Source organism: Citricoccus sp. NPDC079358 (assembly GCF_040702545.1).
Taxonomy (GTDB): domain Bacteria; phylum Actinomycetota; class Actinomycetes; order Actinomycetales; family Micrococcaceae; genus Citricoccus.
The window spans coordinates 1-57,652 of the sequence record NZ_JBFBLI010000004.1; the positions used below are offsets into that span (position 1 = coordinate 1).

The window sequence follows — 57,652 nt, forward strand, 5'->3', positions numbered from 1 at the left end:
CTGCAGGAGGCCCTGAAGCGGGACGGCGTGAAGGCCTCCCGGATCGGCGTCGAAGACGACTTCCTGCCGGGCCTGACCCGCCAGCGCATCCAGGACGCCTTCGCCGGCGCCGAGCTGCTGGACGTCTCCCAGGACGCCATGCGCCAGCGCATGATCAAATCCGCCGAGGAGATCGAGGTCATCAAGCACGGCGCCCGCATCGGCGACCTCGGCGGTGAGGCCATCAAGGCGGCCATCCGTGAGGGCATCTCCGAGTACGAGGTCGCCCTGATCGGCACCGAGGCCATGGTGCACGAGATCGCCAAGACCTTCCCGGACCGGGAGGTCCGGGACACCTGGGTCTGGTTCCAGTCCGGCATCAACACGGACGGCGCCCACAACTGGGCCACCACCCGTCAGCTGCAGCGCGGGGACATCCTGTCCCTGAACTGCTTCCCCATGACCTCGGGTTACTACACGGCCCTGGAGCGCACCCTGTTCCTCGGTCAGCCGGACGAGCGCAGCCTCGAGCTGTGGAACGTCAACGTGGAGGTGCACCGCGCTGGCCTCGAACTGATCAAGCCCGGCGCGGTCTGCCAGGACATCGCCCATGCGCTGAACGAGATTTACATCGGCCACGGCCTGCTGCCCAACCGCACCTTCGGCTATGGCCACTCCTTCGGGGTCCTGTCCCACTACTACGGCCGCGAAGCCGGCCTGGAGCTCCGCGAGGACATCGACACCGTCCTGGAGCCGGGCATGGTGGTCTCCATGGAGCCGATGATCACCGTCATGGACGGCGAGCCGGGTGCCGGCGGTTACCGCGAGCACGACATCCTGGTCATCGGAGAAGACGGCGGCGTGGAGAACATCACGAAGTTCGGCTTCGGCCCGGAGAACAACATCATCGACGCCTGAGTGCCCCGCGGGCACCCTCCCGCACCAGCACCACGGCCCGGGTTCCCTGCAGGGACCCGGGCCGTGGCATGGTGGGACACAGAGACCGCCACACGTCCCAGGAGGACCACCATGGGCACCACCAGCACCACGCCCGACGCCGGCCGCACCGGTTCCGGAACTCCGTCCGGTGAGGCCGTGGCCGGGGCCGGCGGCGGAGCGCGCGGCACCTCCGTGATCGTCAACGTCCTCCAGGTCATCCGCTGCTTCACCGTGGAGGAGCCGGTCCTGGGGGTCACCGAGATCGCCACCCAGGTCGGCCTGCACAAGTCCAGTGTCTCCAGGATCCTCGCCACACTGGAGCAGGAGAAAGTGGTCGAGCGGGACGAGGCCTCCCGCAAGTACCGGCTGGGCCTGGGCCTGATCGCCGTGGCCGGGCCTCTGCTGGCGGGCCTCGATGTCCGTCGCATCGCCCTGGACGATCTGCGCGAGCTTTCGGAAACCACCGCCGAGACGGCGGCGCTGAACATCTGGGACGGCACCGCCGCGGTCACCGTGGAACAGGTTCCCAGCCGACAGCAGGTCAAGCACACCTCCGTGTTGGGCAGCCGCTACGCCACCGGCCTCAGCGCGAGTGTGCAGGTGCACCTGTCCCATGAATCGCCCGAGTGGGTGCGGCAGCTACTGGAGGATGGGGCACTCCAATTCGACACTCCGCCGGACACCGACGCCTACCTCGAACGCCTCGCCGAAGTCCGGCGTCGCGGCTACGCCGTCAACTACCGCGAGACCTCCGAAGACGAGGTGGGAGTCGCCGCACCGGTGTTCGATCACCGAGGGCACGTCGTGGCCTGCGTGTTGGTCGCGGCGCCGTTTTACCGGGTCCCGGAGGCGTCCGTGGCCGCCCTTGCTTCGGAGTGCCGGGACACCGCCCGGAGCATCTCAGTGCGCATGGGGGCACCGGCATAAGCATTGGCCCCGCCGACTCGGTATGAGTCGTGGTGGCAGGCCCGGTACGAGCAGAATGCCAGACGCCGACGCGGTCACCGTCGCCGGGGTGTGGAGCCCGCCGTGGAGGTCGAGTGGTCGAGCCACAGGGTCAACGGCGCGTCGCCAATGCTCGGCCCATGCGCGCGACCGAGGCCGCCAGGATGGGGTGCGGCGTGGCCAGATTCAGCCGGACATGTCCCTGTCCGGCGGCACCACACGTGGCTCCGTCGTTGACCGCGACGCGCGCGTGTTCGAGGAAGAAGTCGGCCGGCCGCTCCCCCAGCTCGAGAGCGGAACAGTCAAGCCAGGCCAGGTAGGTTCCGTGGGGCGGCCTATAGTCGACGCCGGGCAGATGCTCGGCGAGGAGGCTGCTCAGGAGCTTGCGGTTGCCGTCCACGTAATCGAGTACCTTCGCCAGCCAGGGACGGCCTCGATTGTATGCGGCCGTCGTCGCCACCGCCCCGAGCAGGCCGGCCCCGTGTTCCGAGAGGAAGGCGATGTCACCCCAGCGCTCGGCGTCGCGATCGTTGGACAGGATCAGCTGGGCGCACTTCAGGCCGGACAGGTTCCACCCCTTGGATGCCGAGGTTGCCGTGATCGCGTGCCCCGCAGCGGTCGGCGACACCGATGCATAAGGCACGTGCCGGTGACCGTCGAAGACGAGCGGGGCATGGATCTCATCGGAGAACACCCGGGCGTTGTGGCGCTCGGCGACCTCGGCGAGAGCGGCCATCTCCTCACTCAGGTACACCTTGCCGATCGGGTTGTGCGGGTTGCAGAACACCACCAATCCGCCGCCGGAGGCCAGCGCCGCATCAACGCCCTCCAGGTCGAGTCTCCACTCCCCCCGCGCCTCGCGGAGCATGGGCACCTCGCGGACCGAGCGGCCGAGTTGTCCCGGAACCGAGAGGAACGGCGCGTGGGTGGGAGTGAGGAGCACGATGTCGGACCCGGGGCGGGAAAAATGCTCGATGGCCATCTCGAGTCCGCGCAGCACGTCGGGGAGTGGCCTCACGAACTCAACGGGCAGGTCCCACCCGTACACATCGCGGTGCCAATCCGCGCAGGCCTGGCGCATGGCCAGTTGCTCCGTTGCCGGCAGGTATCCCACCGAGCCACTGCGCACCCGGGCGCTGAGGGCTTCCTCGACCTCGTCGGCGATGCCGAAGTCCATCTCTGCGACCGTTGATCCGATCACGCCCGGCGGCGTCGACCACTTCTTGCTGCCCAGCCCGCGCAGCTGTTCTTCTGTCATCCGGGTGGCTTCGTGCAGGGATGTCATGGCTGTCCTTGGCGGTTGAAGGGAAGCTGGGCAGAGGGCGGCCATCACGCCTCCGCGAGAGATGTCCGTGCTTCACGGTACCCACGGGAAGCAACCCCCGGACGACGCCCGTCCGACGCTTGGCTGGCTTCGATCCACGAGGCGAACCGGAGTCGCCCCCAACACATCGCCATGCGAGATCAGCAGCCAGCGCCTCCGAGCGTCGCGCGCTCCCACTCGAGAGATCTCACACCGCCTCACCGGGCGCACCTGGACCTGGCCTTGAGCCGATCCGAACCCTTGACGTGATCCAGCTCACGTTGTCATGCTTAGTTCACTCACTGCAACTCCAGTGCATCCAACGCAACATTAATGACAGGCGCCACTATGGAACATGAAGTCCCCCGGGCGACGGCAGGAGCTGCGGCCACCGCATCGACGGCCCTCAGCCCAGAAATTCGCAGCACCCTCAGCGGGCAGACCCATACTCCGGTGGACTCCGCCACGCGCCGCAGGGTGGTGACGGCCAGCTTCATCGGCAACTTCGTCGAGTGGTTCGACTACGCCATGTACGGCTACCTCGCCGTCACCATCACAGCGGTGTTCTTCCCCGACTCGGACCCGGCCACGGGCCTCATGCTCACCTTCTCGCTGTTCGCCGTCTCCTTCCTGGTGCGGCCCCTCGGCGGCTTCTTCTGGGGGCACATCGGCGACCGCTTCGGACGCCGGATCGCCCTGTCCTGGTCCATCCTGCTGATGTCCCTGGCCACCTTCCTCATCGCCCTCATCCCGGGCTACGTCACCATCGGCATCTGGGCGCCGCTCCTACTGCTCCTGCTCCGCCTCATCCAGGGCTTCTCGGCCTCCGGCGAGTACGCCGGGGCCTCGGCCTTCCTCGTGGAATACGCCCCACCAGGGAAGCGCGGCGTCTATGCCGCAGTGGTCCCCGCCAGCACGGCGACCGGCCTACTGCTCGGGTCACTCATCGCCACGATCCTGACGGCAACGCTGGACAGCCAGCAGATGACCGATTGGGGATGGCGACTGCCGTTCCTGCTCGCCGCACCCATGGGCCTGATCGGCCGGTACATCCGCAGCAAGCTGGAGGACACCCCGGCCTTCCGCGAGATGGCCGTCAAGGATGAGGCCGTCAAGGCCCCCGTGAGCTCCCTGTTCCGCGATCACTGGGCCAGCCTCATGCAAGCGGCCGGTGCGGTGCTGCTGAACGCCGTGGGCTTCTACGTCATCCTCAGTTACATGCCGACCTATCTTTCCGAGGAGCTCGGCCTCGACCAGACCTCGTCCTACTTCGCCACCACGGTTGCCCTGGTGACCTACATCGGCTTCATCTTCGTCACGGGCGCCCTCTCGGACCGCTTCGGCCGCAAACGGGTGTTGATGAGCGCCTCGGTGGCCTTCCTGATCTTCACCATCCCGGCGTTCCACTTCTTGGACACCGGCAACTTCATCGTGGTCCTCCTGGTCCAGATCCTGCTCGGCGGGATGCTCACTCTCAATGACGGAACCCTGCCGAGCTTCTTGGCCGAGATGTTCCCCACCAAGGTCCGCTATTCGGGGTTCGCCGTGAGCTTCAACCTCTCCAACGCGCTCTTCGGCGGGACCGCACCCCTGGTGGCCACCTGGCTGATCGCCACCAGCGGCAGCACCATCGCTCCTGGCTGGTATCTGATGGCCGCTGCCACCGTGTCGTTGATCGCCGTTGCCCTGGCCAAGGAGACCAGCAAGCAGCCGTTGAGCATGGAGTGACCACCGGCTGAACCCCCGATGCTCAGCCCTCGGATGCTGGAGCCCCTCAGGACCCGGACCGCACCGATTCCTCGATGGCCGCGCCCACGGACATCAGATGCTCACGCATGGCCCGCGCCGCCTCTTCCGGCTCGCGCGCGCAGACGGCGTCGATGATGGCCAGATGCTCCGGCAGGGACTGCTGCGAGCGCCCGGGCTTGGCGAACAGGCGGTACTGGAAGCGCACGGCCTGGGCGCGGAGCCGGTCGATGGTCGCGGCCGCCGTCTTCTGCCCGGACAGACGGATCAGGGTGGAGTGCAGGTCCGTGTTGCCCTGGGCGTAGGCGGCCTGGTCCCCGGTCTCGACCGCGGCTTGCATGCTCCGGCCGATCTGCCGCAACTCCTCCGCCTCGGCATCGGTGATGCGGGTGGCCGCCCGTGCCGCACACAGCGCCTCGAGGGCGGAGCGGACCTCCACGATCTCGATCGCCTCCTCCACGGGGACGGACCGGACACGGGCACCGCGGTTCTGGATCCGCTCGACGAGGCCCTCGACCGTCAGCTCGGACAGGGCGGTGCGCACGTGGCCGCGGCTGGCCCCGTACATCTCAGCCAGGTCGGCTTCGACGAGCCGCTGGTTCGGGACCAGCTCGCCGGCGAAGATGGCCGCGCGAATCTGGTCGGCCACGTCGGTCGCGTTCACCGCAACACTGGCCCGCGTTGCTGTTGCCACTGGAATCTCCCCCGCTCGTCAGCCATGATGGAACTGATTGTAAACAATTTTGTCACAGATGATGCAGGCCGCAGCCGATTTGGTGAAGGAATACACCGTGAGCCCAGACCCCGCCTCCCCCACCACCTCCGCGCACCACGGCAGGGACACCCTCCAGGGCGGGCCCGCCACCGAGGTCCGGTGCATGGTCATGCGCGGCGGAACCTCCAAGGGACTGTATTTCCTGGCCGAGGACCTGCCCGCCGATCCGGCCGCCAGGGATGCCCTGCTGCTCCGGCTGATGGGCTCCCCGGACGCACGGCAGATCGACGGGCTGGGCGGAGCGCACCCGCTGACCAGCAAGGTCGCGGTGGTCTCCCCGCGGCCAGACGGCGGAGTCGACTACCTGTTCCTCCAGGTCTCCGTCGACGAGGCGACCGTCTCCGACCGGCAGAACTGCGGCAACATCCTCGCCGGCATCGGCCCCTTCGCGGTCGAACGCGGCCTCGTCCCCGGCCGGGACGGCACCACCGAGGTGGTCATCCACATGGTCAACACCGGTTCGGTGGCCCGCGCCCGGGTCACGACGCCGGCCGGTCGGGTCGCATACGAGGGCGATGCGGAGATCGCGGGGGTGCCGGGGACCGCGGCCCCGGTGGTCCTGGACTACCAGGGCACCGCCGGTTCCAGTTGTGGAGCCCTGTTCCCCACGGGGAACCGCATCGATACTTTCGCCGGGGTCGAGGTGACGTGCGTGGACAACGGGATGCCCGTCGTCGTGATCGATGCCGCGGCACTGGGCGTGGAGGGGACCGAGGAGCCCGCCACGCTGGAAGCCGACGCCGAGCTGTGTGCCGCGGTCGAGGCCGTGCGGCTCGAGGCCGGCGTCGCCATGGGCCTGGGGGACGTCAGCGAGACCACGGTGCCGAAGGTCTGCCTGGTGGCCCCCGCCCGGGGCGGGGGGACGTTCAACACGCGGTGTTTCATCCCGAAGCGCGTCCATGAGGCCATCGGAGTGTTCGCCGGGGCCTCGGTGGCGGTGGCCTGGCAGGTGCCCGGCACGGTGGTGGCGGGTCTGAGCGGTGACCATGAGGCGGCCGAGACCCGGGTGGAGCACCCCACGGGCCACACGGACCTGGTGGTGGAGGTCGATTCGGGGGACGCCCCAGAGTCGGGCCGGTCCTCAGCATCCGGCGAACCCACCGTCCTCGTCACGGGCAGCGTGCGCACGGCCCGCAAACTGATGGACGGCATCGCCTTCGCCTGAGCGGGCGGACGCCCCCGCCGGTAGACTGGCACGGCCCCTCCGCCACCGCCACTACTGGAGCACGCCCATGACCACCCCCATTCCGGTCAAGCCGAGCCGCCGCAAGCGGCCCGCCGCCGGACCCCGCCCACGCCTGAAGATGTCGCTCTACGGCTTCCTCGTGGCCTGGCTGGCGCCGAACCTGCTCATGGCCGCCATCGTGCTCGTGCTGAACTTCATCCCGGCGCTGCAGGCCTATGGCTCCCTGACTCCGCTGCTGACCACCGTCGGTCTGGCCGGACTGGTCATCGGCCTGCCCCTGTGTCTGCTGGTGAACTGGCTCTTCCGCCACCAGACCAACCAGTGGATCCATGTGATCGGCTACGCCCTGGTCGGCATGCTCTACGGACTGGCGGTGCTGTTCTCCGGCGTCGGCGGCCTTCTGCCCATGCTCATTCCCATCATCGGCTTCCCGGCCGCCATCCTGATGGCCTTGGGCCGCGCCGTGGCCCAGCCGCTGGTAAAGGTCGTCCGCCCCGAAGCGACCTCTGCCGCAGTCTGAGCCGCCGCCGGCTGAAGGGGATTAACATGGTGCGCATGCCTTCCACTGATCAGTACGACATGCACACCCCCGCTCTCGCCTTGACCATCGCCGGTTCTGAAGCGACCGGCGGGGCCGGCGCCCAGGCCGACCTGAAGACCTTCCAGGAACTGGGCACCTTCGGCATCGTGGCGTTGACCTGCATCGTCGCCTTCGACCCGAAGGACGATTGGAACCACCGTTTCGTCCCGGTCCAGGCAGACGTGATCGCCAACCAGTTGGAGGCCATCCAGGCCGACTACGCCGGGTCCCTGAAGACCACCAAGCTCGGCATGATGGGCTCCCCGGAGACCATCTCCACGGTGGCCACCGCCCTGAGGAATCAGGAGTGGGACCACGTGGTTCTCGATCCCGTGCTGATCTGCAAGGGCCAGGAGCCCGGCCATGCCCTGGACACGGACCGCGCCCTCAAGGCCGAGCTGCTGCCCCTGGCCACCTTCACCACCCCGAACCACTTCGAGTCCGAGCAGCTGTCCGGGATCACCGTCCGCACCCTGGAGGACCTGAAGGAAGCGGCGAAGCGCATCCACGAGGTCTCCGGTGCCGCCGTCCTGGCCAAGGGCGGCATGAAGCTCGACGGTCCGGACGCCCTGGACGTGTTCTACGACGGCGAGACACTCGAGGTCCTCTCCGCGCCGAAGATCGGCGACCATGGGGTCTCCGGCGCCGGCTGCTCCCTGGCCGCCGCCGTCACCGCGGAACTCGCCAAGGGCGCCACGCCGCTGGAGGCAGCCCGCCGCGCCAAGGAGTTCGTCACCGAGGGCATCCGCCAGCGCGTCACCGGCAACACCCCGTTCGACGCCCTGTGGCAGGGCGGCCTGCGCCGCGCCTGAGGCGCCCGGCCGGCGTCGTATTCCTTCCCGACGCCGGCCGGCCAGGAATACCCTCGCCTCACCCCGGGTTGTGCCTGGAGTGAAGATTGAGATTTTTTCCGACGTCGGCTGCCCGTGGTGCTTCATCGGCAAACGGCGGTTCGAGAAGGCCCTGGAAGCGTTCGAGCACCGTGACCGGGTCGAGGTGGAGTGGAAGAGCTTCCAGCTCGACCCCACGTTGCCTGAGCACGATCACCGCCAGGAGATCGACTACCTCTCCGAGGCCAAGGGCATGCCCCGCGAGCAGGTGACCGCGATGCTGGCGCACGTGACCGAGCAGGCCGCCGCCGAAGGCTTGGACTACGACTTCGACCGCCTCGTCGTCGCGAACTCATGGAAGGCCCACCGGGTCATCCAGCGGGCCAAGGCGGTCTCACTGCAGACGGCCGAGCACCTTGAGGAACAACTGTTCCGCGCCCACTTCGAGGGTGGCAGGAACATCGGCGACGAGGATGTCCTGGTGGAACTCGGCACCGCTGCCGGGCTGACCGCCGAGCAGGTCCACGAGGCCCTGTCCGAGGACCGCTGGGAGACCGCGGTCCAGCAGGACCTCGCCACTGCGCGCGCCCTGGGTGTCACCGGGGTCCCCTTCTTCGTGCTTGAACGCACCTATGGCATCTCGGGCGCCCAGCCCACCGAGGTCTTCGCCCAGGCCCTCGAGCAGGCCTGGGCGGAGTCTCAGCCGCTGCAGATGGTGCAGCCGGCGGCCGGAGATCCGCAGGGTACGGGCGGTCAGGATGGTCTCCACGGGCAGGCCTGCGGCCCCCAGGGCTGCGACTGATCCCCTCTCAACCGCGGTGCTGGAAGTCGATGCCCAGTCGGCGTGCGGAGAGGAATCGCCAGGCCAGGAGGATGCCCAACAGCGTGGCTGAGACGGTCATGACCCAGGAGAAGTGCCAGCTGCCCGCAGCGGTGGCGATGGTGGCCAGGATGATGGGGCCGACGAAGTTGGCCCCATTGTAGATCTGGACCATCAACCCCATCGCCGCTGCGCCGGAGCCGTTGGGCGGGGCGATGTCCACGGCGATCCGGTTCAGGCTGGCGGGAACCAGGGCACCGACACCGGAGAACAGGGTGACGGCGAGGATCTGCACGACCAGCCCACCCGGCACACCCGACCAGTCCGGCGCGAAGGTGATGATTGAGGCGACACCCATGGTGGCCAAGCCGATCAGCACCAGCCGCCGCATGGGGATGCCCCGCTGGTGCAGCCGGCCGGTGAGGATGTTCCCCACCCCGTTCACCCCGCCGACGATCGCGGTGAAGATACCCGGCCAGAGCCCTCCGACTCCGGCCTCATCGAAGATCGTCGGCAGGAAGCCGATGACCGAACCCCATTGCAGGGTGTAACAGGCGAAGACGATGCCGGCCATCCACGGGGTCAGGGTCTTCACGGTGGCGCCCACGCGCCGTGCCGCCAGCCTCACATTGGAGTCACGGTCCGACGGCGGTGGGGGGACGAACACCACGATCAGCGGGATGGTTGCCGCGGTGACCACCGCCATCACGACCCACCACACCTGCCAGCTGACGCTCGTGAGCAGCAGGGTGGAGGCCAGGACCGCCACAAAGGTGGCCAGCCCCTGGAAGGATCCCCACCACCCCATGGCGATGTTCGTTGTGGCGCGCGGCGTGATCAGGCGGATCAGGGGCGGCGCCACCACGGTGGCCATGAGGAAGCCGACGCCCTCCAAGGCGCGGGTGGCCATCAGGACACCGGTGGTCTCCGCGAAGGCTCCAGCCAGCGAGCCCACGGTCAGCAGGGTCAGCCCGATGAGCAGCGTTCGCCGCAGCCCGAGGACTTCCGAGAAGAGGGAGATCGCCAGGCCCAGGGCCATCGATCCGACCTGGACGATGCCCAGCAGTACTCCGGATTCGATGAGGGTCATCCCCAGGTCGGCCTGAACGAACGACAAGGCTTCGGGGAGTTTCCAGATGTGCATGGCGGCAGCCACACCGGCGATCACGATGGGGATCCAGGAAAAGCGCGTGGGTGCGGGCTGTGCAGCGTCCGCGCCAGACGGGGCGTTCATTCTTGACACCCTAATGCGGAGGTCAGACGGTGCCGCCTGTGAGACGTGCCTCACTGAAAGCGTGACCCTTAAACACCTGAGAGGCGGTGGCTAGGCCACCGCCTCTCAGCGGATATTGGATTGGTGGGCCCGTATCCCCCCGGGCTTATTCCACCGTCCGATCCGTGTGCACCGTCTCATGGGGCCCTTTCAGGTTAACCCGTGTTGTGACCTGGGTGCCATTGGACCTTTGGCTAGTCTTGTGACCCTATATGTGACGCAGATCACATCCGTAGCCTGGCTAGGCATTGGCTCCGTGCAACGGGACCTCGGCGCGGACCCTCCACCACTGACCGTCGCGCGCCGAGGACATGGTCCCCCCGAAAGCGTCCACGCGGTCCCGCATCCCGATCAGACCGCTGCCGGAAGAGTTCCAGCCAGCACGCGTGGCCGGTCCGCTCATGGGCAGAGTATTGTCCACCGCGAGTTCCAATTGCCCCTCACGGACATGCACGGCGATGCGGCATTCGCCACCCTCCCCGGAGTGCTTGGCCACATTGGTCACGGCCTCCTGGAGGACGCGATAGAGGGCGGTCTCAACACTCTGGGGGATGTCCTGCTCCAAGTCGCCGGTGTCCACGGTCGTATAGATCCCCAGGCTCTCCAACATCCGTCCGAACTTCACGGCGCCATACTCGAGGTCCAGCGCGGAGGCCCCTTCACCGAGGTCCCGTTGCGCGGATTCCTGGTCACCCGCCACCAGTCCTTCAGCCTGAAGCAAGGACAACATCCGCCGCAGGTCGACCAGGGCTTCGCCAGCCGAGCTGCCGATGACGTCCACCGCCGTCTTGGCGGCCTCATCCGTTCCGGCATAGGTGGCGGCGCGGGCCTGCATCGAGATGATCGTCAGGTTGTGGGCCACGATGTCATGGAGGTCGCGGGCCAGAGAACGTCGTTCCTCCTGGGCTGCACTCGCTGCACGGCGAGTGGCCTCAGCTACGCGAATGCGGTCCTGAGCGCGCCGATCTAGCATCCAACCGATGAAAAAGCCAATGCCCCAAGCGGCCAAAGTCAACGGAAGTGTGATCCAGACGATGTCTCCGATATCCGGCGACGTCACGGGGATAAGCAAGACCCAGACTATGGCGACGGTGAGCGCTATGTAGCTGAAAAGCTTCGACGTCATAGCGGCCACTACGGCAAGCATGAGTGGGAGAACCAGCAATACGAAGGCGACAGAGTCGCTCTCGCCCACTAAGTGACTTGCCAATAGGGCTGGGATCAGACTGACGAATGCATACGTCGTCCGCATCCACAGGACGTAGAAGGACAAGCTCGTCAACATGTTGACGAAAGAGGCTTGAGGTGAGAGTCGCGGATCGGTCCCCAACGCTGTCACGACATCCGAGACCAGGGAAAACGTGATGAAAATGGACACCAGCACGAGCAGGATCCGGTTCAGTGGCCGCGAATGCCAAAAGCCGGCCGGTTCCGCTAGGGATCCGGCCGGCACGTTGGGAGTCATCGTCTATTAACTAGCAGAAGAACCCGAACGTCACGCACCAGAAGGTCGAAGCGCCATTTCCCGCACCCATGGTGGACATACCACCAGTGGAAGCCTTGGGTGCAGGCTGGAACGAGGCGGGGAGAACGGAACCGGAGGTCGGGGCGGCCGCGGCGGAAGCCGGGGCAGCGAAGAGGGCGGAGGAGACGAGCACAGCGGCCGCTGAGGCCAGGAGGGTGCGTTTCATTCCTTCATTATCAACGGCGACTGGGACGTTCTCCACATTAAGAGGACTTTTACAGGGTATTCCTAGGTTCAGGCACGGCGTGGCGCCATGAACACCCATCGCGCCCTTCCGACCACGTCAAGCGCGGGCGGGTGATTTTCACGACTACGCTGATCCCATGCCGGATTCCTCCCCTTCCCTGTCAGTGTTGATCGTCGACGACCAACCGTTGATGAGCGGAGCACTCAAAATGTTGGTTGAGAACACCGCGGACATGGAATGCGTGGGCATCGCCGCCAACGGTGAGGAGGCACTGGAGTCCGTTCGCGCCGCTCGCCCGAATGTGGTGCTCATGGACATGCAGATGCCCGTCATGGGCGGCGTCGAGGCCACCGAGCGCATCGCCGCGGAGTTCCCGGATACCAGCGTCCTGGCCATCACCACGTTCACCTCGGAGCCTTATCTCGTGCCGGCGTTGAAGGCGGGCGCGGCCGGTTACCTGCTGAAGGACGCCGACCCGGAGACGATCATCGGCGCCATCTGGAGCGTGCACCGCGGGGAGTCCGTCCTCTCCCCCGCCGTGACCCGCAAGCTGCTCTCCTCCATCGAGGATGACCGCCCCGGCGTCGGGACGGCAACGGTGGCTCCGGGAGACCCGGACGGCTCGGACCTGACACCTCGCGAACACGATGTGCTGAGGTTACTGGCCCGGGGCCGGTCCAACCCGGAGATCGCCGAGGAGTTGCATATCTCCGAATCCACGGTGAAGGCCAACCTGTCCAAGATCATGGACAAGCTCGAGGTCCGGGACCGCGTCCAGGTGATCATCCGCGCTGCGCAGCTGGGGCTGGTCACCCTCTCCCTGGGCTGACTCCGCCTCAGGCCCGGACGACGGGCAACTCCGAGAACCTCGTGATGTACTGCGGCGAGGCGAACTCACGGCGCATGGTCCACGTCCCCTGCTCGGCCAGACCTCCAGGCCCGAGACCGATCGAGGTCCCGCCGAACCGCCCGCGGACACGCTCCAGGACATCCTCCAGATGCCGGTCGGGGCCGCCGTCGGATCCGTCCGGCCCCTCGATGTCCTCGAATCCGGTCAGCATCTCCTGCCCCGTTACCGCCGGTCCCAACCCGGACAGCATGACGCCGGCGCGGGTGTAGGGCACTCCCTCGCGCAGCACGGACCGCATCGCGCCCACGGCCGCCCGGGTGATGGCGATCGGGTCGGCAGTGGCCCGCGGAAGGGCCACCGACCTGGAGACCGATCCATCGGGCCCGGAGAACCGGGAGGTCCCGGCCGTGACCAGGACGGTCCTGGCCTGCTGGCCCTGCACTGCCAAGCGGGCTGCGGCGCGCTGCGCGTAGAGGTTCATGACATCGTCCATGTCCGCACCGGTCGTCACCGGCCTCGAGAAGGAGCGCGAGAAGATGACCTGGCCCGGGCCCGCCTTCTCGTCCACGTCCGGAACGCACGGCACCCCGCCCAGTTCCAGGACGGTTCGTTCCAGCACCACGGAGAATCGGGATCGGATCCACGCCGGGTCGGCGGAACGCAGGTCGGCGATGCTCCGGATCCCCAGCCGTTCCAGCTTCTCCCCTGATTTGCGGCCCACACCCCAGACCTCGGTGGCCGGGAGCCGCTCCATCAACCGGTCCACGAAGGCGGGCCGGGCCGCGTCCATGGAGAAGACTCCTCCGATCCGGTCGTCGTCCGGGTTGTTCTTGGCCACGTGGTTGGCGAACTTCGCCAAAGTCTTGGTCGAGGCGATCCCCACGCACACCGGGAGCCCGAGGTGCCGGGCCACCGCCGCCCGGGCCTCCCGCCCGGCCTGCAGAGCCTGCTGCGGGGTGCCGGTCAACCCGATGAAGCACTCGTCGATCGAGTACACCTGCTGTCAGGTGCCCCAACGGCCCAGCAGCTCCATCACACGGGCGGACATGTCCCCGTAGAGCTCGTAGTTGGAGGAACGCGCCACAAGCCCCCATGAGGCCGCCTGCGGGGCGATCTGGAACCACGGCATCCCGGTCTTGAGCCCCAGGGCCTTCGCCTCCGGAGACCGCGCCACCACGCAGCCGTCGTTGTTGGACAGCACCACCACCGGCCGGTTCTCCAACCCGGGATCGAAGGCCCGTTCGCAGGAGACGTAGAAGTTGTTGATTCTCCGCCCCTCTTGCGCGTGTTGCCCGTTCTAGAGAGATTGCGCCGGGATCATTGGCGTATGGCTGATGTGCGGATGGCGTGGCAGGTCTTCTTCGCTCCCGATCGGATCGATTGGGCAAGCGATGAGCTTCTGAACCGTGCGCTGGGTTCGTTCGCCTATGACCGGGACGCGTCGGGCGCGTGGCTGCCGTGGGCGGGGCGTCCTATCTTCGTAGATGCGGCCGGGGTTCCTCACTCTGCCTTGAACGGGTTCTTCGCGGGGGTGAAGATGCGCAACCGCGCTGCGTCTACGAATCGCCGGTACGCGTACTCGCTTTCCGTGTGGGTGAACTTCCTCGCTGCACGCGGCAAGGATTGGGACTCCGCGGTCGAGGACGATGTCGTGGACTTCAAGTTCTGGCGTCGTAGCGACCCGCGCAACCCGCGCCGCGTTTCCGGGTCGGCGTGGGCGAGCGATCTGGCAGGGCTGGCCATGTTCTACGACTGGGCCGGGCGGGTCGTGGGTGGTCCGCCGCTGTTCGCGGCGGCCGAAGCCAACGGCTTCCGAATGGGGCATGCCGGAGGCGGTGCTCGGAGGACCGATCTGCGGCCTTCGACAGTCCGCGGAGCGGACGTCAAATGGCTTTCGCCTAGGGCATACCGTCGCTGGCGCGATGTTGGCATTCACGGTTTAACGCCGCTGGGGTCGGAGCGCGTGAGGTGGCGTCCCCGCTCCCAGTCCCGGGACGCGGCTTTCGCCGACGGCCTATACGGCAGCGGACTTCGTTTGCAGGAGTGGAGCAGCGTGCTGATGCTCGAATTGGACCGCGAGGTCTCGGACAGCCAGTACGCGTCGTTCCGGCTGGCGGATGCCTGCGCGAAGGGGCTGCACGGGCACCCGTATTGGTTGCGGGGCGACGTGCTGGAGCAGGTGGCAACATACAGGGAGACGGAGCGTGCAGCAGCGGTGCGCTCCGCGCGGGCGAGCGGTTTGTACGAGGGGACGCACGGGAGGATGGTCGTCGAGGAGGCCCGGCGGGGTGTACTGAGAGTCAGCACACTGCGTGGCGGGAGGTCCTTCACATCTGCTGTCCAGGTCAACGATCTGTCCCCGTCAGAGAGGTTCCGCCTGATGGTTCGTACCACGAACGGGCTCGAACCGGCCATGCTGTGGCTCAACGAAGATGGCAGCCCGCGGCCGAAGGATGCATGGCACAAGTCATTTGCGCGCGCGAACGCCAGGGTGAAGAAGGCCGGCATCGACCGGCTCGAATGCCGTCCGCACATGCTGCGGCACAGCTTCGCTCTGCGCTGGTTCGCCGTCGGACGGCTTGTCTGGTCCCGGCAGATCGACGGGCTGGACGCCGATCACCAACGCGACCTGCGCGAGCAGTTCGGCGACACCTGGTCGCTGGTGCAGACGATGCTCGGGCACTCGGATGTGAACACGACGAAAAACGTCTACCTTGAGCCGTTCCGAGGGCTGGAAGCCCGGCTGTTGCTGGAGTACGGCAAATCGGTCCTTGACGCGGAGCCGTTGCTCGCGGTCCTCTCCAGCGATCCCAGGGTGCGGCTGCTTGACGAGACCGAAGCGGACCTCTGACGATGCGTGCCTCGTTGCCGGAAGGGCCCTATGAGCGGCCCGACGTCGTCATCGACACGGGAGAACGCCTCGTTGTCCGCTTTGTGTCCGAGTCCGGCGGATCCGCAAAGGACTTCGAATTCCGCAGGCTCGGCCTGGCACCCGAAATCGAGTCGGCCATCGTGCAGGGCTTCGCTCGCGCCTGTGGCCCGGCCGGGACCCGAAAGACCGTGGAGTCCGTGAAGACCCTGTACGCCGGCGCCCGAATGTTCGCCCGCAGTTTGAAGGACCTGCCGTCCCCACCACAGTCGCTCAGCGCACTGACGCCTGCGCACATCGCACCGTTCAGGATCCGGCACACCCGTTACGCCGACTCCCTGCTTCAGGTGCTCCGGGTCCTGTTCCGCCCGATCGAAGGCCTCCCGACCGCATTCCGCGAAGCACTCTACGCACCCCACAAGCCAGCGTCCCCGACCCGCACTCTGTCCGCCTACACGGATTCCGAAGTGCGCCGCATCCAGCGGGCCGCACGAACCGAGGTCCGTGCCGCGCTGACCCGGATCCGGCAGGCGGAGGCGGAACTCGCGGAATGGCAGGCAGCTAGGCCGGGCATGGACTCAGAGGACGGACGGCGCGGCGCGCTGCTGGCACAAGTGGCCCGTACCGGAGACGTGCCCCGGTGCCGCGATGGCAGGATCGACACCTCTAAAGAGCACAGCGGGGCCATCGATCGGCTCCGACATATCTTTCCGACCTACTCGGAGGTGACGGCGCTGGCGGTCCTGCTGATCTGCGTGAGCGGGCACAACCTGAGCACGGTGTGCGGAATGACCGCCTCGCATCTGCGTGCGGACGACCAGGTCGAGGAAGAGCCTCTTGTCCTGACCCGTGCGTCCAAGCCCCGCCGCGGCCGCTACGGCGCGGAGATGGACCTGGCGCTGGCACCGGACCGTGTCCCGGCGAATGGTCCGGACGACTATGCGTCAGCAGCAGGGGTGTACCGCCTCGCTGTCGAACTGTGTGCCCGTGCCCGGGCAGTGGCTGGCACCGACGCTCTCCTGGTATTCCATGCCACTGGCCCGGCCGACCGTGCTCCGGGCCGGGCCAGAATCCGGGCGCTGCCCACAAACTCACTGCAGTGGTGGCGCGGAAGGACCCCCGACGGGGACGTTCTCGACCGCGTGGACTCGCGCCGCCTCAGGCTGGCGTTCGTGCAGCGCCACCAGCGCCCTGTCGCCCACACAGCGACGACACTCGCTGCCGAATACCTTGCCAAAGACGCCACAGCCCTGCCCGAATACCAGGCCATCGTCGACAAGGCGCTGCGCGGCGAGGTCGAACGCATACGCGTCAGCCACAGCATCCTCGCCCTCACCGATGCCGAAGTGCGAGAAGCGGCGAACGATCCCGAGCCAGCAGCCCAGAGGCTTGGAACGACCGTGGAGCAGCTGCAATTGCTGCTTGAAGGCCGGCTGGACACCGTGGCCACCGCATGCATCGACCACACGAACAGCCCCTACACACCGTCCGGGACCGCATGCAGTGCCTCGTTCCTGCTGTGCCTTGGCTGCCCGAACGCACGCTCCGAACCCAGGCACATCCCGATCCAGGCCGCGATGCTCGAAAGCATCACCCGTCGCCGCGCCGAGATCCCTGCAACGGAATGGGAGGATCGCTTCTCCATCGCCTCGGAGCAGCTGAACGACCTGCTCGAACGGCAGCACGCCGGACCTACGGTGGCAGCCGAGGAGGCCAGCGACGAGGACCGCCGTCTCATCGAGATGGTGCTGGACGGCCGATTGGACCTGCGATGATCCTCAAGCTGTCACAGCGACCCAGCCCCATCGACGATGACGTAGTGCTCGCCCGACGCCCCCTCCGCGATGACACGTCCCCTGGTGCGCTCACCCGCTTCGCAGACACAGTCTGGGACCTCACCCCGGGCATCTTCGAGGACCACTCGCAGAAATACAGCATCAACTTCCGCCACTTCCCGCCCGCCTGGCAGCAGCCGGTGAAGGCCTACCTCTGGACCTTGATCAACGACGAAACGCCTCGACCAGTGCCGGGCGGACCCAGCGCGCCCAAGCCGCTGGCCCTCTCCAGCATCGCCCAACTCCCGGCCCGCCTGCGGCGCATCATCTCCTGGTTCGACGAGCACGGCCACGACTCCCTCCAAGCGGCCAGCCCCCAAGTGCTCGACCGGTTCCTGGCCGAGCTGGGCGAAACGAATCTCGGGTTCGCCCAGAAGCGCCAGATCATCACCGAAACCCGACGGCTCTGGGCCTACCGTGACCTCGTGCCTCCCAAGCTCCGGCTGCCGGACGGTTCTCCCTGGCACGAAGAAACAGCCAGGGACCTGCTTTCCCACCGGCGCAAGAGGACAGGGAACCTCACCCCGCGCATCGGCGACGAGACCCTCGTTCCGCTGCTGTCCTGGGCCCTCCGCTTCATCGAGGACTTCGCCCCCGACATCACCGCCGCCTACCACGAGTACTGCACACTGCTCGGCAGCGGGTATCGGCATACACCGGCCGGCGCCCGCGAAACCCCGGTCCCTGACTCCCGCAAAACGGCCCTGCGCGCTGTCCTCAAGAATCTGCGGGCCCACGGGCTGAGCCTGCCCGGGCAGCCCGGACCCGACGGGGAGCCGATCATCAACTGGGCCCACCTGGCCAGGCTCACCGGATTCTTCGGCTCCACCCATGCCCGCTGGGACCGGGACATCCTCGCCGGAAGTGGCCTGAGCGTGGACTCAAACAGCTATCTCATGGCCAGATGCACGGCCCAGCTGGACGGACGCCTCTGGCACGGCTCCTTCATCGCCTGGGAGGAAGCCGTCCCGCTGGCAGTGCATCTGCAGACCGCCTGCTTCATCGTCATCGCATACCTGTCAGGCATGCGCCCGGGCGAGGTGCTGAGCCTGAAACGGGACTGCCACCGACAGGACCCTCGTACGAACCTGCATGAACTACACGGCACGAGATGGAAGGGCGCCCGCAACCATCACGGCGCAAAGATCCCAGAAGGGCAAGCCCGGCAGAACCCCTGGATAGTCCACCCCCTGGCGGCCCTGGCCATTGACGTGCTCGAACGCCTCCATTCCATGGATCTGCTCTTCCCACGCACCCTGCGCCCACAGGCATTGCGCGGGACCACGCCGCGCACCGACAGACGTGCCGGCAATGGGCAGACCGCCGCGAAGACCGTCAGCGACATCACCTCCTTCATCCACTGGGTCAACGAGTACTGCGCACGCCGCCAGCGCAGCGACTGCATCCCCGATGACCCCGACGGCCGCATCACCCCCAGCCGCTTCCGCCGCACCCTGGCCTGGCACATCGCCCGACGCCCCCGTGGCCTGGTAGCTGCCGCCATCCAGTACGGACATGTCGCCGACCTCGTGACCCAGGGATACTCCGGCAGCTACGACTCCGGGTTCCCCAATGAGCTGGCAATGGAAAGATGGCTCGAACGCATCGAACGCATCACGGACATCGACCAATATCTCGACGCCGGCGGACACGTCAGCGGCCCCGCCGCCGACAAGCTGCGCGAACGCACCGGCCGAGCCACCGCCAAGTTCGCCGGCCGGCCCCTCCCCACCCGGCGCCAAGCCGAGAAGCTCCTGCAGGACCCATCGCTGCAGATCTTCAAAGGCGACGGACTGCACTGCGTCTTTGACCAGGCAACAGCCCTCTGCGCGCGGCAGGCAAACGGCCCGGACCTCGGCCGATGCCGCAGCGCCTGCGCCAACATCGCCCGCACCGACACCGACATCCTTCAAGTCCAGGCCAGCCGAGACCTGATCGCCCAGGACAGACTCGCGCCCCCGATCCGCTACGAGCGCATCCGGCAGGTCGGCGACCGTCTCACCGGGATCATCAACAACCACGAACAGGGACGACAATGACCCACGCTGATCCGAACACCATCCGGGAAGCACTTCAAAAGGCCGCCGACGACCTCCTGGAAGGCCGCGCAACCGGGCCTCTGACCGGCGTCCGTCTGGCCGAACTGGCAGGAGTCAAGCGGCACCGACTAACGCACGACAACCCGGACATCAACGCAGCCTTCCAAGAGCGTGCGCGGGAAATCAACAGGAGCAAGCCTGAAGTCGACGCACTTCGTACCCAACTCGCATATGAGCGAGAGCGCGCCAGCCGACTCGCCCAGGAACGGGACGCGCTGGCCCGACAGCTGCGCAACTACGCCACAGCGCTACTCGCAGTCACCGAGGAACGCGACCGACTACTGGATCGACTGCAAACCTCCAGCAATGTGACGCTACTGCGTGCTGCAGACCATCCCCGCAAGTGAGCAGATCTCCACTTTGGAGTCTCGGTAGTAGCGGCGTGTGTGGATTTCGGCGCTGTTTGGTGGCGTTTTGTGATCGCTCGATGTCGCTGGTTGTGGAAGGCAAGGATTCTCACGGCGGCTTCGAGGACGTCATCGGTGACGGTCTCGGGCTGGTTGTTTTCGGGGACGTGGTCGAGTGCTGCCGGGAAACCGTCACGGCCCGTGGAGGGCGGTTCAGTCGTGGGCGATCAGTTCGGCCTCGTAGCCGTCGGTGTTGGTCAGGTAGGCGGCATACGTTTGCGGTCCGCCGGCGTGTGGGTGGCGATCCGGGAAGAGGAGTGTCCAGCCGTGGTGCGGGGCGGCGGTGGCGAGGTCATCGACACGCTGCCGGTTCCCGGCGTAGAAGGCGAGATGGTTGAGGCCCGGGCGCTTGCGGTCGTGGTTCCCGCCACGCATGTCGGGTGACTGCTCGAGCACGATGTAGGTGTGGGCGAGCCTCCAGCTGCGGCCGCCTGGCCACACCTGGAACGGGTCATAGCCGATCTCCTCGAGCAGCCATCCCCACTGGGCCGCGGCGCGTTCGATGTCGGGAACCCAGAGCTCCACGTGGTGCAGAAGCCCTGTGTGCGGAGAAGTCATGCGCCTTCCCCCTGTTCGCATTCGATGATCTTGCCGTCCTTCGATGTGGCGGTGGTGCCGGTGATCGCGCGACCGTCGATTGCGAGGGGCGAATTCTCGGCAACGTGCTCTGCAGCCAATGCTATGTGCCGAACGGGTGCCGGTCAGCGCTCGATTTGCCCGGCTGCGGGGTCTTGCAGCGGTCGTAGCCCGTCGGGTGTGGGTGCGGTGAAGGCGTAGCGGCCGAGCATGTTGATGTGCTGATCGGCCAGCGGTGACGGCCGGGCGAGGTCAGTCTCGGGGATGTCCTGTCCGGCCTCGCGGAGCGCCGTGACGGCGGCGGCGGTGTAGCGGGTGTTCCATAGCACGACGGCGTTGAGCACGAGTCCGAGCGCGCCGAGCTGGTCCTCCTGGCCCTCTCGGTAGCGCTGGTGGATCTGCCCGCGCCGGCCGTGGAAGATCGCCCTGGCCAGGCGGTGGCGTGACTCCTGGACGGTCAGCTGGGTGTTGATCGAACGCCGGTAGGTCTCATCCGTCGGGTCGATGAGGGCCAGCAGGTGCAGGGTCTTGGCGATGCGCCCGTACTCCGCGATCGCCGCCCCGAGCGGGTTCGGTGCCCCGTTGTCGCGGGTGAGCATGCGCAGCACGTCGTAGGCGCGGACCGTCCCGGTCACCAGCGAGGCGGCCACGCGGGTCATGTCGTCCCAGTGGGCGGTGATCTTCGCCAGGTTGACCTTGTTGCGCGCCACCGCGTTCAGCGCCCCGTAGTCCGCCTCGCCGCCGGGCATCCCGGTGCGCCACAGGCGTTGGTCGGACAGGTCCGCGATGCGCGGTGCGAAGCGGTAGCCGAGCAGCGTGAAGATCCCGAAGACCAGGTCGGAGTAGGAGGCGGTGTCGGAGGCGACCATCTCGGGCTTCGGGCCGCCGTCGAGGTTGAGCATGGTGTCCAGCACGTACAGCGAGTCGCGCACCGTGCCGGGCACGACGACTCCGCCGATCCCGGCGGCCTGGTCGTTGACCGCGTTGAACCAGGTCAGCCCCCGGCCGCGGCCGAAGTACTTCGGGTTCGGCGCGGCGTTGATGGTGCGCACCGGCACGACGAACCGCAGCCCGTCCACCGAGGCCAGCAGCCCGCCGCCCCACGAGCTCGCGATCGGCACCCCGGCCTGCGCATCGATCAGGAGGGCGTTCGCGGCGGCGTGGGTCTCGGCGCGCACGTAGTTCGCGTCCACGTGCCCCAGCCGGTCCCGGGTCAGCGCCGGGTGCCCCTCGGCGACGACCGGTGTCAGGCCGACGTTGCAGGCCTGGGCGATCAGGACCGCGGCGACCGAGACCGGAAGATCCCTCATCCGGGAACCGGACTGTCCGATGTGGGTGTAGGCGTGAAGGAACCCGGTCCAGGAGTGGACCTCCAGCAGGATCTTGGGCAGGTCCACCCGCGGCAGCATCGCTGCCACCTGCTTGCGCAGCTTCGTGAGGGAGTCGGGGATCTCCAAGGCCTCGAGCGGGGAGACGGTGAGCCTGACCCTTCCGTCCGGCCCCTCGGTCAGCTGCACGGACCCGTCCGGGCCGGTCTGCCCGATCGCCGCGGCGAGCCCTCGCCAGGCGGCGTCGAGCACCTCCGTCCGAGTGCGCAGGTGCTCGGACACCGGGGCGTGAAGGCTCAGGCTCGTCAACGCCTGTTCGCGCACCGCCTCCCAAGCGGGACCGTCGAGCAGGCGGGTGCGCGGGTCGCCCCACCTGGTGGAGCCGACCGCGAATACGTCGCGGCGGCGAAGGCCCGAACGCAGCTGTTCCAGCACGCACACCACCCACGCGTCCCGGTCCACCCCGGCCCCGCCGGCGCGGCCGAACACCGCCGCGTGCCAGGCCCGCGGCACCAGCGCCTCGTCGATTTCCTCGCGCCGCACCTTGCGCCGACCCCGCAACCCGTCCAGGCGGGCAAGCGCCTCGAGCAGGGGCTGGCCGGCGGCGGTCGCACCCCACGGGATCGTGGTGGCCAACAGCCGCAGGAACGGTGCCACGGTCCGGAAACGACGCGCCATCTGCCCACGCATCGCCCCGTCGGCGCCGCTCTCGTCGGGGACGAGCTCACCCACCTTCGCCACCGCATCGGCGATCCGGTCCCGCGCGGCGACCTGTTCCAGAGCCGCCCACGCTGCCGCGACATCAACCTGGTCGCCGGACTCCTCAAGCACGCGAAGCAGCCGGGCTCCGACCCGGGCCAGAACGCCCGAGGCCTTCTCCAGTTCGGGCATCTTCGCCAACCGCTCCGCGACCGCCGCACGGCGCGAGGGGTCGAGCACCCGCGTGGTCATCAGCAGATCAAACAGGTCCAGCGCATCATCGACCGCGTTGGCCTCCAACGCCGTGACCGTCGCCACGAGCGTCGCCGTGCGTCGTGGTTCGGCCAAACGCCGCAACGACTGCGCCTTGGCCCCGATCCCGTACCGGGCCAAGGCACGCACCCGCGCCGGCGGCACCGCCGACAGGTCCACCGCCCTGGCCCCGAGCGCCCGCAACGCAGCGACCCTGCCCAACGCCTTGTCCAGCTCCGGGCCCGAGACCCTCGTCGGACCCGCCCGCAGCAACTCCAACCGCGAGACCCGCTCACCCCGGTCAGTCACGAGCAGCCCGCGCAGCACCACCGGCAACCGCGGATCGACCGCGCTGGCCGCCGTCGCAACGACGCCGTACACCCCGGACTGCGCCGCTTCGCGCGCAGACTGCACCACCCGCACGAGCGTCGTCACCCCGGGAAGAAGCACACGCTCCCGACGAAGCCACGCCGTCGCCAGCTCGAAAAGAACACTCGGACCCTCCCCGTGCGTCCACGCCCTCGAGTAGACGTACGCCGACAGGTCTTCCAGGACAGGCCCGACCAGGTCACGGTAGCCGTAAACAGCGCGGATCTCGCGGGCGTGCTCGTGAACCGTCGGTCGCCGCCGCATGTATTTCTTCACGATCGAGGGGTCCGCGGTGCCCAGCCGGGCCGAAAGGTAATCGACAACACCCCACGGAACATCAAGCGGATCCGCAAGCAGCACACCCAGGAACCGGATCGTCCCAAGCTGCACGGCAAAGCCGAGCCGGTTGTGGTCTCCACGCCGCTTCGCGATCAGCTCCAGATCAGCGTCATCAAGATAGAAAAACCGCTCCAGATCAGCCCGCGACGGCTCACCCAGGAAACGCCCGAACCCGCCCGCCTGCTCCTCGCTCAGAAACTCCACCGACACACACCAAGGCTACCGAGCAGCACCAAGACCAGCCCAACGAGGCTTAGCGTTCAATTTCCCGCCGTTACTACCAAGACCCCGCAAGGCTCTAGACTTGATCACACAACGGCCGAGCACGCTGGATAATGGTGTGCTCGTGAAGTGGCAAGAAGGAACTGTGAGGGGGATCGAAGATGACCGCCGATTCGGTTGAGGACGCTTCGAAGCGGACCCAGTGGGCACATGGTGAACGTCGCGATGGCATCATTGAAGCAGCGATCACTGTTGTAGCCCGTGACGGCCTTCGGAGACTGACATATCGATCAGTCGCGGAGGAAGCGGGTGTAGCTCACGGCTTGGTCCGTCACCACTTCGGCTCGATCGATGTGCTAATCGAAGAGGCACTAGGTGCGTGTGTAAAGAGAACCGCAATTTTGCTCAGCATGAAACAAGAGAGTGATAACCCCGAAGATTTCGCCCGCGGGATCGTTGAATCACTGCAACTTGATCCCGAGACGCAACTCTTCCAGTACGAGGTGCTGCTGGAATCACGCAGGAAAGAATCGTTGCGTGGTCTAGTTGACGCGATGATGGCACAGTACCGCGTAGTAATTCGTGACGGCCTGCAGCGGATGGGGTTCAGTCCGGACTCAGGGCTTGTGGAGTTCGTCTATGCCGCGGTGGAAGGGATTGTTCTTCAGCAGAGTGTGCATGAACGGGCGAAGGAATCTGACGAGGCGATAGCGGTTCTTCGTCGGGTTCTCACCCTGCTTAAGTGTGAACAAGTAAGGACTTTGCTTTAGCCATCGTTCTGGTTCGGTGTTTTCCGGCTCTTCACGGTTGAGGGTATGGTCGGCGCCTGAATCCTCCGGTTTCCAGCAGGGGTCGGGTGATGCAGTTGGTAAGGTTGCGGTATTCCAGGGCTGAGCCCGTTTGTGGCACTCGATGGACTTCTTCTCGTCCAGGTCCCCGTCGATGATGGGGAAGTGCAGCTTTTCGCGGGGTGTGATCGCGGAGACCATATTCGCCGAGAACCGGGCGCCGGTGTCGACAACGACCGGGTTGCGATCCACGGGTGCCCTGGCGGTACCGGTGTGGTGGTCGGAGCGGACCGAGGCTTCGCCGGCAAAGAAGACCTGCCTACCCAAGGCCCTGGCGTCTGCGGTGATCTTCCGGTAGTCGGTTTCCTTCCACGCCCGAGCGTTCTCCGGGTCCGCCTGGTAGGCGCAGTAGAGCGGTTTTTACGCCGAGAACCTCAGCCGGTACAGCAGCTTGCCGGCCCCGACCGCGGACGGGGCCACCCGGGGCTGCCCCGGCGTAGGCCTTGAGTGCGGCCGGGGTGGCGAACCGGGTGCGGTCGTCGCCGATCTCGGCCAGGATCCGTGCCCCGGCGATCGGTCCGAGGCCGGGGAAGCTGGCGAGGATCCTTGCGTCCGGGTGCGTGCCGAAGAGTTCGTCGACGGCCAGGGTCAGGGCCTCAAGACCGTCGCTGGCGGCGTCGAGCTGGCCGAGCAGGGCGGTGAGTTGGGTGCCGAGGGCTGCCTCCACGCCGGGCAGCTGGTGCATCGCGGCTTCGCGGAAGACCGGGAGGAGGCGGTCGATGGTGGCATCGATGTTCCGGGTCCGGGTCAGGGCGGCGGCCTGTGACGGGGTCGGCGCGGTGCGGAGCAGGAGCCTAGCGACCGGGCTGCTCAGATCTGCGGTGGTGGGGAGGGCCATGAGCGCCGATGGATAGTATTCGCGCAGCAGGGAGCGGATCCGGTTGGCCTGCTGCTACCGGTCCCAGACCGCGTCCTGCTGGGCCCGGGCCAGGACCGCGATGGACTGGACCAGTTCCGAATCCCGAGGCAGGGGGCGGTGGGCGTGGCGGTCGGTGCGCAGGATGTTGGCCAGTGCTGCCGCGTCCTGGGCGTCGGATTTCTTGCGCGAAACCGTGTGCCGGTCGCGGTACCGGGCCACGGCCATGGGGTTGATGGCGTAGACATCCCGGCCGGTTGCACGCAGCCCGGCAACCAACAGTCCGCGGCTGGTCTCGATAGCCACCGGCACAGGGCTTTCGGCACTGTCGCCGCAGCAACCCATCAGTTCGAGCAGTTCGGCCAGACCCGCTGCCGTGTCATCGATCCGGCTGGCGGCGATAATCTGCCCCCTGTAGGTCAACGAGTGCGATGTCGTGGTGTCCTTCCGCCCAATCAATACCGCAGAACACTTCCGTCATAACAGGCCCCTCCCTTGGTCGCGGCTAACGGTCAGAGGGCCATGTGGCGGGGTAGTTGCGGCCTAATGGAAGAGCTCAGCGGCTCGACATCTGATTGGCATTCCCCTCCCGCCCGAATGCTGCTGCCGGGGCCACGTCTTGAGAAAAGGACTCCTGGTTCGCGTTCCCGGTAGAGACCTGCGTCGGCAGCCAGACCCTGGTGACCAACCTATGATTCAGGTGCGGAGGGAACCAGACGGGACGATCTTCTTCGATGGCTTCGGGCCTGGGTAACGGGAAGCCCTCACCGGTCCCCTCCACATCCCATTAGGTAACGGGTCAGGTCAGCTCACCCTCACCCTGCCGGAGGAACCGGGCAATGAAGAAGGTGCCAGGGCTCGATACCACGCCGCGCCTTGACCCACGCCATTCAACATTTCAAATTCTCCACTTGTGCAATCTCGGATTAAGGTGCATAGTGATTGGAGTCACCAAGTTCGTCGGAGGGCAACAGTGGCATCCGGCAAGACAAGAGATATCGATTTGACAACCTGGAGGAAAGCGTGAAGAAGTCAAGTATCGGAGAGACGGAGTACGAGCCGTTCATCGTCGGAGATCGGCAACTCGGCGAGGTGCATTGGTTGCGTCAGGACGCCGCCGAAAGCGGAGTAGTGCTGGCCGGACTGTGGAAGGCAGAAGATGCCACAACGCCTAGGGAATTCGATTACCCATTCGGCTACGAAGAGACAATCCAGGTGCTTGAGGGCTCGGTGACAATCGACTTCCCCAACTCACCGAGCGTGACGCTGCGCGTCGGCGATCTCGCTTCGTTCACAAAGGGAACCACCTCTGTCTGGCACGTCCAGATGCCATTCAAGAAGTTCTTCGTCTGCTCGTGATTCGGTCTGGCGCCGGCCACAATTCGATGTTCCTCTAACGAGAGAACGAATCGCTCGACATAAGCAGCGGAATCCGGAATGGTTTCCGGCGCCGTGTTATTGGGCGGCGACTCACCTCTGCTCCAGCCGAAGCTGAAGGTCACGGAAAAAGTGTGCAACGACCCCCGACCTTTGGGCGTACCAGTGGCAATAAATCACCCTAAGTCGAGCACGACAACCTGATAGTTACCCACTCTTAACGATATTCCTGATAAGGATTGATATGACTCCCAATTCGTATGACGCGATCGTCATTGGTGGCGGGTTCGCCGGAGTGACGGCTGCCCGAGAACTAACGAACGCTGGTCGTTCCGTTCTTCTCCTCGAAGCGCGCGATCGGCTCGGAGGCCGTACTCATTACGAGCATGCTGCAAGTCTTGGACGTGAAGTAGAAATGGGCGGCACTTGGGTCCACTGGCTCCAACCGCACGTGTGGGCTGAACTCACACGCTATGGTAGCGAACTCATCGAGAGCATTGGGGCTGCGGCCCCGGAAGAAGTGGTCTACCGTACCCAGGGAGAGCTGAAACGCGTTGATATTCAAGCTGCATGGCCGAACATGGTCGATGCGATGCTTAAATTCTATGGGAACTATGCCGACGTGGCTTTCCCGCGACCATACGAGCCGTTGTATGCCAGGGAGGAACTCAAGAGATTCGACGGGATGTCCATTCAGGATCGCATCGACCAACTTGAGGATCTGACCACCGAACAAAGGGATATCCTCAACGCCTACTACTCACTGTGTTGTGATGCCCCGGCAACTGGCGGGGGTTTGGCGACAATGGTCAGATGGTTCGCGCTTTCGGGTAAGAGTGTCAGCGCAACGTTCGACATGCTCACCCGATTCAAAATCGCTGGCGGCACCAAGAGCCTGATCGATAAAATGATCGCCGACAGTTCGGCAGTCGTTCGCCTGGACACGCCGGTCGCGTCTATCCACAGCAACGAGGAGGGCTCCACTGTGACACTCAGCAGCGGTGAAACGGTTCGGGCGTCCGCTGTAGTCGTTGCATTGCCCATCGCCGTGCTCGGCGACGTAGCGTTCGAGCCACCGTTGCTGCAAACCAAGCTCCCGGCCATTTCAACTGGACAGCTGTGCGAAGGACTCAAGTTCTGGGTCCGGATTAAGACTCGTGATGCGAAGCCGATGTTCGCAATGGCACCGGATAACGAGGTTCTCAACTATGCTCACACAGAAGAAATTTACGATGACGGCCAGTTGCTGGTGGTCTTCGGTATCGATGGCTCCAAGATCGATGACCCGAACTCGATTGACGAAATCGACCCACACATCAAGCGCCTGTTGGGCGATCACGTCGAAGTCATCGCAGTGCATGGGAAATACTGGCGCGACGATGAATTCGCAAAGGGCGGCTGGTCAGTCTACCGTCCGGATCAGCTGACCAACGACTTGGAAGCATTGCAAAGTCCGCAACCACCAGTGTTCTTCGCCACCGGCGATATCGCCAATGGTTGGAATGGATATATCGATGGCGCCATTGAAACCGGGATCACTGCAGCCGGGGCAGTCACCCGGTACCTGGACTCGGGGCTCCGGTAAATAGCGACGGAATATGGCCCCCGGAAACCTTGTGAGAGTGAGCGGACTCTCGCCCGCCGGCCCGAATGCCCGCCAGCGGGCCGGCCCTCCGGACCATTCATAATCTCTCGCGGTGCGCCAAATATAGACCGTTGGGATCGGCTGTTATCGGGCGAAAAACACAGGGCCGAATTGCAAAATGCCCTAACCGCAAGAAGTCTTATCCAGATGGGTAATCGCATACAAAGGAGAAGGAGTGACAACAGATTCTCGCACGCGGTGGGTGATTCTTGCCGTGTCATATCTGAGCATCATTACCATTGGGCTTTCCTGGCTTGGTTGGACGGTAGCCCTCAACGATATCGCCAATGATCTATCACTCAACTACACTCAAGCAGGTCTGCTCTCTTCCGTAACCGCGCTGACCGGTGGCATTTCGTTAGTTCTAGGAGGTATTGCCACCGACAAAATCGGATGCAAGATGGTTATTCTTCTGGGTTTGGCCGCAGGCTTTGGGGGGCTGATCTTGTTCGCCTTTGCAGACAGCTTTCCCGTCGCCATCGTGGCGAAACTGATTTGCGGTGTGTCAGTTGGACTTCTCTATGTAGGACCTTTCACCATGGTCTTCAACTGGTTCCGAAACACCCGACACAGTGGCACGGCCGTGGGGACTCTACTGACTGGTGACGGCGTGTACTCGCTCGTGGCACTGTATCTGTGTGCTCTCTTGATAATCAGCGTGGGATGGAGGCCAGGGCTAGCCATTCAAGCGGGCATCGTACTGGTGATCTTCATCGTGTCGCTGCTACTTCTGAAGAATCCCCCTGCTGGCATCGCTGAAGAATCCGCTCGACTGGGCCGCGCCCGTGTGGCCGGGCAGATCCTGCATTGTCTCCGGCGCACCAATGTGCTCACCGGAGCCGCGTACCTCGTGGTGAACTGGGGAATCGTCGGACTGATCTCTAGTTGGATGCCGACGATTCTTATCAATGACGCCGGCTGGTCGGAATCAAGCGCTGGCCTGCTTGTCTCACTCCTTGCGGCGACCGGTATTCTGACGGCTTTCTTGTTCGGCGCTCTTTCCGACAAGTACAAACGGCGCAAGAAGCTGCTGGTTCTGGCTGGTTTCGCAACGTTTCTGTCGATGGCGATTCTAACCCTGGCTCTGGCTAACGGGTGGTATGGATTAGTCGTCGTGATGCTGCCCGTCGTCGGTTTGTGTGTCTATGCCGGCGTACCACTGGCCATCGTGCTCGCTGCCGAATCCGTCGATGGCAGACACACAGGCATTGCTAATGGAATCGTCCTTGGTGGCGGATTTCTGGTAGGCGGGTTCGCCTTCCCATACGTGGCCGGAGTTATCAAGGACACGACTGGCAGCTTTGTCGGTGGAATACTAGCCGCCACGGTCGGCACTCTTGTTCTCGGATGTTTGGTGCAGCTGCTGGCTCGCGATTTCGTACCGAGCACCAGAGAGAAACGGTATGGCCCTGAACGCAATGAACTCGACCTTCTTCGGTCAGAACATGCCAGCGAATGAAAGGAAGCCAGCAGAACGACCACCATGGCCGTGATGTCGGTGAGAATCAGGTTCGGCCCGACCGCACCCATTACAAGAGGCGGAATTACGGCTATAGCTCCTGTGGGCGCAATCGTAGCTACAGACTGAGTGAAGATGGCTCAGAAGGACAGATTTCCACAAGCGGGCAAATCGAAATTCCCCAATAGATATTTAGCTTTATTTGGTGCCTTATTTTGAAATTGTTGACAATGGAAATTATATCAAGGATAACGATGTCCTTCCAGAAAAAGGAGAAGAAGTAATGACCGTCTACGCCAACCCGGGCACCGAGGGATCGCTGATCACCTTCAAGCCGCGCTACGACCACTACATCGGCGGCGAGTGGAAGGCCCCGATCAAGGGCCGGTACTTCGAGAACGTCACCCCGGTCACCGGCCAGGTCTTCACGGAGGTCGCCCGCGGCACGGCCGAGGACATCGAGGCGGCCCTGGACGCCGCGCACGGGGCCGCCCCGGGCTGGGGCCGCACCTCCGCGGCCGAGCGCGCGGTCATCCTGAACAGGATCGCCGACCGCATGGAGGCGAACCTTGAGCTGCTGGCGATCGCGGAGACCTGGGACAACGGCAAGGCCGTGCGGGAGACGCTGAACGCGGACCTGCCGCTGGCGATCGACCACTTCCGCTACTACGCCGGCGCCATCCGCGCCCAGGAGGGCCGGCTGTCCCAGATCGACGAGAACACCACCGCCTACCACTACCACGAGCCGCTGGGCGTGGTGGGCCAGATCATCCCCTGGAACTTCCCGATCCTGATGGCCGTGTGGAAGCTGGCTCCCGCGCTCGCGGCGGGCAACGCCGTCGTGCTCAAGCCGGCCGAGCAGACCCCGGTCTCCATCCTGGTGCTCGCCGAACTGGTCGGGGACCTGCTCCCGGCCGGCGTGCTGAACATCGTCAACGGCTTCGGGCTGGAGGCGGGCAAGCCGCTGGCCTCCAGCAAGCGCATCCGCAAGATCGCTTTCACCGGCGAGACCACCACGGGCCGGCTGATCATGCAGTACGCCTCCGAGAACCTGATCCCGGTGACGCTGGAGCTCGGCGGCAAGAGCCCGAACATCTTCTTCGAGGACGTCGCAGACGCCCACGACGCGTTCTACGACAAGGCGCAGGAGGGCTTCACGCTCTTCGCCCTGAACCAGGGCGAGGTCTGCACCTGCCCGTCGCGGGCCCTGATCCAGGACTCGATCTACGACCGGTTCCTCGGCGACGCGGTCGCCCGCACCCGGCGGATCGTCCAGGGCAACCCGCTGGACACGGCCACCATGATGGGCGCCCAGGCCTCCAACGACCAGCTGGAGAAGATCCTCTCCTACATCGACATCGGCAGGCAGGAGGGCGCCAAGGTCCTCACCGGCGGGGCCCGGGCCGACCTCGGCGGGGAGCTGGCCGGGGGCTACTACGTGCAGCCGACCATCTTCGAGGGCGACAACTCCATGCGCATCTTCCAGGAGGAGATCTTCGGCCCCGTGGTCTCCGTGACTCGCTTCGGCGAGTACGCGGACGCGATCAAGACCGCCAACGACACCCTCTACGGGCTCGGCGCCGGCGTCTGGAGCCGCAACGGCTCGGTGGCCTACCAGGCCGGGCGCGAGATCCAGGCCGGCCGCGTCTGGGTGAACAACTACCACGCCTACCCGGCCCACGCCGCGTTCGGCGGGTACAAGTCCTCCGGCATCGGCCGCGAGACGCACCTGATGATGCTGGACCACTACCAGCAGACCAAGAACCTGCTGGTGTCCTACTCCCCGGACGCCCTCGGCTTCTTCTAGCCTGCTGCCCCGCACTTGGCGGGGCAGGGCCCCGCCCGGGAAGTGCCCGCAACCCATCCCCAATGCGGAGCGCTTCCCGGGCGGCCTACCCCGCCACACCGCCGTTCGCCGCAACACCGTGAGGAGACAGGCATGGGAACCAGGATCGACGCGCGGCCGGCCATCGAGGGCGAGGAGTTCTCCCGGGTGGCCCTCTCCCCGGCGGCCACCGCGCTGCTGCAGGTGCTCTGGGCGCGCCACGGGCCGCTGATGTTCCACCAGTCCGGCGGCTGCTGCGACGGCTCCTCGCCGATGTGCTTCCCCGAGGGCGACTTCAAGACCGGGGGATCCGACGTGCTCCTGGGCGTGTTCGAACTTCCCCTGAACGACGGTGCTGTGGACGACGGCGGCGCGGCGCGCCTGGGGCAGATCGACTTCTGGATGTCGCGGGAACAGTTCGAATACTGGAAGCACACCCACCTGACGGTGGACGTGGTGCCCGGACGCGGATCCGGATTCTCCGTGGAGGCCCCCGAGGGCAAACGGTTCCTGATCAGGTCCCGGCTGATCGATTGGCCGGCCTAAGACAATCCTTCAATTGGTGAAATTTTTGGACCCCCGGCTCCGATACTACTTTCACCCCACGTTCCCATGACTTGCAATACACACAAGGAGAGATCATGACAGTCAATAATAAAATCCACACCCCTGTGGGAGTCTCGCATCCCCTTGATCCGCTGTCCCATGACGAAATCACGCGCGCGGTGTCGATCCTGAAGGGCGGGCCAGCCAAAGAGGAGTCGTTCCGCTTCGTCAGCGTTGAGTTGCGCGAGCCGTCCAAGCAAGCGCTCAGGAGCGGTGTACTTCCGGTCCGCGAAGCGGATTCGGTGCTCATCGATCGTACTACGGGCCTAGCCTATGAGGCCATTGTGGATCTTGACTCAGGCCTCATCAGCGGCTGGAAGGAACTCGGTGCCGGGGTCCAGCCCCCCATCATGCTGGATGAGTTCGATGAGTGCGAGGTCAACTGCAAAGCCGACCCCCGCGTTGTGGAGGCCCTCGCAGGCCGTGGCCTGACCGACCTTGACCTGGTCTGTATCGAACCATGGTCGGCGGGATATTTCGGCACCGATGCCGAAGGTCGGCGCCTCATGCGTGCTTTGGTCTTCACCAGGCTCGATGCCGACGACAACCCCTACGCACACCCGGCCGAAAACCTCGTCATCATCTACGACCTCAATTCCGGTCAGGTGGTGGAGGTTGAAGACAACGGTTTCGTTCCGGTTCCCCAAACCGTCGGCAACTACCTTCCCCAGCACGTCGGGCCGGCACGGACCGATCTCAAGCCCATCGCCATCACCCAGCCCGAGGGAGCCTCCTTCACGGTGAGGGGCAACCACGTGCAGTGGGGAGATTGGTCCTTCCGCATCGGCTTCACGCCCCGGGAAGGTCTGGTGCTGCACCAGATCCACTTCCGCGACAAGGGCCGAAACCGGCCGGTCATCAATCGGGCGTCGCTGGTGGAGATGGTCGTCCCCTACGGTGACCCGTCACCGGTGCAGGCCAAGAAAAACGCTTTCGACGCCGGCGAATACAACATCGGGGTTATGGCAAATTCGCTCAAGCTCGGTTGCGACTGTCTGGGTGAAATCCAGTACTTCGACGGGATCGTGGCTGACAGCCACGGCAACCCCATGACGATCAAGAATGCCGTGTGCATGCACGAGGAAGACGACAGCATCATGTGGAAGCACTTCGACTTCCGCAAAGGCTCGGCAGAGGTGCGCCGTTCCCGCAAGCTGGTGATTTCCTTCATTGCCACGGTGGCCAACTACGAGTACGGCTTCTACTGGCATCTGTACCTGGACGGAACCGTCGAGTTCCTCGTCAAGGCCACTGGCATCCTTTCCACCGCCGGCCAGAACCCGGGTGAGAAGAACAAGTACGGACAGACCCTGAACAACGACGGGCTGTATGCCCCCATCCACCAGCACATCTTCAATGTCCGCATGGATTTTGAAATCGACGGCCCCCGCAACGCTGTCTATGAGGTGGACACCGAAATCCCAGCGGAAAGCCCGACCCTCAGCGCCTTCCACACCGTGGATCGGCTGCTGGAAACCGAACAGGCGGCCATCCGCCGGGCCGACAGTTCAAAACACCGCTTCTGGAAGGTCGTCAACCACGACAGTCGTAACCTGGTGGATGAACCGGTGGCCTACCGCCTGATGCCCACCGATGCCATCACTCTGGCCGCCGACGACAAGGCACACGTTAGCCAGCGCGCACAGTTTGCCCGCAACAACCTCTGGGTCACCGCCTACGATCGGGCAGAACGTTTCCCGGCCGGTGAGTACCCGAACCAGAGCACCGGCGGGGACGGCTTGCCGGCATGGACCGCGGCCGACCGGAACATTGTCGATGAGGATCTGGTGGTCTGGTACACCTTCGGCATGCACCACGTGGTTCGGCTCGAAGACTGGCCCGTCATGCCGCGCCAGCACGTGGGATTCATTCTCCAGCCCCACGGCTTCTTCGACCAGAACCCCACTCTGGACCTGCCGCGGCCCGAAACCCCCTCGATGGAAGGGGCTCATTGTTGTGAAGGACACGAACAATGAGCAGGCAACTATCTACGGAGAGTGAACGCAGCGCTGTCCGAGGCGGGGAGCCCGCAGCGGAGCCGGGCCAGCTCAAGCCCAATACGCTCGGGCTCGTAGACGTTGTCTTCATGGCTGTGGCCACCTCAGCCCCCATCACCGCCATGAGCGGCAACGTGCCCTTCGTAGTGGGCTACGGAGACGATGGTCTCCGTCTACAACTACTTCAGGAAACACCAGCGATACGGAAGCAATTGGTGGATAAAAGCCGCTCCGGTCGTTGGCAGGCTGGGAGTGCTCTGTGTCGTCATCCTCATGATCCAATACCTCGGCACCACGGTGGGGCAGACCTCAGAATCGCTGCTGTTCAAACTCATTCCCTATATCGCTGCCGCATTATTCCTCGCAGGAACCGGTTTTGCGCTGTACCTGAAGTAAATCAATCCGATTAAGTACGACACGATTAGGCGGATTGCGCTCGCCAACGACGGTCACGGACCGGTCGTTGATGAAGAAGATCCGGACCTGCCACAGTTCGATTTCAATACGATCTGCGAATTGAGGCAGGAACAGAATTCCAGGCCCGGATCTTCCCCCTGCATCGCCCACCCGGCGGTACAGGGGGAAGATCCCAAGCCCTTCACCCCGTGAAAGCGTGTTCCCCGTGTTCGATAACCCCGCAATAACCTGGGCTCTGACGGCCTTGCTGCTTGCCGCGGGAGGCTACAATCTCGCACAGGCAACCAGACGGCGCAGCATGGTGGACCTGGCAAACAGCGCCCTCCATGTCCTGATGAACGCCGTAATGGCAGCAATGCTGTGGAACTTTGCTTCTTCCACCGCGCTGCTTCAGGTCGCGGTCCTTGGCGGCGGCGCATTTTGGTTTGCCCTGCAGGCTGCCGCACGGCCGGAGCTCAAGGCACTCTGTGCAGAAGGCCGGGGACGGCTTCGCTGCGCCTATCACGGTCTCAACATGGCCGCTGCAGCCCTCATGGTCGCAGTAATGAATCACCCTACGGCCCCGCACCCCGACATCATGTCGGCCCCCGGATCATCCCACAACCACCACGGTCTGGCCGCAGGCGTTGCCGTTGACATGACAGGAACCTGGGACTACAACGACACCCTGATGATCCTGCCCGCGGTATTCTTCGCAGCCTCATCAGTATTTTTCCTGGTGCTTCTGCTGTGTCCGTGGGCCTTGAGGCTCTTTACCGGCCTATCCGACGCGTCAGCGGCGGCCGTCCGTGTGACGTACGGCTTCGAATTCTCCGGCGCAGCAGCGATGGCCCTGATGTTTGCTCTGCCCGCCTAATCGCAGCTAGACCCGGACCACTCGGCGACGGCCACAAAGCCACTGGACGTTCTACTGCCCAAAATATCCAAGGAGAAGAATTGACTATTCAACCCGCTACCCAGAGCGATGCGCTTGCCAATCTGCTGCGCGAGGACCGCAGCTTCGCCCCGGACGCGGGCTTCGCCGCGAACGCGGTGGCGGACGCGTCCCGCTACGGGGCCGCCGCCGCGGACCGCCTGGGCTACTGGGCCTCCCGGGCGCGGGAGGTGCTGACGTGGGAGAAGGACTTCACGCAGGTGCTGGACTGGTCCGAGGCCCCGGTGGCGCGGTGGTTCGCCGACGGCACCCTCAACGCCGCGTACAACGCGCTGGACCGGCACGTGGAGAACGGGCTCGGGGACCGGGTGGCGATCCACTTCGAAGGCGAGCCGGGCGACACCCGCTCCTACACCTACGCGCAGCTGACCGAGGAGGTCAAGAAGGCCGCGAACGCGTTCGAGTCCCTCGGCGTTGCCAAGGGCGACCGGGTGGCCGTGTACCTGCCGATGATCCCGGAGGCGGTCATCACCATGCTCGCCTGCGCGAGGATCGGCGCGATCCACTCGGTGGTCTTCGGCGGCTTCTCCGCCGAGGCCCTGCGCAGCCGGATCGACGACGCCGAGGCGAAGCTGGTCGTGACCGCCGACGGCACCTTCCGCCGCGGCAAGCCGAGCCCGCTCAAGCCTGCCGTGGACCAGGCCCTGGCCGAGTCCGGGCACACCGTGCAGAACGTCATCGTCGTGAAGCGCAACCACCAGGACGTGGCGTGGACGCCAGGGCTGGACAGGTGGTGGCACGAGACCGTGTCCACGGCGTCCGCCGAGCACACCGCGGTCGCGCACGAGGCCGAGCACCCGCTGTTCATCCTCTACACCTCCGGCACCACCGGAAAGCCCAAGGGCATCCTGCACACCACCGGCGGCTACCTGGTCCAGGGCGCGGCCACCCACAAGGACACCTTCGACCTGCACCCGGAGACCGACGTCTACTGGTGCACGGCCGACGTCGGCTGGGTCACCGGCCACTCCTACGTCACCTACGCCCCGCTGGTCAACGGCGCCACCCAGGTGATCTACGAGGGCACCCCGGACTGCCCGCACCAGGGCCGCTGGTGGGAGATCGTGGAAAAGTACGGGGTCACCATCCTCTACACCGCCCCGACCGCGATCCGCACCTTCATGAAGTGGGGCCGCCAGATCCCGGACTCCCACGACCTCTCCAGCCTGCGCGTGCTCGGCTCGGTGGGCGAGTCCATCAACCCCGAGGCCTGGATGTGGTACCGCGAGGTCATCGGATCCAACAACGGCCCCGGCACCGACGGAGCGCCCGGTCCGCGCAAGGAGCACCCCGCCCCGATCGTGGACACCTGGTGGCAGACCGAGACCGGCGCGCACATGATCGCCCCGCTGCCCGGGGTCACCGCGACCAAGCCCGGCTCCGCCCAGGTCCCGGTCCCGGGCATCGGCGTCGACGTCGTGGACGAGATGGGCGCACCGGTGCCCAACGGACAGGGCGGCTTCCTGGTCATCCGCGAGCCGTGGCCGGCGATGCTGCGCGGCATCTGGGGCGACATGGACCGCTACCAGGACACCTACTGGTCCCGCTTCGAGCACATGTACTTCGCCGGCGACGGGGCCAAGCGCGACGAGGACGGCGACATCTGGCTGCTGGGCCGCGTCGACGACGTCATGAACGTCTCCGGCCACCGCCTCTCCACCACCGAGATCGAATCCGCCCTCGTCTCCCACCCGCTGGTCGCCGAGGCCGCCGTCGTGGGCGCCAAGGACGAGACCACCGGCGAGGCCGTCGTCGCGTTCGTCATCCTCCGCACCACCCCGGGCGAGGGCGAGGACGTCGAGCAAGTCCTGCGCGCCCACGTGGCCAAGGAGATCGGCCCGATCGCCAAGCCCCGGCACATCCTCGCGGTCCCCGAACTGCCCAAGACCCGCTCCGGCAAGATCATGCGCCGCCTGCTCAAGGACGTCGCCGAAGGCCGCGACCCCGGAGACGCCACCACCCTGGCCGACCCCACCGTCATGGCCCAGATCGCCGCCGACCTGCGCAAGGGCTGAGTAGCCCGCAAGACAAAGTGTCCTCCCCAGGAACCGAACCCGAACGATGATAGGACCTGTGATGCAGCTGATCCCTTCGTATACAGAATCCCAACGGGGAGACGTGCCAGCTATTGGTGGTTTCCTGCAGGCTTTGGTAGACGACGACTGGCGTATTCTAAGAGAAGGCGAACCGATTGCCGTTCAGAGGCTCGGGGAGAGCCGGCAAACAGGCATTGTCGACGGCGCCGTGGAAAGCCCCAATGCTTTCTGGGTCTGGCTTGACGACGGCAAGGGCCGTATTCTCCTCCACCGCGAGGACAAGCCGCGGATTTGGCGGCGGGCCAGCGACAACCTGCAGCGGCAATAACGAGGCACCAACTTGCAACGAGCCACCCATATTAGGAAGGAATCCCATATGGAGTGAATGCTGATCATCTGTCCTCCTGGGTCGGGCAAGGGCGCGCAGGTACGGAAAATCGCCGAACGCCTGCACAATGTCCCTTCCTGCCGGCGATATCTTCCGCGCCAACGTCGGCCAGCACACCCCGTTGGACCTGGCGGCGCAGAAATTACGTTGAAACTGGAGACTTTGTCCCCGACAGCATCACCAATCTCCTGGTCCGTGCACGCCTCCAAGAGAAAGATGTCCAGAACGGATTCCTGCTGGACAGCTATCCGCGAGCCCGGGCGCAGGCATCCGAACTGGACGAGATCCTGGCCGCTAACAACCAGGAAATGACGCTGGCCCTCCACCTCGCCGTCGATGATAACGAGCACATCGACTGTGTGCTAAGCAGGGCCAAGATCGAAGGTCGCAGCGTACTTGGGTCCCACCCCTCCAAGGTGTGAAGGGCAGAAGGGAAGGGACTGTCCGATAAACGGTGTGTAGGTCCGGCAGTTTGTACTAGTGAGTGGTTCTTTCGAACCGTCCGGCGAAGGTGATCGCGAACGCGTTCAGCGCGGGCTTCCACCTCATCACCCAACGTGCCCGACCGCCGCCGGTGGGGTCAAGAGACCGGGTCACGAGATAGAGGCATTTCAACGCGGCCTGCTCGTTCGGGAAGTGCCCGCGGGCCCTCACCGCCCGCCGGTAGCGGGCGTTGATCGACTCGATCGTTATCTCCAGTCCCGGGCACGGTTCATGCCTCTGACGTGGGGTTATGTGTTGTGGACGGTGTCTTCGACGCGGCTGTCCGGGGTGTTCTGGCCGCGTCCGTTGGTGTCTGATTGTTGTTGAAGCGTGATTTCCGTGGTGTCGGTTGTGTGCCTTGGCCGCGCCGGGTGGTCCGCTGGTCGCCGAGGGCGTGGGCGAGTCGGCGGCGGAGCTTGTCGTTCTCCTCGGTGAGCGTGCGGACGCGTTCGTTGGCTGCGTGCAGCCGGGCCAGCAGCGAGGCGTCGGAGGCGCGTTGGCTGGCGGGGATCGCGGGTGCCGGTGCGCGGCCGGTGGCGTCGCGGAGCCTTTCGATGTCCGCGCGGAGGTCGGGCTGGGCGTAGAGGAAGGCTCGTGAGACACCGGCGTGGCGGGCGACGGCTTCGAAGGTGACGGGGTCACCGGCCCTGTCGAGTTCTCTGAGGGTTCGGATCGCCTTGGACCGGGCGAGCTCGTGTCGTCGGCGTGCGGCGGCGGTGAGGTGTTTTGAGTTCTCAGCTGGCATCGGCGGTCCTGTCGGTGGGGACGGGCTCGTCTTGGAGTGTGCTGATGATGGTGTCGAGGTTCTGGGCGACCTGCCGGTTCATTTCGGCCAGCCGGGTCTGGCCCCTGGCTTCGGCGGCGCTGATGATCTGCAGGACCTGGGTGCGGTGTTCTCGGTGCTGGGGCAGGAATTCGCCGGTGGTGATGAACATTGGGCAGGTCAGGCAGGCGTTTGCGTGCGGGCACGTCTTCTGCACCGGGAGTCCGCAGAAACCGTTGGGCAGGGCCTGGGTGGCCCGGCCGAGGCGCTGCTTGGCCCAGGCCGCCTCGGCCAAGGCGCTCTCGGGGTCCAGGACGACGGTGGTGCCGCTGATGTCGATCTTCCGTGCGGTCTCCCAGTGGCGTCGGATGGTGGTGTCGTGCAGGCGGGCGTAGTGGGCAGTCATCTGCGGCGAGTCGTGGTCCAGGATGCGGCGGACGACTTCCTGGGGGACGTCCCTGTTGATGAGGCGGGTTCCCAGCGTGTGACGCCATTGGTGCGGTGTCAGGTGCGCCGGTTGGCCGTGTTCGTCGCGGATTTCGCAGCGTTCCAGCCACCGGTAGAGGGCGCCCCGGTAGGTGCCGCTGCTCATCGGCTGGAGACCGTCCGGGTTCTTCGTCGGTCTGGGGAAGAGCAGCGGGGATGGCCCGAGGCTGGACTGGCGGGCAGAGATCAGGGCCTGGAGCTCCTCGTCGATCGGCACCAGTGCCTCGCGTTTCATCTTGTGGTTGAAATAGCGCAGGTAGGGTGCCCTGTCCGCGTCCAGGACGATGCAGTCGCGTTCCAGTCTCAGGGCGTCGTTCACGCGCAGGCCGCAGCGGATCAGGATCAGGGTGGCCAGCCTGTGCGCCTCGTCTTCGAAGCGGTCGAGGTTCTCCCGGTGTTCGATCTGGGCCATGACCTGTTCGGCCAGTGCCCGCGGAGGTCGTTCGGACCGTTGGGGATAGTCGGTGCCGAACAGCATCGCCGTGGCCGGCAGCGTGGTGTCCCACGCCTGGGTGCGGATGGCGGTGAGGAAGGAGTTGAGCTGGCCGATCTGGTCGCCGTGGCGCTGGCTGCCGGCCATCTCGGCCTGCAGGTCGGCCAGGTAGCGTTCGAGCACCGCCCGGTCCACCTCGGCCAGCGACCCCACCCCGGCCCCGTGGCAGAAGAGGGCGAAGCGGGTCAGGGAACGCAGGCCGCGTCGGACCGTTTCCAGCACCAGTCCGGCCGAGAGCCGCCAGCGCACCCACCGCTTGACCAGGCTCCGGAGCCAGGGCTGCGGAATCGGCTCGAAGCTCAGGGCCGTGTTGCCCTCGAAGCCGAGCCGGCGCAGCTGCCACACGTCCCGGCCGTACTCGCCTTCCCAGCCTCCTGCCTGGGCGAGGTCCTCGATCCGGCGGCGCGCGTAGAGCAGCAGCGCCCGGGGGTTGGAGTCCTTCGGTGCTGGCCGGCCGATGCTGGTCCGCCAGTGCTCTTCCGGGTGTTCCAGCAAGGACGAGGCCGCCGTCTGGCGCAGGAACCGCACGACCTGCATTACCACGGCCGGGGGCGTCTTGGTGCCGCGGTCCCCGCGCCTGCACTGGAGCGCATACTGGAGCTCGAGTTTGAGCTGCGGCGGGAGCCCGTCCAGCCGCACGATCTGGTCTGCGTGCACCGCGGCCGGTTCGAACCTGCCGATGAACTCTTCCATCTCGGGCCGCCCGTTCGCCCGCCAGGTCGCGTCATGGGCATGGCACAGCTGTCCTGCCGCCCGGGGCCACAGAACGCAGTGCGCGACGCGGCAGAGCGCCCCCGCCGCTGGCTGCCTGACCGTCGGCGCGGCCCGCAGCCAACTCTCCACCGCGGGCCGGCCGCTGCGTTCCCATCGCTGCGCGTGCAGGGAACACATCCCGGACCGCGCGGAACCGTAGCCGCACTCCTCGATCCGGCAGGCCATGTTCGGCTGCTGCCGATGCCACCGCGGGTCGGTCGTGGCGGCGAAGGCCTCCGCATCCGGCCGGCCGGCCTTCTGCCACCGCCCATGGTGGCCCGAACAGAACCCGTAACCCGCACGTCCCGCACGTCCGCACCCCGGGACACGGCAGAGGCCGGCGCCAAAGACCGGATCGTCGGGGGCGAAGACCAAGGTGTCGCAGCGGAATTCCGGGCCCACCGCGCCCAGCAGCCTCTCCAGCAGCCCCGCTCCGACCGCCCCATGCCCGGGCGCCCGGGCCGCGGACCTCACAGGGTCACCCCGGTGCCGGCAAACCAGCCGGCCTTCTCCAGGACCATCCGGGCATCCTCGGCGGTGAGATGCCCGTAAACGTCCATGGTCGTGGTGACCGAGGCATGCCCCAGCAGCGAGGAAACCACCTCCAACGGCACCGAGTCCCGCAGCATCCGCGTCGCTGCCGAATGCCGGAACCAGTGCGGGTCGAAATCCACGCCGGTCCGCCGCCGAAGCCTCCCCACCAGGTCATAGACCGATCGGTAGGACAGCGCGTGGCCGACCCGGCCGCCCCACAGATTGACGAACACGTAGTCGCTGTCCAGATCGCCGTATTCGAGGTGCAGATAGTCCGCATAGAGCCGCAGCAGCTCGGCACTGACCGGCACCGTCCGGGGCCGCCCCGTCTTGGCCCGGGCCCCGTTCTCGTTCAGGCGCGCCACGACGCGGACCTCGCGCTCTGCCGCCGAGAGGTCATCGTGGCGAAGCCCGAGAACCTCGCCGATCCGCATCCCGGTGTCGAACAGGACCGCGAACAGGAAGCGGTCCCGCAACCGGGTGCACGCATCCAGGATGGACTGGACCTCCCCGACGGTGAGCACCCGCGGCAGCTTGACCGGGGCCTCCAGGGCAATCGCCCGGCGCCGCTGGGGACGCCCCTTGCTGATGTGGTGCAGGAACGGCTTCCACGACGACCTTGCCCCCGGCGCCGCCCACTTCACCAGCAGATCACCCAGCTCGACCCCGTGCCGGGCCTGATGTTGGTAGAACGAGCTCACCGCCGAGAGCTTCCGGTTGATCGTGCCGGCCCCGACCTGCGGTGCCGTCACGGGCAACACGGCCACCTGACCCGCGCGCCCGGCCGGTGGCATCCGCAGCCACTCCACGAATCCGCCCACGTCCTCCAGCGTGACCCGGCGCCAATCCAGGCCCCTCTGGGCGAGGAAGGCGAAGAAGTCCTTCAAATCGTGCGCATACGCCTTCACCGTGTTCGGCGACCGCTCGATCGCACTCAGAAAGGCCAGGTACGCCTCAACCGAGGCGACCGGGACATCATCGTCTCCGAGCACCGTCCACGACTCGACCTCCGCACCCGGGATGATCACCCTCTGCACCAACATCAGCCCTCCAGCCCCTTCCGTGATGGACACACTGGAGATAAGCACGTCCACCACGGCGACCAAAACAGCCAGAACGTCCCTGACCGACATCGAGGACATGGTACGGAGGACTGGAGATAACGATCGCGTTCGTCGTGCAGATCACCCGGCGGATCTCGACGTCGTATTCGAGGAACGGCACGAATTCGGCCCAGGAGGACTCCCACAGCCGTACGATCGCCGGATATCGTTGGCCCCATTCGGCCGTGAACTCGGCGAACCGGTCTTTGGCTGCTTGCTCGGACGGGGCGGTGTAAACGGGCTTGAGGGCCTTGACGATCCCGTCGCGGTGCTGCCGGCCGGCGTAGCGGAAGCTGTTGCGGATCAGGTGCACGATGCACTGCTGCACCACGGTCCGCTCCCACGTGGTCGTGATCGCCTCGGGCAGGCCCTTGAGCCCGTCGGGAGTTCGCGCCGATGCCGGAGTAGGAGGAGTAGGTGCGGGAGACGGACAGGCCGGTGTTGCCGGCATCGACGTTCACGTCCGTGGCCGAGATGTTCAGTTCGCCGGTGGTCAGGGCGATCTGGCCGGCCCCGGCCTCGGCGGTGGGGTAGTTGTCCCCGAACGCGTGCGGCAGCTTCGTGACCTGGGTGGCCTTCTTCTGCGTGTTCGTCGTGCACTGCACCTGGCCGTTGCCCACCGCCAGGTTGGGGTAGGTGAAGCAGACCTGCAGCTCCACCAGCGCCGGGATCCGGTCCTTGCCCACCGCCTGGAGGTCGCCGGCCGCCACCGCGACCAGGCCGTTGGCCGTCCACGTGGCCCCCTGGCCGGCCACGGTCAGCGGGACGCCGCCTTTCCAGCCGGCGGGCGAGCCGTTGGCGTCCTTGTCCTGGGTCAGCGAGTCGGCGACCCTCCAATACCCGGTCGCCGTGGGCGTTCCGCCGTTGGAGATGTTCGGACCCGTGGCGGCGACCGCGAACGAGTCGGTGCTGGTGATGCCCGCCTTCGGCGCGGTCAGGCTCACCGGACCGTTGCCGAAGGCCATCTCCGTTGCGGCGGTTTCGTTCCCGGCCCGGTCCAGGGCCACCACGCGGATCGTGTTGGCACCCGAGGGGTTCCAGTCCACGGACGCGGTCCCGCCGGTTGCCGTGACGTACTGGCCGGCCGCCCCGTTGAGGGAGTACCGGAACTGGTAGGCGTCGGTGTTGGAGGCGAACGTGAACCTGTTCGAGGTCGGCTTCTGGCTCTTCCACGAGTTGTTCGTGTATCCGGCATCGGAGGTGATCGTGGGGGTGGCCGGCTTCACGCTGTCCACGGTGAACGTGGTCGACGTGCCGGCGGCCTTGGACCGCAGCGTGCCGTCGTTGGCCCACGCCTTGGCCGTGTGGGTGCCCTCCACGAGGGTGGGCTTGGCGGTGGAGAGGGTCTTGGAGTCCACGCTCGAACCCGCAAGCTTGGTCACGGTCGTGGCTCCGGACACGTCGAACTCGGCCTTCACCTTGCCGCCGTCCGGGTCGGTGACGGTCGCGCCCAGGGTGGGGGTCTTCGTCCTGACCCACAGTTTGCCCGTGGAGTCCGTGGAGGACTGGCCGGACCCGAACGAGACCCCGGAGGCGGTGTCAGGGTAGGAGTTGTAGGTGACGATGAAGGTCGGCTCCACCGGGTCGTTGGCCCCGGTGACGTAGTTGGCCGAGCGGTAGCGCTTCCAGGAGTAGTTGTTCGTCTCGTCCTGGGCCACCAGGCGCACCCCGAAGTTCTTGGTGGGGTTGTCCGCCCAGTACTGGGCGATCGGGGTGATCGGGTAGTAGACGTGGCCGGCCGCGCAGGAGGCGCTGTAGCCCTTGGAGACGTTGTTGGAGCCCTCGCCCGAGGTGGTGTGTGTCGGCTGCGCGGTCCACCGCACGTCCGTGGACACCCACGCCGTCGTGAGCCGCTGCACCTCGATCGGGGAGGACGTGCACGAGTACGAGTAGTAGTTGTGCATCCGCAGCTCGGCCTTGGTGATCTGCTTGCCCGTCAGGGCGGTCGAGGAGAACTGCAGGAACGAGCGCGACTTCAAGGACCCGCCGTTGAACGTGCCCACCCGCAGCTCCGTGTCGCCGGCCTTGGAGCCGGGCACGTCGGCCTGGACCCACGTGTCCGACGCGCCGGAGGTCCAGGTCGGGTCGATCGTGACCGGGTACTGCCGCGCAGGATCCTGCAGCCACTCCTTGGCCACCTTCAGGACCAGGATCTGGACCCCGTCCACGGTTTCGATGGCGGTGTCGACCCGGGTCTCGGCCGCCGGCAGCCCCGAGGCCTCGTCGATCTTCGCGTCCCACATGGTCGGGGCCGGGGCGAAGAACACCGTTTCCCCTCCGGCGTCCACGGCCCGCAGGTCCCCGGTTCCCTCGTCCCGGACGACCTTCAGGCCCTTGGAGAACCTCAGCGGGAAACGCAGCTCCACGTCGCCTTCGGGGGCCTGCTCCAGCACCGTCCGATGCGAGAAGCCGCTGCGGGTCGGCTCGACCGTAACCTCGGCGTCCACCGTGTCGGCGGTGCTGGCCGGCGCGTCCCGCACCGGAGCCTCGGCGTCCACCGTGTCGGCGGCCTGGGCGGGCGCGTCCTGCACCGGAACCTCGACGCCGTCCGTGTAGGTGGCGACGTTCCCGCTGACCTCGGGGGCGGGAAGTGACCCTTCCCAGCCGAGCTCGAGCCTTGTGCCCTTGTCCTCGCCCGTGCCTTCCAGCGTGGCCAGCGGGACCGAGCCCTCCGTCGGACCGTCCCCGGGGGTATCCGCCCCGTCGGCGATGGAGAGCCTGGTGCCGGCCCCCGTGACCGTTTCGCCCGCCGACTCGAGGGTTCCCAGGTCCGAGATCGGGACGAACACCCCGTTCTTCTCCGCGAACCGCGCGCCCGTGGACGTCTCCGAGGTCCAGGACCCGTCAGGGTTCGCGAACACCTGTTCGGTCGCCGTGCGCTGGGACAGGTCCTCCACGCGCCGGCCGGTGGCCCGCGCCGAAACCTGCGCCGAGACCGCGTCCGGGCGGGAGGTCACCTGACCCTCCACCGCCGGCGGGGCGGCGTCAGGTTCCGGTGCCGCCGCCGCCGGGCTCAACCCCGAACCAACCAGCGCCACCGAACACGCCACCGCCACCGAACCCAGGAAACGGCGCACAGCCCGACCCCCCACGAGAACCCCCACCTCACAACCGGCCCAGCGCCGGCAAACATAGCCAAATACCCTGAATTCCTACAGCAAGAGGAAATACACAGGCAAATCAGGGAAAAACCACAGGAATTACACACAAAATTGACATCCGTTCCTGTGAAACGACCGCTCCGACCGCCCCATGTCACAGCTCCATGCCCCCGCCGGCCCCGACCCCTCGTGTCAAAACGAGGGCCCGAACAAGCTGGGGCCGAGCGCCATCGGCTCCCGGCGACACCGTCCCGGGATTCCGCCCATCGGATAGGACTCTTCCCCGTCATCACGTAAAGCCGTGAAGCCCTCGACCCGCTGACTCCCTGGTCGACGTGGGGAGTGTCCGCTAAACGGCACTGTCGCACTTTCGGTGGCAGCGGCGCGTCAACCGTCGGTACGGGCTTCGGGCTTCGGGCTTATCATGATCGGTCGTGTCTGATACGAAAATGCTGGCCAGGACGGTGTTCTCGAGGCTGGCGGCGCTGGCGATCGAGGACGTCGAAGACGCCGGCGACGCGATCTTGGTTCGCGCCTCGACCAGGGGCGAAGCCGTGGAGTGCCCTGCGTGCGGGACGCCACCCCCAAGGGTCCACGCCTTCCACGAGCGTGCGCCGGCGGCCGTGCCGACGTGGCGGCTCGGGTGTGGTGAGGCGGTAGGAGTCGGTGCCGGTTTCGATGGCGGCACCTTTGAAGGCGAGGCGGGCAGGGCCGGGGGTCGGCGAGCCCACGGGCCAGTCGGCGAAGCCGGGGTCCGATGCGATCGCAACACCGGCCCTCTCCTTCCGTTCAGTGGGCCTCGATGAGTTGGAGTTCGGTCGTGAGGTCAACTGGATCCGGAATCCCTTCTCGGCGGTCGCTGTACCGAGAGCGATGAGCAGGTGGCCGCGGCGGACGGCACATCCCGGGCACATATAGGCCCTCAACAGCCAAAGCTCCCGTGACTCGTCCGCTCAGTGACTCCGGCTCGAAGCCAGAGGATACCCGATTCCCGCGTGGTGCCCATCCGACGATCTCCAGAGCAACAACACCATTCAGGTGAGTGAATGTTGACGTCCACCAAAGCCAGGTGATCAGTCACCAGATCGCCCTTCCTGTTTCAACCGTGGGCCTCACCGTACGCTCACAGGCGGTGCAGGCAGTAGGTGGCCACGCCCCAGATCTCCAGGGCATCCACATCCTCCACCGTGAGGGGCGCCGCCCCGTCGTCGGTCTGCAGGGTCACGGTACGCCGGCCCCCTGCGGTCCCGAGGACCAGCCGCCGCACCAGGAGTTCTCCGTTGACCACGGCCACCACCACCGAGCCGTCCTGCGGCGTGGCCGCCCGGTCCACGACCAGCTCGTCCCCGTCTCCGATGCCGGAACCCACCATGGCCTGTCCGGACACCCGCATCAGGAACGTCGAGGTACGGTCCCGGACGAGCTCGCGGTTCAGGTCGATCCCGCCGTCCAGGTAGTCCCGGGCAGGAGAGGGGAAACCGTGGGCGCGGGGCGCCTGCCCAGCGGCCGACGTCGGCTCCGGCCCGTCCCCGGGCGGCGGCGTGATGGTCATGCGGTCGCCGCGCGGACCCTAGTCGTCTCCGCCGGCCTCGGCATCCGCGGAGGACGGAGAGGCCGAACTGGAAGACGGCGTCGGCGACGGTGACGGTGACGACGACGGGGGCGGGGAAGCAGAGGCCGAATCGGAGGCAGAGGCTGACTCCTCGGCCTGGCGCTGTTCTTCCTCGGCCTGGCGTTCGGCCTCCTCACGCTGGGCCTTCTCGCGCTGCGCCTCCGCCTGACGTTCAGCCGCCTCGCGCTGGCGCTTCGCCTCAGCCTGCCGCTTCTCCTCGGCCTGGCGCTCAAGTTCCTCCCGCTCACGGGTCTCCAGCACGTTGCGCGTGCCGTCCAGTGCCTTCAGTTCGGCCTGCGCGGCGGACAGGGCGCCCGTCAGCTTCTCCTGCAGCCGGGGCACGTCCGCGGCCCAGGCGAGCGAGGCCAGGGAGGTCTCCTCGGGATCGATGGTGGCGAAGGCCTTCTCCGCGGCCACGCCCTGCTCGACGGCGGCCGAGATCGTCTCGATCTGGGTCTCGGCCTCGGCGGAGGTGGTGGGGCGGTCCGCCGGCAGGTCCTCCAAGGCGGTCAGCGCGGGACCGATCCGGCCGGCCAGGGTGCACGGGGCGGCGGAGGAGTACAGTCCGGACTCCTCGCTGCGTGCAGTCTCCTGGGCCTCGCGCAATTCGCTGCCGAACCCTTCCCTCGGCTGCTCGGGCAGCGGTACGGCGAACCCTGCCTCGGCCTGCTGGAGGTTGACGACCTCGCCCCCATGGTGGACCAGGGCCAGCCGGGTGCCCTCGGGGCCGTCCGACTCCTCCGGATACTCCAGCTGGACCGAGTCCCCCGGCTCGAGGAGGGTCGCGAGGTTGGTCATGGCCTCGTCCGCGAGGCAGTTCTCCACGGTGGGTTCCTCCCCCTCGGCCGCCGGCCGGGGAACCACCACACCGGCCAGCGTCACGGTCTCCTCGGTCCCGTCCATGTTCACCACGAAGGTCTGTCCATCCTCCACGCGCACCACATGGCCGTTGGACTCGGCGGTGCGCACGCCCTTGATGGCGCTCAACACGGCCAGGGTCAGCAGGAGTGCCGCGAGCAGGACGAACGCGATGATGCCCAGTACGGGGACCCGTCGGGCTGTTCGCTGTTCCGTCATGTTCTTCCTGCAGTGGGGTGATCGCGGTGGCACTGAAGCTCGGGCAACAGAGGAGAACCACGGTGGCGCGGAGGGCCCGCAAGCTCAGAGAAGTCTACCAAGCGGGCCCTCCTCTCCCGGAACCCCGAGGCTGGACGACGCCGGCCCGTCGGCCGGCGCGGCGGCACTACTCGGCGCGGCGGTAGAACGGCGGTTCCACCACGGTGAACGGCTCGGCCTTGCCGCGCAGGTCCACGGAGAGCTCCGTGCCGGCGTCCTTGAACGCGACGTCGATGCGGGCCAGGGCGATCGGGTGACCCAGCGTGGGGCTGGGGACCCCGGAGGTGACCTCACCGATCCGGTGGCCGCCGCCGTCGAGCACGGGGTACCCGGCCCGCGCCGACCGGCGGCCGGTACCCTTCAACGCGACGATCGTCTGTCCGGTGGTGATGCCGGTGCCGGCCTCACGGGCGGCCAGCAGGGCGTCTCGGCCCACGAAGTCGCCCTCCTTGGTCTTGAGCGGCACCGCGTTGCCGGCCCCCGACTCACTCGGCAGGTGGCCGAGGTCGAGTTCGTTGCCGTAGAGCGGCATGCCGGCCTCCAGGCGCAGGGAGTCCCGGCTGGCCAACCCGCACGGGAGCAGGCCGACGCCGAGGCCCTCCGCCGCCTCAAGGAGCGTGTGCCAGACCGCGGTGGCCTCGGTGGACAACACCCCACGGTCCGCCACGGGGCCGATGATCAGCTCGAAGCCGTCCTCGCCGGTATACCCTGTGCGGGCGGCCAGGACAGCGATCTCGCCGGCTTCCCCACCGGTCCGGATGGTGGCCGGACGGGCGGAGTAGTACCTCATCCCGTCCAGCTCGGCGGCTTCTGCCTCCGGCAGGACTGCGGCGAGGATCCGGGCGGCCTCCGGACCCTGCACGGCGATCAGGGCCGTCTGCGACGACTCGTTGCGGACCGTGGCATCGAAGCCGGCGGAGCGTTCCGTCAGCGCAGCCGCCACAGCCGCGGCGTTGCCGGCGTTGGGGACCACGAGGAACTCCCGCGCCTCCTGCCCGGTCGAGCCGTCACCACCGCCGTCCAGCCGGTAGACGATCAGGTCATCCAGAACAGTCCCGGCCTCGGTGCAGATCAGCGAGTACTTGGCTCGCCCCGGGGCGACGGCGGACACCCGGGCCGTCAGGGCGTAGTCCAGCGCCTCGGCCGACTGCGGGCCGGTGACCCGCACCTCGCCCATGTGGGACAGGTCGAACAGTCCTGCGGAGGTGCGGACGGCCTGGTGCTCGGCCAGCTCCGAGCCGTACTTCAGGGGCATCTGCCAGCCGCCGAAGTCGGTGAAGGAGGCGCCGGCCTCCACGTGGACGCCGTGCAGCGGCGTGGTGCTGTTGCTCGTGCTCTCGCTCATGGTGGGTCCTGTCAGTGGGAGACGGATGAGGAGGACTCGATGTTGTCCTCGACGGCGGTGGCCGACGCCGCGGCATCGGCGGGATCGGACTCCTCGAAGGACTCGATCGGCGGGCAGGAGCAGAACAGGTTGCGGTCCCCCCAGGCGCCGTCGATGCGGCCCACCGGCGGGAAGTACTTGTCCCGGCGCAGCGAGTCCACCGGGTAGGCGGCCTGCGAGCGCGGATAGCTACGGTCCCACTCGTCCGCGGTGAGCACCTCGGCCGGGTGCGGGGCGTTGCGCAGCACGGAGTCGGCCAGCGTCTGAGGAGTAGTGGCCTCCATCTCGGCGTGGATGGCCAGCATGGCGTCGATGAACCGGTCGATCTCGGCCAGGTCCTCGGACTCGGTCGGCTCCACCATGAGGGTCCCGGTCACCGGGAACGCCAGCGTGGGGGCGTGGAAGCCGTAGTCGATCAGGCGCTTGCAGACGTCCTCAGCCGTGACCCCGGACTTCGCCGTGAGCTCCCGCAAGTCCAGGATGCACTCGTGCGCCACCAGCCCGGTCTCGCCGGTGTAGAGGATCGGGAAGGCGTCCCCGAGCTTCTTCGCCACGTAGTTGGCGTTGAGCAGGGCGTACCGGGTGGCCTCGGTGAGCCCCTCGCCGCCCATCAGGTACAGGTAGGCCCAGGAGATCGGCATGACGCCGGCCGAACCGTACGGTGCGGCTGTGATCGGGTGCTCGGCGCTGGGCAGGTACGGCTTCAGGTGCTCAGCCACGGCCACCGGGCCCACCCCGGGACCGCCACCGCCATGCGGAATGCAGAAGGTCTTGTGCAGGTTCAGGTGGGAGACGTCCCCGCCGAACTGTCCCGGCTGGGCGAGACCGACGAGCGCGTTGAGGTTCGCGCCGTCGATGTAGACCTGTCCACCGGCCTCGTGGACCTTGCGGCAGACCTCGCGGACATCGGCGTCGTAGACGCCGTGCGTGGAGGGGTAGGTGATCATGATGGCCGCGATCCTGCCGGAGTTGGCCTCGATCTTGGCCTCCAGGTCGGCCGAGTCGATGGTGCCGTCCGGGGCCGTGGCGACCACCACCACCTTGAGCCCGGCGAGGACCGCCGAGGCCGCATTGGTGCCGTGGGCGGAGGCCGGGATGAGGCAGATGTCCCGCTCGCCCTCACCGTTGTCCAGGTGGTAGCGGCGGATGGCCAGCAGGCCCGCGTACTCGCCCTGGGAACCGGCGTTGGGCTGGATGGACACCGCCGCGTAGCCGGTGATCTCCGCCAGTTTCTCCTCCAGGTCTCCCAACAGGAAGCGCCAGCCCTCGGTCTGGTGGTCGGGCGCGAAGGGGTGGATGGAGCAGAACTCCGGCCAGGAGATGGACTCCATCTCGGCGGTGGCGTTCAGTTTCATGGTGCACGAGCCCAGCGGGATCATGGTCCGGTCCAGGGCCAGGTCATAGCCCGAGAGGCGCTTGAGGTAGCGCAGCATCTGGGTCTCGGACTTGTAGGTGTTGAACACCGGGTGGGTCATGAACTGGCTGGTGCGCCGCTGGGCGGCGGGGATACGCGCGGAACCCGGGGCGCCGGCGTCGTGGGTGGCGCCGTTGGTGTCAGTGCTGTCAGCGCTGCTGTCCTGGCGGGCCGGGAGGGACTCGCGCGGGGCGCCGAAGGCGGAGAGCACCGCCACGAGATCCTCGTCCGTGGTGGTCTCGTCGCAGGAGATGCCGACCGTGCCGGCGTCCACGAGGCGCAGGTTGACCCCGGCTGCCTCGGCGGCGGTGACCACGGTGCGGGCCAGGCCGGGCACCGAGACCTGGATGGTGTCGAAGAAGGCGTCCTGGGTGAGGCGGAAGCCCTCGGTCTCCAGGGCGGCGGCCAGGCGGGTGGCCTGGCGGTGGGCGTGCTGGGCGATCGCGGTGACGCCCTCCGGGCCGTGGTAGACCGCGAACATGGAGGCCACGATGGCCAGCAGGGCCTGCGCGGTGCAGATGTTGGAGGTGGCCTTCTCACGGCGGATGTGCTGCTCGCGGGTCTGCAGGGCCAGGCGGTACGCGGGCCGGCCCGCGGCATCCTGGGAGACGCCGACCAGGCGGCCGGGCAGCTGGCGCTCGAGGCCCTTGGGGACGGCCATGTAGGCGGCGTGGGGGCCGCCGAAGAACAGCGGGACGCCGAAGCGCTGGGTGTTGCCGACGGCGATGTCCGCTCCCTGCTCTCCCGGAGGCGTGATCAGGGCCAGGGACAGCAGGTCGGCGGCGATCGCGACCATGGCGCCCCGCTCCTTGGCCTGGGAGATCACGGCGGAGTGGTCATGGACCCGGCCGGAGTCGCCGGGCTGCTGGAGGACGATGCCGCACAGGCCCTTCTCGTCCAGGTCAGCACCGAGTTCGGCGGGCAGCCCGGCGGCGAGGTCGGCGGTGCGGACGTCCAGACCGAGCGCCAGGGCACGGCCTTCGATCACAGCCCGGGTCTGCGGGTAGAGGTCCACGTCCAGCAGGGTGATGCCGTCCTTGGCCTTCTTGTTGGCACGGTGCATCAGCAGGACGGCCTCCGCGGCGGCCGAGGACTCGTCCAGCATCGAGGCGTTGGCGATCTCGAGGCCGGTGAGATCGGAGACCATGGTCTGGAAGTTCAGCAGGGCCTCGAGGCGGCCCTGGGAGATCTCTGGCTGATACGGCGTGTACGCGGTGTACCAGGCCGGATTCTCGAGCACCTTGCGCAGCACCACGGGCGGGGTGACGGTGTCGAAGAAGCCGCGGCCGATCATCTGGGTCTTGACGATGTTGCGGTTCGCGATGGCGCGCAGGTCCTCCAGCACGGCAGCCTCGGTGAGGGCCGGCGGCAGGTTCAGGGGGGTCTGCTGGCGGATGTCAGCGGGGACGGCGGCGTCCACGAGGTCGGCCAGGGAGTCGAAGCCCAGCTCGGCCAGCATCTGCTCGGCGTCTGAGGGCCGCGGGCCGATGTGGCGGCTGGTGAAGGGTGCTGAGGCGGTGTCCCGCGGTTCGTGGCGTGACACAGGGACGTCGGCGGCGGTTGCGGTGGTGGTCTGCATGGTGGTCCTCCAGGGCGCTTTGGGCACGGAACGGTACCTCCCCGCTCTGTCATCAACCTGAGAGATTCCGCCCGTATCTGGAGGATACGTCCTTGCACCGTCGGTGTCCGAGGGCGCTGGGCCCCGGAGCTTTCCAGAGTCGCCATGCCCTGCGCGGTACCGGTGCCTGAGAGATTCTCGGGGAGAAATTGCTCCTTCGGCGGCCGCTTCCCCGGTGTTCCGTCGGTCCGGGGACCTGTGGCGGTGGGCGGCGCTCTCCCGCGCTGGGTGCGTGACGTGCCGACCAGTCTTCCACAGCCCGAATACCCCTCGGCAACTGAGTCGCACGAATTGACGCCGAATCCGGGTTTGGAGGCCATTTCGTGCGACATCGATGAGCCCGTTCAGCGACGGCGGCGTAGCCAGAGCGGGATCGAGGCGAGCAGCAGCAGCCCCGCCACCCCGGCGAAGGTGGCGCCCGGTCCCAGGTAGGTGAACCCGAGCCCGCCGAACACCCCGGCCAGGCCCAGGCCAATGTCAAAGCTCATGTTCCAGCCGACGCTGGCGGCACCATGGCTGGTGGCCCGGGCGAAAGCCATGACGAGGCTGGCTGATTGCACGGTGCCGATCCCCAGTCCCAGCAGCGCCAGCCCCCCGGCCAGCAGCCAGCCGGGCGGGGCGAGGGTGGTGGCCAGCAGTCCGGCCATGGTGAACGCGATCCCGGCTGCGTACACCGCCGCGGGGTTCCTCCGATCCGTGAGGGAACCGGCCACCCAGCGTCCCAGCACCGAGGCGCCCTGCATGGTGGCGATGAACAGGGCCGGGTTCGCCGTTGCCCCGCCCGGACCGAAGGCGATGACCAGTCCGTAGGCTGCCATGCCGACCAGGAACGGCAACAGCACCGGGACCAGTCCGAACCAGACCTGGCCCGACGCGCGGGCCGCACCCGGGTGCGCGCCGACCGGATCCGCTGGGGCCGGTTCCGCTGGGGCCGCGGAACCGGGGAGCTCCACCACGGCACCGTCCACGGTCTCCATGGGTGACATCCGAACGGGAAGTGGGCTGGCACGGCCGGGTACCCGGGGCAACGTCAGCAAGGCCAGCAGCACCAGGGTTGTGGCGACGAGCCGGAACGTCTCCAGCGGGACCACGCCGCTGAACCACAGCCCCAGCGGCGCTCCGACAGCGGCGGCCGCTGACGTGGTGGCCCCGAACTGCCCGAGGGCCCGGCCCGCCCGGCCGGGCCGCGAGACCGCCGGGACGGCCGCCGTCGCCAAGACTACGAGGATCCCGAAACCACAGCCCACGGCCAGTCCGGTCACCACCAGGGACGCCATGGGCTGGCTGATGACCAGGGCGGATCCGTGCCCGGCCGCCATCAGCAGCAGCGCGCCGCCGATCGCCCGCCGCGGACCCCAGCGCTGTCGGAGGGCTGGGGCAAAGGGCTGGACCGCGATGACGCTAACCATCATGACCGTCAACAGGGTCCCGCCGGTGACGGAGGAGAGTCCTCGGCCCAGGGCGATGGGCACCATGGTCGAGTAACTGAGGAAGAAGCCGGAGAAGCCCCAGATCGCGATCCACAGCAACCCGAACAGGCCCGAGGGTCCACGGTCAACGGTTGGATTCCTCATCACCACCTCACCCTAGGTCGGATGTGGAAGAGTTGGCCCATGCCCGTCTTTGAACGTCGCTCCCTGGTCCCCCATGATCGGTCCACCGTGTTCGCCTGGTTCTCCCGGCGCGGTGCGCTCGTCCGCCTCACGCCGCCGTTCGCCGGGTCCGTGCGGCGTGAACCGGAGGGGCTCGACGTCGGCTCGATCGCCCGATTGGGCATCGGCGCCCCGGGGTCACTGGGCCTGGGCCTGGAGTCGGCCACCGGCCTGGCCAGGACCGTCCTGCCCTTCCGGCTGCCGCAGTGGTTCGCCCCCGAGGTCCCCTGGACGGCTCGGCACACCGCCCTGGAACCGGACCGCATGTTCCGGGACGAGATGACCTCCGGTCCGCTGACGTCCTGGGTCCACACACACAGCTTCGAGGACGCGGCCCCCGGAGAGGCGGACACCGCGGACGGCCGCCCCGGGTGCGTCATCCTCGACCACATCGAGTACGAGCTCCCGGCCGGGGCCGTCCTGCGCCGCAAGGGCTCGGTGTGGTCCCGGGCCGGGCGGTGGACGGAGGAGCGCCTCGAGTCCGAGCTGGACCGGCAGTTCGCCTACCGTGCCGCCCAGCTCCGCGAGGACCTGGCCTTCCACGCCGCCCACCCCTTGCCGTCCGCCGAGGACGGGGAAGCCGGCGAGCCCCGGACCCTGACCATCGCCGTGTCCGGGGCCAGCGGCTTGATCGGCACCCAGCTGTGCGCCCTGCTGACCGGCGGCGGGCACCGGGTCCTGCGCCTGGTCCGCGGCGGCCACCACACCTCTGCAGACGGGACCGTCCGGTGGGACCCTGCCTCCGGGACGCTGGACGCCGAGGCGCTCCGGAGCGCCGACGTCGTGGTGAACTTGTCCGGTGAGACCATCGGCGGGCGACTCTCCGAGGCCCACCGCTCCGAAGTGCTGAAGTCCCGGCTGGCCGCCACCGGCCTGCTCGCCCGGACGCTGGCGGAACTGGCCGACGACGGCCGCGCCCGGGCGCTCGTGAACGCGTCCGCGGTCGGCTACTACGGCGCCGAGGCCGGCACCGGTCCCCGCGGCGAGGGTCTGCGGGAGACCGATCCGCCCGGGGACGACTTCCTGGCCGAGGTCTGCCAGCAGTGGGAGCGCGCCACGGCGACTGCCACCCAGGCCGGGGTCCGCACGGCCATGATCCGCACCGGCCTGGTGCTGACACCGGCCGGAGGTGTCCTGCAGCAACTGCTGCCGTTGTTCCTCCTCGGCGCGGGCGGCCCCCTGGGCACCGGCAAGGACCGGAACCCGTGGCAGAGCTGGATCTCGATCGACGACATCGTGGGGCTCTTCGCCCATGCCGCCCTCACGGACACCGTGGAGGGTCCGGTCAATGGCACCGCGCCGGAGCCCGTCCAGGCCCGGGACTTCGCCGCCACTCTCGGCCGGGTGCTGCGCCGTCCCTCAGCCGTCCCCCTGCCGGCAGCGGCTCCCACCGCCGTGCTGGGCTCCGAGGGAAACCGCCTGCTCGTTGAGGCGGACCAGCGCGCCCGCTCGGACCAGGCGGAGGACTCCGGTTACACCTACCGCCATCCGGACCTGGAATCCGCCCTGCGGCACGTGCTGGGACGCTGACCTCCGGCTCAGAACACCGGCAGTCCGCCGGTCACGCCCACCACGGAGCCGGAGACGAAGCTGGCCTCCGCGGGACTGGCCAGGAACACGTAGGCCCCGGCCAGTTCGGCCGGCTGGCCGATCCGGCCCAGCGGGGTGTCGGCGCCCATGTGGGAGACCGCCTCCGGCTCCTTGGTGGCCGGCTGGAGCGGCGTCCACACCGGCCCCGGGGCCACGGCGTTCACCCGGATACCCTGCGCACCCAACTCACCGGCGAGGTTCGCCGTGACGTTGTTCAGGGCCGCCTTGGTGGCGGCGTAGTCGATCATCGTCTCCGAGGGCTGGTAGGCCTGCACCGACGTCGTGATGATGATGCTGTCCCCCGCACCCAGGTGGGGCAGGCAGGCCCGGCTCAGCCAGAGCGTCCCGTAGAGGTTGGTCTTCACCGCGCGGTCCAGGTCCTGGGTGCGCAACCCGCCGAGCCCCGGTTCGCCGCGCGCCCAGTGGTAGCCCGCGTTGTTGACCAGGATGTTCAGCCCGCCGAGCCCGGCCACGGCCTCCTCGGCGATCCGCTGGCATTCCGCCTCGTCCCGCAGGTCCCCGGGTACGGCCACCGCGTTCCGGCCCGCCTTGTCGATCCACCCGATGGTGTCCGAGGCGTCCTCGGCCTCCTCCGGGAGGTAGTTGATGGCCACGTCCGCGCCCTCCCGGGCGAAGGCGATGGCCACGGCCCGGCCGATGCCCGAGTCGCCACCGGTGATGAGCGCCTTCAGCCCCTCCAGCCGCCCGCGGCCGACCCAGCTGGACTCGCCGTGATCCGGCACCGGATCCATCGGCGCGGTGAGTCCGGGTGGCTCCTGCTGCTGGGCCGGCATGGTGCCGTCGGCTCCCGCCATGGACCGCGCGTGGCGGCCGGCCTCCGTCAGGTCATCGTCCTTCATGGTGTCCCTCTCCTCTGTTGGCCGGGCCTTCGCTATGCCACCCTAGGAGCACCACTGACACGGCCGGAAGGGCTGAGCCCATGCCTGAGACCATCCCCTCCCTGCTCCCCGTTCCCGACGACGGCTGGTCCGGGTGCTGTGCATTGTCGCGCACCCGGACGACATGGAATACGGCACCTCGGCGGCCGTCGCTGCGTGGAGCGCGCGGGGCATCGAGGTCACCTATCTGCTGCTCACGGCGGGCGAGGCCGGCATGGCCGAGCCGCCGGATGTCGTCCGGCCCCTGCGCGCCGCGGAGCAACGGGGCGCCTGTTCGGAGGTGGGCGTGCAGGACCTGCTCATCCTGGACCACCCGGACGGGATGCTCGA

At 67.0% G+C, this 57,652-nt stretch carries 44 protein-coding genes, 4 pseudogenes and 1 riboswitch; of the genes and pseudogenes, 26 read left to right on the forward strand and 22 right to left on the reverse strand.

Translation table 11 applies throughout. The features are described from left to right. Positions 1 to 897 (forward strand): M24 family metallopeptidase (locus tag AB0333_RS06325; RefSeq protein WP_366217840.1); only part of this gene is annotated, 897 nt, incomplete at its 5' end. A gap of 111 nt (positions 898 to 1,008) precedes the next feature. Then, positions 1,009 to 1,845 carry an IclR family transcriptional regulator gene (locus AB0333_RS06330; protein ID WP_366217841.1) on the forward strand — a complete coding sequence of 279 codons (837 nt, stop codon included), beginning with the start codon at positions 1,009 to 1,011 and terminating at the stop codon, positions 1,843 to 1,845. Between the two features lie 130 nt (positions 1,846 to 1,975). Here AB0333_RS06330 and AB0333_RS06335 read toward each other — a convergent pair whose 3' ends face one another. Beyond that, positions 1,976 to 3,148: an aminotransferase class I/II-fold pyridoxal phosphate-dependent enzyme gene (locus AB0333_RS06335; RefSeq protein ID WP_366217842.1), complete on the reverse strand. Its 1,173-nt coding sequence runs from the start codon at positions 3,146 to 3,148 to the stop codon at positions 1,976 to 1,978. Positions 3,149 to 3,514: 366 nt separating this feature from the next. Between AB0333_RS06335 and AB0333_RS06340 the strand changes: the two genes are divergently transcribed. Further along, a complete protein-coding gene (locus AB0333_RS06340) occupies positions 3,515 to 4,894 on the forward strand; it encodes an MFS transporter (protein ID WP_366217843.1) in 1,380 nt (459 codons plus the stop codon). Between the two features lie 46 nt (positions 4,895 to 4,940). Here AB0333_RS06340 and AB0333_RS06345 read toward each other — a convergent pair whose 3' ends face one another. Then, entirely contained in the window at positions 4,941 to 5,561 is a 621-nt protein-coding gene (locus AB0333_RS06345; protein WP_366217844.1) for a GntR family transcriptional regulator, read from the reverse strand. Positions 5,562 to 5,703: 142 nt separating this feature from the next. Here AB0333_RS06345 and AB0333_RS06350 point away from each other — a divergent pair, with 142 nt between their 5' ends. The 4 genes from AB0333_RS06350 (at position 5,704) to AB0333_RS06365 (ending at position 9,085) form a co-directional block, all read left to right on the forward strand. Beyond that, positions 5,704 to 6,852, forward strand: coding sequence for a 4-oxalomesaconate tautomerase (locus AB0333_RS06350; RefSeq protein ID WP_366217845.1), 1,149 nt, complete (start codon positions 5,704 to 5,706; stop codon positions 6,850 to 6,852). Between the two features lie 67 nt (positions 6,853 to 6,919). Continuing rightward, on the forward strand, positions 6,920 to 7,393 hold the full coding sequence (locus AB0333_RS06355; RefSeq protein WP_366217846.1) for a hypothetical protein: 474 nt from the start codon (positions 6,920 to 6,922) through the stop codon (positions 7,391 to 7,393). A gap of 26 nt (positions 7,394 to 7,419) precedes the next feature. Continuing rightward, entirely contained in the window at positions 7,420 to 8,265 is an 846-nt protein-coding gene (gene thiD / locus AB0333_RS06360) for a bifunctional hydroxymethylpyrimidine kinase/phosphomethylpyrimidine kinase (protein ID WP_366217847.1), read from the forward strand. Between the two features lie 79 nt (positions 8,266 to 8,344). After that, positions 8,345 to 9,085 carry a DsbA family oxidoreductase gene (locus AB0333_RS06365; RefSeq protein ID WP_366217848.1) on the forward strand — a complete coding sequence of 247 codons (741 nt, stop codon included), beginning with the start codon at positions 8,345 to 8,347 and terminating at the stop codon, positions 9,083 to 9,085. A gap of 7 nt (positions 9,086 to 9,092) precedes the next feature. On the opposite strand, the gene AB0333_RS06370 is transcribed toward AB0333_RS06365, so the two are convergent. From AB0333_RS06370 to AB0333_RS06380, 3 genes are all read right to left on the reverse strand, one after another. Continuing rightward, complete coding sequence (locus AB0333_RS06370) at positions 9,093 to 10,337, reverse strand: MFS transporter (protein ID WP_366217849.1); 1,245 nt, start codon at positions 10,335 to 10,337, stop codon at positions 9,093 to 9,095. 280 nt (positions 10,338 to 10,617) lie between these two features. Further along, positions 10,618 to 11,841 (reverse strand): histidine kinase, encoded by a 1,224-nt coding sequence (locus AB0333_RS06375; protein ID WP_366217850.1) that lies wholly within the window; start codon positions 11,839 to 11,841, stop codon positions 10,618 to 10,620. A 10-nt stretch (positions 11,842 to 11,851) separates the two neighbouring features. Next, positions 11,852 to 12,067, reverse strand: a complete 216-nt coding sequence (locus AB0333_RS06380; RefSeq protein WP_366217851.1) for a hypothetical protein — start codon at positions 12,065 to 12,067, stop codon at positions 11,852 to 11,854. A gap of 157 nt (positions 12,068 to 12,224) precedes the next feature. On the opposite strand from AB0333_RS06380, the gene AB0333_RS06385 reads away from it, so the two are divergent. Next, positions 12,225 to 12,917 (forward strand): response regulator transcription factor, encoded by a 693-nt coding sequence (locus AB0333_RS06385; RefSeq protein ID WP_366217852.1) that lies wholly within the window; start codon positions 12,225 to 12,227, stop codon positions 12,915 to 12,917. A gap of 7 nt (positions 12,918 to 12,924) precedes the next feature. On the opposite strand, the gene AB0333_RS06390 is transcribed toward AB0333_RS06385, so the two are convergent. Then, positions 12,925 to 13,728: a DUF4113 domain-containing protein gene (locus tag AB0333_RS06390; RefSeq protein ID WP_366218103.1), complete on the reverse strand. Its 804-nt coding sequence runs from the start codon at positions 13,726 to 13,728 to the stop codon at positions 12,925 to 12,927. A gap of 63 nt (positions 13,729 to 13,791) precedes the next feature. After that, positions 13,792 to 14,205 (reverse strand): annotated as a pseudogene (locus AB0333_RS06395) (DNA polymerase V subunit UmuC); the annotation flags it as partial. Positions 14,206 to 14,265: 60 nt separating this feature from the next. On the opposite strand from AB0333_RS06395, the gene AB0333_RS06400 reads away from it, so the two are divergent. From AB0333_RS06400 to AB0333_RS06415, 4 genes are read left to right on the forward strand one after another with little or no spacing between them, the layout of a single operon-like run. Further along, entirely contained in the window at positions 14,266 to 15,789 is a 1,524-nt protein-coding gene (locus tag AB0333_RS06400) for a site-specific integrase (protein ID WP_052295491.1), read from the forward strand. 14 nt (positions 15,790 to 15,803) lie between these two features. Beyond that, entirely contained in the window at positions 15,804 to 17,582 is a 1,779-nt protein-coding gene (locus tag AB0333_RS06405; protein ID WP_366217853.1) for a hypothetical protein, read from the forward strand. After that, positions 17,579 to 19,681, forward strand: coding sequence for a phage integrase family protein (locus AB0333_RS06410; RefSeq protein WP_011774113.1), 2,103 nt, complete (start codon positions 17,579 to 17,581; stop codon positions 19,679 to 19,681). The genes AB0333_RS06405 and AB0333_RS06410 overlap by 4 nt, the downstream gene beginning before the upstream one ends. Further along, on the forward strand, positions 19,678 to 20,088 hold the full coding sequence (locus tag AB0333_RS06415) for a hypothetical protein (protein WP_043805930.1): 411 nt from the start codon (positions 19,678 to 19,680) through the stop codon (positions 20,086 to 20,088). The genes AB0333_RS06410 and AB0333_RS06415 overlap by 4 nt, the downstream gene beginning before the upstream one ends. 213 nt (positions 20,089 to 20,301) lie before the next feature. Here AB0333_RS06415 and AB0333_RS06420 read toward each other — a convergent pair whose 3' ends face one another. Together AB0333_RS06420 and AB0333_RS06425 are read right to left on the reverse strand one after the other, a co-directional pair. Beyond that, positions 20,302 to 20,706 carry a VOC family protein gene (locus tag AB0333_RS06420; protein WP_011774112.1) on the reverse strand — a complete coding sequence of 135 codons (405 nt, stop codon included), beginning with the start codon at positions 20,704 to 20,706 and terminating at the stop codon, positions 20,302 to 20,304. A gap of 143 nt (positions 20,707 to 20,849) precedes the next feature. After that, on the reverse strand, positions 20,850 to 23,921 hold the full coding sequence (locus AB0333_RS06425) for a Tn3-like element ISAau4 family transposase (protein WP_011774110.1): 3,072 nt from the start codon (positions 23,919 to 23,921) through the stop codon (positions 20,850 to 20,852). 173 nt (positions 23,922 to 24,094) lie between these two features. On the opposite strand from AB0333_RS06425, the gene AB0333_RS06430 reads away from it, so the two are divergent. After that, a complete protein-coding gene (locus AB0333_RS06430) occupies positions 24,095 to 24,703 on the forward strand; it encodes a TetR family transcriptional regulator (protein ID WP_366217854.1) in 609 nt (202 codons plus the stop codon). 499 nt (positions 24,704 to 25,202) lie between these two features. On the opposite strand, the pseudogene AB0333_RS06435 reads toward AB0333_RS06430, so the two are convergent. Further along, positions 25,203 to 26,118: pseudogene (locus AB0333_RS06435) on the reverse strand (IS110 family transposase); the annotation flags it as partial. 542 nt (positions 26,119 to 26,660) lie between these two features. On the opposite strand from AB0333_RS06435, the gene AB0333_RS06440 reads away from it, so the two are divergent. The 11 genes from AB0333_RS06440 to AB0333_RS06490 all read left to right on the forward strand — a co-directional run bounded on the left by AB0333_RS06440 (position 26,661) and on the right by AB0333_RS06490 (position 38,743). Further along, entirely contained in the window at positions 26,661 to 26,996 is a 336-nt protein-coding gene (locus tag AB0333_RS06440; protein ID WP_366217855.1) for a cupin domain-containing protein, read from the forward strand. A 262-nt stretch (positions 26,997 to 27,258) separates the two neighbouring features. Further along, positions 27,259 to 28,599, forward strand: a complete 1,341-nt coding sequence (locus tag AB0333_RS06445) for an NAD(P)/FAD-dependent oxidoreductase (protein ID WP_306968501.1) — start codon at positions 27,259 to 27,261, stop codon at positions 28,597 to 28,599. Positions 28,600 to 28,834: 235 nt separating this feature from the next. Then, complete coding sequence (locus tag AB0333_RS06450) at positions 28,835 to 30,118, forward strand: MFS transporter (RefSeq protein WP_366217856.1); 1,284 nt, start codon at positions 28,835 to 28,837, stop codon at positions 30,116 to 30,118. A 283-nt stretch (positions 30,119 to 30,401) separates the two neighbouring features. Beyond that, the gene (locus tag AB0333_RS06455) at positions 30,402 to 31,925 is read left to right on the forward strand and encodes an aldehyde dehydrogenase family protein (protein WP_011774105.1); all 1,524 of its coding nucleotides are present in this window, start codon (positions 30,402 to 30,404) and stop codon (positions 31,923 to 31,925) included. Positions 31,926 to 32,057: 132 nt separating this feature from the next. Further along, positions 32,058 to 32,489, forward strand: a complete 432-nt coding sequence (locus tag AB0333_RS06460; protein ID WP_011774104.1) for a DUF779 domain-containing protein — start codon at positions 32,058 to 32,060, stop codon at positions 32,487 to 32,489. Positions 32,490 to 32,584: 95 nt separating this feature from the next. Beyond that, complete coding sequence (locus AB0333_RS06465) at positions 32,585 to 34,525, forward strand: primary-amine oxidase (protein ID WP_011774103.1); 1,941 nt, start codon at positions 32,585 to 32,587, stop codon at positions 34,523 to 34,525. 183 nt (positions 34,526 to 34,708) lie between these two features. Further along, positions 34,709 to 34,942 carry a hypothetical protein gene (locus AB0333_RS06470; protein ID WP_011774102.1) on the forward strand — a complete coding sequence of 78 codons (234 nt, stop codon included), beginning with the start codon at positions 34,709 to 34,711 and terminating at the stop codon, positions 34,940 to 34,942. Between the two features lie 226 nt (positions 34,943 to 35,168). After that, the gene (locus AB0333_RS06475; protein WP_143711625.1) at positions 35,169 to 35,819 is read left to right on the forward strand and encodes a DUF5134 domain-containing protein; all 651 of its coding nucleotides are present in this window, start codon (positions 35,169 to 35,171) and stop codon (positions 35,817 to 35,819) included. Positions 35,820 to 35,899: 80 nt separating this feature from the next. Next, positions 35,900 to 37,912: an acetate--CoA ligase gene (acs, locus tag AB0333_RS06480; RefSeq protein ID WP_011774100.1), complete on the forward strand. Its 2,013-nt coding sequence runs from the start codon at positions 35,900 to 35,902 to the stop codon at positions 37,910 to 37,912. Between the two features lie 58 nt (positions 37,913 to 37,970). Continuing rightward, positions 37,971 to 38,261: a hypothetical protein gene (locus AB0333_RS06485; protein ID WP_366217857.1), complete on the forward strand. Its 291-nt coding sequence runs from the start codon at positions 37,971 to 37,973 to the stop codon at positions 38,259 to 38,261. 53 nt (positions 38,262 to 38,314) lie between these two features. Continuing rightward, positions 38,315 to 38,743 (forward strand): nucleoside monophosphate kinase, encoded by a 429-nt coding sequence (locus AB0333_RS06490; RefSeq protein ID WP_052295486.1) that lies wholly within the window; start codon positions 38,315 to 38,317, stop codon positions 38,741 to 38,743. 55 nt (positions 38,744 to 38,798) lie between these two features. Here AB0333_RS06490 and AB0333_RS06495 read toward each other — a convergent pair. The 11 genes and pseudogenes from AB0333_RS06495 to AB0333_RS06545 all read right to left on the reverse strand — a co-directional run. Further along, positions 38,799 to 39,008: pseudogene (locus AB0333_RS06495) on the reverse strand (transposase); the annotation flags it as partial. Positions 39,009 to 39,033: 25 nt separating this feature from the next. After that, a complete protein-coding gene (locus AB0333_RS06500) occupies positions 39,034 to 39,549 on the reverse strand; it encodes a DUF6262 family protein (protein ID WP_011774099.1) in 516 nt (171 codons plus the stop codon). Beyond that, positions 39,539 to 41,239 (reverse strand): tyrosine-type recombinase/integrase, encoded by a 1,701-nt coding sequence (locus AB0333_RS06505; protein WP_366217858.1) that lies wholly within the window; start codon positions 41,237 to 41,239, stop codon positions 39,539 to 39,541. Before AB0333_RS06505 ends, AB0333_RS06500 begins: the two co-directional genes overlap by 11 nt. Positions 41,240 to 41,769: 530 nt before the next feature. After that, positions 41,770 to 42,876 carry a site-specific integrase gene (locus AB0333_RS06510; RefSeq protein WP_011774097.1) on the reverse strand — a complete coding sequence of 369 codons (1,107 nt, stop codon included), beginning with the start codon at positions 42,874 to 42,876 and terminating at the stop codon, positions 41,770 to 41,772. Continuing rightward, positions 42,809 to 43,387 (reverse strand): transposase, encoded by a 579-nt coding sequence (locus AB0333_RS06515; protein WP_238324634.1) that lies wholly within the window; start codon positions 43,385 to 43,387, stop codon positions 42,809 to 42,811. The genes AB0333_RS06510 and AB0333_RS06515 overlap by 68 nt, the downstream gene beginning before the upstream one ends. 1,141 nt (positions 43,388 to 44,528) lie before the next feature. Further along, positions 44,529 to 45,179 (reverse strand): annotated as a pseudogene (locus tag AB0333_RS06520) (DNRLRE domain-containing protein); the annotation flags it as partial. 1,981 nt (positions 45,180 to 47,160) lie between these two features. Next, positions 47,161 to 47,589 (reverse strand): translesion error-prone DNA polymerase V autoproteolytic subunit, encoded by a 429-nt coding sequence (umuD, locus tag AB0333_RS06525; RefSeq protein ID WP_366217859.1) that lies wholly within the window; start codon positions 47,587 to 47,589, stop codon positions 47,161 to 47,163. An 18-nt stretch (positions 47,590 to 47,607) separates the two neighbouring features. Beyond that, positions 47,608 to 48,726 (reverse strand): hypothetical protein, encoded by a 1,119-nt coding sequence (locus AB0333_RS06530; protein ID WP_366217860.1) that lies wholly within the window; start codon positions 48,724 to 48,726, stop codon positions 47,608 to 47,610. 166 nt (positions 48,727 to 48,892) lie between these two features. Beyond that, complete coding sequence (gene gcvT / locus AB0333_RS06535) at positions 48,893 to 50,110, reverse strand: glycine cleavage system aminomethyltransferase GcvT (protein WP_366217861.1); 1,218 nt, start codon at positions 50,108 to 50,110, stop codon at positions 48,893 to 48,895. A gap of 11 nt (positions 50,111 to 50,121) precedes the next feature. Next, the gene (gcvP, locus tag AB0333_RS06540) at positions 50,122 to 53,142 is read right to left on the reverse strand and encodes an aminomethyl-transferring glycine dehydrogenase (protein WP_366217862.1); all 3,021 of its coding nucleotides are present in this window, start codon (positions 53,140 to 53,142) and stop codon (positions 50,122 to 50,124) included. 144 nt (positions 53,143 to 53,286) lie between these two features. Then, positions 53,287 to 53,413: riboswitch (glycine riboswitch) on the reverse strand. A gap of 112 nt (positions 53,414 to 53,525) precedes the next feature. Then, positions 53,526 to 54,755 (reverse strand): MFS transporter, encoded by a 1,230-nt coding sequence (locus tag AB0333_RS06545; RefSeq protein ID WP_366217863.1) that lies wholly within the window; start codon positions 54,753 to 54,755, stop codon positions 53,526 to 53,528. A gap of 39 nt (positions 54,756 to 54,794) precedes the next feature. Between AB0333_RS06545 and AB0333_RS06550 the strand changes: the two genes are divergently transcribed. Next, positions 54,795 to 56,363: a TIGR01777 family oxidoreductase gene (locus AB0333_RS06550; RefSeq protein WP_366217864.1), complete on the forward strand. Its 1,569-nt coding sequence runs from the start codon at positions 54,795 to 54,797 to the stop codon at positions 56,361 to 56,363. Between the two features lie 8 nt (positions 56,364 to 56,371). On the opposite strand, the gene AB0333_RS06555 is transcribed toward AB0333_RS06550, so the two are convergent. Next, positions 56,372 to 57,283, reverse strand: coding sequence for an SDR family oxidoreductase (locus AB0333_RS06555; RefSeq protein ID WP_366217865.1), 912 nt, complete (start codon positions 57,281 to 57,283; stop codon positions 56,372 to 56,374). A 163-nt stretch (positions 57,284 to 57,446) separates the two neighbouring features. Between AB0333_RS06555 and AB0333_RS06560 the strand changes: the two genes are divergently transcribed. Beyond that, positions 57,447 to 57,652, forward strand: a 206-nt coding sequence (locus tag AB0333_RS06560) for a PIG-L family deacetylase (protein WP_366217866.1), incomplete at its 3' end; no start/stop codon positions are given.

Excerpts from the sequence above, each read along its gene's own strand:
- AB0333_RS06330 (WP_366217841.1), top strand. The coding sequence starts at position 1,009 with ATGGGCACCACCAGCACCACGCCCGACGCCGGCCGCACCGGTTCCGGA.
- AB0333_RS06335 (WP_366217842.1), bottom strand. The coding sequence starts at position 3,148 with ATGACATCCCTGCACGAAGCCACCCGGATGACAGAAGAACAGCTGCGC.
- AB0333_RS06340 (WP_366217843.1), top strand. The coding sequence starts at position 3,515 with ATGGAACATGAAGTCCCCCGGGCGACGGCAGGAGCTGCGGCCACCGCA.
- AB0333_RS06355 (WP_366217846.1), top strand. The coding sequence starts at position 6,920 with ATGACCACCCCCATTCCGGTCAAGCCGAGCCGCCGCAAGCGGCCCGCC.
- thiD (WP_366217847.1), top strand. The coding sequence starts at position 7,420 with ATGGTGCGCATGCCTTCCACTGATCAGTACGACATGCACACCCCCGCT.
- AB0333_RS06370 (WP_366217849.1), bottom strand. The coding sequence starts at position 10,337 with ATGAACGCCCCGTCTGGCGCGGACGCTGCACAGCCCGCACCCACGCGC.
- AB0333_RS06375 (WP_366217850.1), bottom strand. The coding sequence starts at position 11,841 with ATGACTCCCAACGTGCCGGCCGGATCCCTAGCGGAACCGGCCGGCTTT.
- AB0333_RS06380 (WP_366217851.1), bottom strand. The coding sequence starts at position 12,067 with ATGAAACGCACCCTCCTGGCCTCAGCGGCCGCTGTGCTCGTCTCCTCC.
- AB0333_RS06385 (WP_366217852.1), top strand. The coding sequence starts at position 12,225 with ATGCCGGATTCCTCCCCTTCCCTGTCAGTGTTGATCGTCGACGACCAA.
- AB0333_RS06390 (WP_366218103.1), bottom strand. The coding sequence starts at position 13,728 with ATGGACGCGGCCCGGCCCGCCTTCGTGGACCGGTTGATGGAGCGGCTC.
- AB0333_RS06400 (WP_052295491.1), top strand. The coding sequence starts at position 14,266 with ATGGCTGATGTGCGGATGGCGTGGCAGGTCTTCTTCGCTCCCGATCGG.
- AB0333_RS06410 (WP_011774113.1), top strand. The coding sequence starts at position 17,579 with ATGATCCTCAAGCTGTCACAGCGACCCAGCCCCATCGACGATGACGTA.
- AB0333_RS06415 (WP_043805930.1), top strand. The coding sequence starts at position 19,678 with ATGACCCACGCTGATCCGAACACCATCCGGGAAGCACTTCAAAAGGCC.
- AB0333_RS06420 (WP_011774112.1), bottom strand. The coding sequence starts at position 20,706 with ATGACTTCTCCGCACACAGGGCTTCTGCACCACGTGGAGCTCTGGGTT.
- AB0333_RS06430 (WP_366217854.1), top strand. The coding sequence starts at position 24,095 with ATGACCGCCGATTCGGTTGAGGACGCTTCGAAGCGGACCCAGTGGGCA.
- AB0333_RS06445 (WP_306968501.1), top strand. The coding sequence starts at position 27,259 with ATGACTCCCAATTCGTATGACGCGATCGTCATTGGTGGCGGGTTCGCC.
- AB0333_RS06455 (WP_011774105.1), top strand. The coding sequence starts at position 30,402 with ATGACCGTCTACGCCAACCCGGGCACCGAGGGATCGCTGATCACCTTC.
- AB0333_RS06460 (WP_011774104.1), top strand. The coding sequence starts at position 32,058 with ATGGGAACCAGGATCGACGCGCGGCCGGCCATCGAGGGCGAGGAGTTC.
- AB0333_RS06465 (WP_011774103.1), top strand. The coding sequence starts at position 32,585 with ATGACAGTCAATAATAAAATCCACACCCCTGTGGGAGTCTCGCATCCC.
- AB0333_RS06470 (WP_011774102.1), top strand. The coding sequence starts at position 34,709 with ATGGTCTCCGTCTACAACTACTTCAGGAAACACCAGCGATACGGAAGC.
- AB0333_RS06500 (WP_011774099.1), bottom strand. The coding sequence starts at position 39,549 with ATGCCAGCTGAGAACTCAAAACACCTCACCGCCGCCGCACGCCGACGA.
- AB0333_RS06505 (WP_366217858.1), bottom strand. The coding sequence starts at position 41,239 with ATGGAAGAGTTCATCGGCAGGTTCGAACCGGCCGCGGTGCACGCAGAC.
- AB0333_RS06510 (WP_011774097.1), bottom strand. The coding sequence starts at position 42,876 with ATGTTGGTGCAGAGGGTGATCATCCCGGGTGCGGAGGTCGAGTCGTGG.
- AB0333_RS06515 (WP_238324634.1), bottom strand. The coding sequence starts at position 43,387 with ATGCCGGCAACACCGGCCTGTCCGTCTCCCGCACCTACTCCTCCTACT.
- umuD (WP_366217859.1), bottom strand. The coding sequence starts at position 47,589 with ATGACCATCACGCCGCCGCCCGGGGACGGGCCGGAGCCGACGTCGGCC.
- AB0333_RS06530 (WP_366217860.1), bottom strand. The coding sequence starts at position 48,726 with ATGACGGAACAGCGAACAGCCCGACGGGTCCCCGTACTGGGCATCATC.
- gcvT (WP_366217861.1), bottom strand. The coding sequence starts at position 50,110 with ATGAGCGAGAGCACGAGCAACAGCACCACGCCGCTGCACGGCGTCCAC.
- gcvP (WP_366217862.1), bottom strand. The coding sequence starts at position 53,142 with ATGCAGACCACCACCGCAACCGCCGCCGACGTCCCTGTGTCACGCCAC.
- AB0333_RS06545 (WP_366217863.1), bottom strand. The coding sequence starts at position 54,755 with ATGAGGAATCCAACCGTTGACCGTGGACCCTCGGGCCTGTTCGGGTTG.
- AB0333_RS06550 (WP_366217864.1), top strand. The coding sequence starts at position 54,795 with ATGCCCGTCTTTGAACGTCGCTCCCTGGTCCCCCATGATCGGTCCACC.
- AB0333_RS06555 (WP_366217865.1), bottom strand. The coding sequence starts at position 57,283 with ATGAAGGACGATGACCTGACGGAGGCCGGCCGCCACGCGCGGTCCATG.